Here is a 56,171-nt window from a genome sequence, read left to right as displayed (position 1 = left end):
AGTGCCTTCGGCGCCGCGCTGGCCGCTCTGGAGCCGTTGCTGGCCGCTCCTGGCTACCCGCCCAAGGTGGGCGTGCTGGCGGCTCGGGCACTGCTCGGCGAGGGGGACACCGCGCGGGCGGGCTACCGCTACCACGAGGCGATCTCCCGCGATCCGTCCGTGGGGGACGCCGACCTGGCCGCCCGGCTGTCGGCCCCGCCGGCCCCACCGTATGGGGCGCCGGCCCCGGCCGCCTCGCCGTACGGGGCGCCGGCACCTCCCGGACAGCCCTACGCCGCGCCGGCGCCTCCCGCCGGGCAGGCTTACGCCGCACCGGCCCCTACGCCGGTGGATGGGGCCACCGCCGAGATCGAGCGTTCCCGGCTCAACTTCGCCGATGTGGCCGGCATGGAGGCGGTCAAGGAGTCGCTGCGGGTCAAGCTCCTGCTGCCGATCCAGCAGCCGGACCTGTTCGCCGCGTACGGCAAGCGCGCTGGAGGCGGGGTGCTGCTGTACGGCCCGCCGGGAGCGGGCAAGACGCACCTGGCCAGAGCCGCCGCCGGAGAGCTCGGCGCGTCGTTCGTCAACGTGGGCCTGGCCGACATCCTGGACATGTACATCGGCTCCAGCGAGCGCAACCTGCGGGCCACCTTCGAGCTGGCCCGGCGCAACCGGCCGTGCGTGCTGTTCTTCGACGAGGTCGACGCGCTGGCCGCCCGCCGCTCGGACATGCGCCAGGCGCACACACGGCAGCTGGTCAACCAGTTCCTGGCCGAGCTCGACGGCGTGGACCAGAACGCCAACGAGGGGGTCCTGGTGCTGGCGGCCACGAACGCCCCCTGGTACGTGGACGTGGCCTTCCGCCGTCCCGGCCGGTTGGACCAGCCGGTGTTCGTACCGCCGCCCGACCCGGCGGCCCGCGCGGCCATCCTGCGCCTGCTGTGCCGTGACAAGCCCCTGGCCGAGATGGACTTCGACGCGGTCGCGCGGGTCACCGACCATTTCGTCGGCGCGGATCTGAAGGGTGTGGTGGACCGGGCGGTGGAGGTCAAGCTCCAGCAGTCGATCAGCGCGGGCCGCCCCATTCCGCTCTCGACGCCCGACCTGCTGGCCGCGGCCCAGAGCGTACGGCCGACCGCGGTGCGCGAATGGATGGCCACCGCGCGAAACTACGTGATGCACTCCAACGACTCCGGCGCCTGGGACGAGCTGATGCCGTGGGTCAAAGGCAAGTGGTGACCGCCGCCGACCCGGTACAGCGGGCGCGGACGCTGCTTGGGATGCGCCGGCCGGCCGAGGCCGAGCGGGAGCTGCGCGGCGCGCTCGCCCAGGAACCGCAGCACATCACCGCGCACTCCTTCCTGGCCCTCGCCCTCGCCCAGCAGGGCGTCGTGGCCGAGGCGGTCGCGCAGGCGCATGAGGCGATCCGGCTGGCGCCCGACCAATGGCTCACGCACTACGTGGCCGGTCAGGTGCATCAGCTCGCCCGCCGGCCCGACGAGGCGATGGCCGCCCTCCACGTGGCCCTCGAACTCGAGCCCGAGTACGCCCCGATCTGGGAGCTGCTGGCCCGCGTCCACGTGTCCAAGGAGCAGTGGCTCCAGGCCGCCGAGGCGGCGCGGCGCGGGCTGGCCATCGACCCGCAGGAGTCCGACCTGGTGAGCCTGCTGGCGGTGGCGCTCACCGAGCTCGGGCAGGCGGAGCCGGCCACGGCCGCCGCCGCGCACGCCGTGGGGCTGGACCCGGAGAGCGCCATCGCGCACCTGGCGTACGGCCGGGCGGCGCTGACCTTCGGCGATCCCCGGCGGGCGGCGGACGCCTTCCGCGAGGTGCTCCGCCTCGACCCCGGCTTCGACCAGGCCAGGGATCTCCTCGTGGCGGCGCTGAAGCAGCGCAATCCGCTCTACCGGCGGCTCACGCGGCTGCGGGACGGGCTCCGTGGCGGCCGGCTGGTGTTCCTGCTGCCCGCCGTCCCGCCGCTCATCGTGGTCTTCATCCTCATCGCGGTCCTGCACTGGGCGGCGTGGGTAGCCGAGGCGTGGACCACGCTGCGGCTGGCCCGTGCCAAGGCCACCCAGCTGCTCTTCGAGGGCGCCGAGGCCCGCGTGGCCGTGCTGTGCTGCGGCCTGGTGGCCGTGGGCGCGGCGGTGCTCGTGCTGGGCGTGGCGCTCGGCCAGGACGCGGTCGGCACCGCGGGCGTGGCCGTCATGGCCCTGGTCACCGCGGTCCAGGAAGCCGTGCACACCGGCTCGGCGCGCGGCCGGGCGATCCTGTACGGCTGGACGGTCCTGCTCGTTGTGGCCATCGTCACGGCGACGATCCTGGCCTCGACGGGCGTGGTGCTGCTGAGCGTGTACGCCGGGCTGGCCACGATCTGGGTCGCGGCAGGTGTACGGCGCGCATTCGGCCACCGCGGCTAGCCATCCCCGCCGCCTCGGCCACCACGGCTGACGGTTCGGACGCCTACTCCCGCAGGGCGGAGGTGAGCCCGGTGATGGCCGTGATCAGGTTGGTCCCCAGCCACCGCCAGGACCGCTCGGCGGTGCCGGGGTCGGCCCGGCGGTCGGCCAGGTCGGCTTCCAGCTCGGCGCTCATGTGCACGATGAGCTGCCGGATCATCGCCCCACGCTGCGCGGAGAGCTCAGGCTCGGCGGTCCGCCCGTGCGGCTGGCCGAGCTCTTCCAGGCGGCGGAACGACGGCATGTTCAGATGTGCCTGGATCGTGTACTCGCGCAGGCTGGGCTCCACGACGGCCTGCGCCAGGAACCGGGCGTACCAGGACGGCGTGCCCACGTCGATATGATGCTCGATGCTCGGCAGGACGAGGCAGGTGGCCCAGTCCCGCAGGGACATCTCGCCCGACTCGCCCAGCGCGGCCACCATCGCGACGCGGTGCTTCTCGATCGCGGCCATGTGCCGGGCCAGGATCGCGCGGATGAGCTCGTCACGGGTGCTGAAGTGATATTGCACGACCGACTTGTTGCGCTGGCCCGCCGCCTCGCCGATCTTCCTGATCGACACGTTCGCGAACCCGTGCTCCGCGTAGAGCCGCTCCGCGGTGTGCATCAGCTTGTCCCTGGCGACTGCGGAGCGGGGCGAGATCGTGGCGGCCGTCTCGGAGAGCGTCATCTCGTAGTGACCTTCATGACCGTTGCCCGACCTCGCTCTGGTTCACCGCGCGCTGGTCGCGGTCCCTGCTTCCACCGGGGCCAGGTTACCCGCATCGCGGCCGCTCGGGATGAAGGCGGCGATCAGGAACGCGGCCAGCGCCGCGCCGCCGCCGATGAGGATGGCGACCCGGAAGCCGGCGAGGGAGGGCAGTTCGGCGGGGCCGAAGCGGGTGACCATGTTGGCCAGGACGACCGAGATCACCGCGCTGGAGGTGGAGGTGCCGATCGAGCGCATGAGGGCGTTGAGCCCGTTGGCCGCGCCGGTCTCCGACGCCGGCACGGCCGACATGATCAGCGCGGGCATCGCGGCGTACGCGATGCCGACCCCGGCGCTGATGACGCAGGTGAACACGACGATCTGCCAGACCCCGCCCATGAGCACGATGCCCAGGAAGTAGCCGACGGCGATCACGAGCGAGCCCGTCATCAGCGACACCTTCGGGCCCCGCGCGGCCGACAGGCGCGCAGCGAGCGGCGAGGTGGCCATCATCACCAGGCCGCCCGGCGCCATGCACAGGCCGATCACCAGCAACGACTGGCCGAGGCCGTATCCCGTGGCCGCCGGTATCCCCAGCACCTGCGGCAGCACCAGCGACATCGCGAACATCGAGAAGCCGACCATGATGGAGGCCAGATTCGTCACCAGCACCCGGCGGCGGGCGGTGATCCGCAGGTCCACCAGCGGCCGCCGCGTGCGCAGCTCCCACACCCCCCACAGCAGCAGGATGACCGCGGCGGCGGCGAACAGCCCGAGAATCGTGCCGCTCGTCCAGCCCCAGTCGCCGCCCTTGGAGATCGCCAGCAGCAGGCACACCAGTCCGGCCGTTAGCCCGACCGCGCCGAGCACGTCGAAGCGGCCGCCGGTGCGCAGCGGCGACTCCGGCACGACGGCCAGCACCAGTCCGGCCACCACGGCGCCGAGTGCCGCCGAGACCCAGAACAGCACGTGCCAGCCGATGTGCTCGGCGAGCAGCGCGGCGCTCGGCAGACCCAGCGCGCCGCCCACGCCCAGCGAGGAGCTCATCAGCCCGATCGCCGAGCCGAGCTTCTCGGGGGGCAGTTCGTCCCGCATGATGCTGATGCCCAGCGGGATGACACCGGCGGCCGCGCCCTGGAGTGCCCGGCCCACGATCATCGGGGCCAGCGAGTCGCTGAGCGCGCAGACGACCGACCCGGTCACCAGCAGCCCGAGGCAGAGCACGAGGATCAGCCGCTTGCCGTACATGTCCCCCAGGCCCCCGAACACCGGGGTGGCCACGGCGCCGGCCAGCAGGGTGGCGGTGATGGCCCAGGAGGTGTTCGACGGAGTGGCGTGCAGCAGGGCAGGCAGCTGCGGGACCAGCGGGATGACCAAGGTCTGCATGAGCGCGACCACGATGCCGGCGAACGCCAGCACCGCCACCGTCAGGCCGCCGCGTGGCGCCCGCACCTCGGTCCCAGGGACCAGCGTCGTCATCGACGTCCTGTCTCGATCGTTGCGAAATGGGGCTCTATGACCAGTCCCCCTTGTGCGCCGCCCTCACGCCCGCGTCCTGTTTGCGGGTACGCGAAGATCACGCGGCGGCCATCATAACCGTAAGGCGATCGCCTCAATAGAGTCAAGCAGTTGACTTAATCAAGGCGATCCCTCTACGGTGCTCCCACGACCGTGCGGAGGTAAGGGTGACCACGACCAAGCCCGAGCGTGGCGGCGAGACCCGTGAGCTGCTCGTGACGACGGCCGAGCGGCTGTTCGCCGAGCACGGGGTGGCGGCGGTGTCCAACCGCCAGGTCAGCGAGGCGGCGGGGCAGGCCAACAACTCCGCGGTCGGCTACCACATCGGCACGAAGGCCGATCTCGTGCTCGCGATCGTCAGCCGGCACGCCGCGCCGATGGAGCGGCGACGCGCCGAGATGCTCACGACGGTCACGGATTCGGCCGGCCTGCACGAATGGATCGCCTGCCTCGTACGCCCCATCACCGAACACCTCGCCGACCTGGGCACCCCGACCTGGTACGCCCGGTTCGCCGCCCAGGTCACCACCGACCCGGCCTTCCGCAAGCTCGTCACCGACGACACGATCACGTCCTCGTCGCTGCGGCGGACCCTCGACGGGGTCTCCCGGCTCGTCCCCGACCTGCCCGAACAGGTACGGCAGGAGCGCAAGGACATGATCCGGCACCTGCTGGTGCACATGTGCGCCGAGCGGGAACGCGCGCTGCACGAGGGCACGGCCACCCCGCACGCGACCTGGGACGCCGCCGCGACGGGGCTGATCGACGCGATCACCGGCCTGTGGCTGGCCCCGGTCAGCGGCGCTCCCTGATCTCACGGTGATGGGAGGATGTCACTCCACGAGCCGGATGGCCGAGGCGGGGCACCCAGCGGCCGCGACGCGCACCGCCTCATGCTGGTCCAGTGGGGGCGCCTCGTCCAGCACGACGACGACACCGTCCTCCTCGCGCTGGTCGAAGACCTGGTCGGCCGTCATCACGCACATCCCGCTGGCGCAACACAGGTCCTGGTCGGCGATGACCTTCATGACGGGCCCTCCAGTTACCACGTGACCCAGACGTCCTGCAGCCCGCCGGACATCCCTCCGGTACGGAGCTTGAGGTCGTCGGGGATGTCCCGCAGGCCCAGGCTCGGCAGCCGCCGGGCCAGCGTGCCCAGCACGACCTGAAGCTCCATCCTGGCCAGGGGCTGGCCGATGCAGAAGTGCGGCCCGGCGCCGAAGGTGAGGTGCTGGTTGGCCTGCCGGCGCGGGTCGAACCGCTCGGGCTCGGGGAACTTGCGCGGGTCCCGGTTGGCGGAGGGCGCGCTGGGGATCAGCGTCGTCCCCGCCGGCACCGTCACGCCGCTCAACTCGACGTCCTCGGTGATGAACCTGGGCACGCCGATCGCCGAGAGCGTGCTGTCCAGGCGGAGGACCTCCTCGACCGTGCCCTGGATCAGCTCGGGGTCGTCGATCACCGCCTCGAAGCGCTCCCGCTCGGCGAGCACCATCGCCGTCATGATCGCGATCATGTTCGACGTGGTCTCGTGCCCGGCCAGCAGCAGCCCGCGCACGGTGGCGATCAGCTCGGCGTGGCTGAGGCGGCCGTCCTCGCTGTCGGTGATCTGCGTCAGCTCGCTGAGCAGGTCGTCACCCGGGTTCGCGCGGTTGCGGTCGATCAGGTCGGAGACGTAGGCGTTGAACTCCTCGTACGCCTGGTCGACCTCCTCCTGGGTGTTACGCGTCAGGGTCAGCATGGTGCTCGACCAGTGGGCGAACTTGTCCTGGTCCTCGCTGGGCGCACCGACCAGCGCGCAGATGACGCGCACCGGAAGCGGCAGTCCCAGCCCGGCCGACAGGTTCGCCGGGGAGCCCTTGGCCACGAGGCCGTCGACCAGGTCGTCGGCCATCGCCTGGATCCTGGGGCGCCACACCTCCATCCGCCGGACCGTGAACCAGCGGCTGAGCAGCCGCCGCCAGCGCAGGTGCCCCTCGCCCTCGCTGATGTTCTCGCTGCCCATCTTGCGCCGGCTGAACAGGCCGCCGTCCTTCGTGGTGGACATCCGGGCGGCGCCCTCGCGGGCGAGGTTGCGGCTGAACCGCGGGTCCGAGATCACCGCACGGGCGTCGTCGTAGCGGGTCACCAGCCCGGCCACGTCACCGCTGGGCAGCCGGACGTGCGCGACAGGGCACTGCTCGCGCAGCTCCGCCAGCTTCGCGGGAGGCTCCAGAGCCGTGGCCCGGTCGAAGGGATAATCGGGGATCGCCTCAGCAGTCATCGTGCCCTCCAGATCGGGAACCTGATCGAACTCACCTTAAGTCGCCTGCTTTATTAAGGCAACCTCCTTGAAATGGCCCTCGGATGCCCTTCCGGGCCGCCTTTGGTGCATAACGGGCTTCGCAGTCGGCGGGCGGTGCGGCAGACCGGCGATGGGCGACCGTCGGGCGCGGGGCCGTCGCGCAGCGTCGCGTGGGAGCTAGGCTCAATAGATCGGAAATGTGGGAGAGAAAGGACCCGATCATCGTCAACGACTACTTTCCCTCGTCCGAGGGCCCGCGACGATCGGCGCGCCGACGCGTGACTGAGGCGGCGATCCTCAGCAGCCACGACCAGAGCCGGGCCGACATCGCCCAGTGGACCTGCCCGCACGGGCAGCACGCCGGGCACGGCTGCGTCACCTGCTACGAGGTCTCGGCCGACGCCGATCCGGCGTTGCCGTTGTGGGAGGTCGCGGTGTGGTTCACCTCGGCGCGGCCGATCCCGATCAGGACCCTGCACGACGTGCACCGCCACGGCCGCCGCTTCGCGCTGGACCAGCCGTCGACCCCCCTGGTCTACCTGCTGAGCGGGCAGATACGCGCCGAACTGGGCGCGGAGGCGGTGGCGGGCATGGTCGGGTTCCTGCTGCAGAACCAGCACATCGTCGACGAATTCATCGTTACGGAGATTCGCGCCGTCCACTCCTGACGCCCGAATGGGTAGGGGACTACTCATGTGCGGCCCCCCAATCCACCTCACTCTTGGCTGAAAGGCACCACCAAGAGAGAGGGGGCGCGATGGCTGTCACGCGAATCGACTGGCATTGGTTCTCCGCCTGGGGTAACGGTTACCACACGGTCGATCTCAACCTTCCCCCGGCGCTGGTCGGCACGTCCGTCTCGCTGTACGGCGCGACCGGGGGCGGGACGCAGTACGCGGGGATCAAGCACTTCCGGCGCAGGCTCGACTCCGGCGCCGATCAGGACGTGGACTTCGGCGAGTGGCCCTCGTGGCCGCCGCTGGTCTTCGACCGCATCAGCGGCATCACCCTGGCGATCGCCACGGGCACGGATCAGACCGGCTGGCTGCTCGCGCGGCTCGACTTCTGGGGGTGAGAGATGGAATTCAGGTCAACGGGCGGCGGTCGTGTCGCCCACGTCAAGAGCTGCGTCCTGTATGACGCCGACGGCGTGATCCAGCATGTCCATCACGTCGTGGACATGGAGGGCGTCGAGGAGACGCCGGAGAGCGTGGTCGCCGAGCGGGCGCTCGCGCTGGCCAGGGATCGGGGGCTCGACTACGCCGCGCTGCGGACGCTGCACGTCGACCCTTCGCACATCAGCGGCCCGGTGCGCATGCGGGTCGACACCTCCAGCGGGGCCCTGGTGACGGAGGAGTCTTCCACCCTCTAGCCGCGGTCCCGGCCGACCGGCGGCGCCTCGCCTGGCTCTGCGGCCAAGCCGGTGTCAATCTCCGTGCAAGCGGGTGTCGTTAGCGTCGCCGGTATGTCACAACGATGGTTATTCGGTGCCGGCGCGGCGACCGCGGTCGCCGCGCTGCTGCTCACATCCTCTCCGGCGGCGGCCGGCACCGCCGCCCCGAACATGGCGGCACCGGCGGCCACTCCGGCGAGGGTGTCCAACAAGCTGTTCCATGCGTGGCTGCGCCGCGACCGCGCGGCGGCCGCGAAGGTGGCCACCCCCGCGGCGGTCAGTTCGATCTTCTCCTACGCCTACCGCGCGCCCGACGAGTTCGCGGGCTGCGCCGGTAACGCGTGCCGGTTCCTCCACACCAGCGTGCGGGTACCGGGCGGGCTCAACGGCCTGCTCATGATCGTCTCAGGCTCGAAGGTCACCCGGGTCTACCAGTCGCGCCACGTGACCAAGCCGGCGGTGGCCGCCAAGCGACTGCTCACGGCCTGGCACCAGGGCGACCGTGACCTCGGCCTCGAGGTGGCCTCTCAGGGGGCGGTCGCCAGACTCTTCCGCGTCAGGTACGACCCCAAGGGCGTCGCCTACTACTTCCAGGGCTGCACCAAGGAGCCGAAGGGCTACAGCTGCGCCTGGTCCTACGACGGCGGCGCCCTGCTGATGCACCTCAAGGGCTCGATCACCCGCGGGTACGACGTCCAGTCGATCGGCTACATCGCCGACTGACCGTTCCGATTTCCGATTTCCGAGGACGCGGGGACGGGGTCACATCACGATCGGCAGGCTGCGGTCCAGCCCGGACATGTGCAGGAGACTGACCATGAACGGGCGGGGTCCGGCCAGGGCGAGCGTGATGCCCTGAGCACGGGCGCGGTGCTGGATGCCGACCAGGATGCCCAGGCCGGTGGCGTCGCAGAACGACACCCCCGACAGGTCGATGATGAGCGTGCTGGTGCACGTCGCCAGGGCCGCCACCAGGCCCTGACGGAGCTCCTTGCTGGTGAAGATGTCGATCTCACCGCTCACCTGGATCGTGGTCGGAGCGGATGTTCCGCCGGCCCTGGGAAGCGGTATGGCGTGCGTGATGGTCATGATGATCCCCCATCGAGGTCCGAGCTCAGCGTGCCTTGTCCAGGCCTCTGGAGAAACCCGTGAGCGGCCCATCGCCGTCTGAAGTACCAACGCGCGATATGTCCTCGGTGGGATGAGTTTATCGCATTTCGCCGGTCAGCATTCGGAATACTGCATTGAGGGATTCATTAACTAAAAAGGGATATTTCACGCGATTATTTACTGAAGCCCGCCATCAAGCCGCTGAGGAGTTGACGCCGGCCCACCACGTACAGGGTCAGGATCGGCAGCGTGGTCAGGACGACCGAGGCGAGCACCGCCGGCACGTTGATGCTGTACTGGCCCTGAAAGGTCCACAGAGCCAGCGGCAGGGTCCGTTTGTCCGGGCTCTGCGTGAGGATCAGCGGCAGCAGGAAGTTGTTCCAGATCGTCAGCGCGTTGTAGATCGTCACCGTCACCACGGCCGGCCGGGACAGGGGGAAGGCCAGGCGCCAGAGCGTCCCCCACTCGGTGGCGCCGTCCATCCGCATGGACTCGAACAGCTCCTTCGGGACGTCGCGGATGAAGTTGGACAGGACCAGCACCGACAGCGGGATCGCGAAGGCGATCGACGGCAGGATCATCGCCAGCAGGGTGTCGTAGAGGTGCAGCCGGATGATGATCAGGTAGATCGGGATGACCGTCGCCTGCAGCGGGATTGCCAGGCCCATGAGGAACAGGGAGTTGACCGACCGGATGAACCGACCGGCGGAGCCCCGCACGATCGCGTAGGCCGCCATGAAGGAGACGGTGACCGCGGGGATCACCGCGCCGACGGTGACGATGAGGCTGTTGATGAAATACAGCACGAAGTCGGACTCGATGACCATGCGGTAGTTGGCCAGGGTCGGCTGGGTCGGCGGCGCCAGCGGGTTCATCGCGTAGTAGTTGCTCTGCGTCTTGAAGCTGGTGATGACGATCCAGTAGATGGGCACCACCACGACGGCCATCCAGAGCCACCCGGTCGCGCCGCCCAGCCAGTTCCAGTGACGGGCGGGCGCGTCGCGTTGGTGCCGGGGCCGCTGGGCCCCCGTCCGCTGAGGGCGAGTTGTCAGGGTCGTCCCCATGTCAGGCCCCTTCCATCTGGCTGTGGTCGGCCTTGCCGCCGCCGAGCCGGCGCAGCAACAGCGACAGGGCGAGGCCCACGAAGACGAGAATGAGGGCGATCGCGCTGGCCGGGCCCATGAGGTTGGCCTGGAAGCCCCGCTTGTACATGTCCAGAGCGAGCACCCGGGTGGCGTCGCCCGGACCCCCGGCGGTCAGCACGAAGATCAGGTCGAAGAAGGTCAGCGAGCCGACGAGCACGAGGGTCGTGGACGTGATCATCGTGTACTTCAGCTGCGGCAGGGTGATGCTGAAGAACTTGCGGACCCGCCCGGCGCCGTCCAGCTCCGCGGCCTCATACATCGACTGCGGGATCTGCCGTACGCCGCCCTGGTAGATCAGCGAGTGGAACGGGATGAACTGCCAGGACACCACGAAGACCACGACGCCGAGGGCGAGGCCGGGCCGGCCGAGCCAGTCCTGGCTGAGCAGCTCGATCTTCAGTCCGGCGCCGAGGCCGAAGTTCGGGTCGAGCAGCGCCTTGTAGGTGATGGCGATGGCCGCCGAGCTGAGCAGGAGCGGGATGAAGTACAGCACCGACAGCACCGCGCGGTAGCGCTGGGCCCCGGCCAGGAACACCCCGAGCAGGATGCTCGTCGGCGTCTGCACCAGCCAGGACAGCGCCATGATCAGGAACGTCACCCACAGCGCGTGCGGCAGGCCTGGGTCGGCGAGGACGGCCTGCCAGCTGGTGAAGCCCGAGAAGTGGATGTCGCCGATGCCGTCCCAGGTGGTGAAGCTGAGCGCGAGGACCCCGACCAGCGGGATCACCCCGAAGCCCACGAAGAACACCAGCGCCGGAACGGTCAGCCACGCGAGGGAGCCGTTGCGTCCCCCTCGCGCCCGGGCCGACGGCCTCCCTGATCCGGCGGAGGTCGGAATGGTGGTCACTTGCCGATGACCGCGTTCATGTTGGTGGTGAACTGCTGCGGTGAGATCGACAGCTGGAACAGCTTGGCGATGTTGTCGAGCAGCACCTCCGCCGCCGTGGGGCTGAGCGCCTGGTCCCAGGACTGGGCGAACGTCTTGGCGTTGCTGGCGATGCCGTAGACGAACTTCAGCCACTCCGCGTCCTTGGAGGAGGCGAACGCGCTGTCAGCGCCCTTGACGATCGGCACCGAGCCGGCCCCGACCCACCCCTTGACCTCCTCGTCCGAGAGCAACGAGGCGAAGAACTTCTTGGCGATCTCCTTCTGCTCCGGGCTCGCCTTGGACGAGATCGACATGTACTGGCCGGGGTTGCCGACCGTGTCGCTGGGGTCGCCCTTACCGCCGTCGACCGGCGGGAAGTTCATGTAGCCGAGGCTGCCACCGGAGACGAAGTCGCCGCCGTCGGTGGACATGCTCCCGTACGTCCAGCCGCCGTGGAGCATCATCGCGGCCTTGCCGGTGTACAGCAGCGCCTGGTCGGCGTTGGAGTCCGCGGTGATCGAGGAGAAGCCCTTGATGAACCCCTTGGCCTTGATCAGGTCCTGCATCTTGGTCAGGGCGTCGATGGCGGCCGGGTTGGACCAGGCGTCCTTCTGACCGTCGAACACCGCCTGGAACACCTCAGAGCCGCCGATACGGTCGAACAGGAACTCCAGCCACATCATGTTCGTCCAGCGAGACTGCCCGCCGAGGGAGAACGGCGCGATGCCCTTGGCGTTGAACTTGGGCACCAGGTCCATGATGTCGCCCCAGGACTGCGGCGGCTGGGCCCCGATCTGCTCGAAGAGCTTCTTGTTGTAGTACAGGACGATCGGCTGCACGGTCTCGCACGGCATCGCGTAGATCTTGCCGTCCACGGTCGCGGCCCCGAACGAGGACGGGAACAGCCGGTCCTTGACCGCGGCGTTCTGCCCGAACCACGAGGTGAGGTCCTCGACCTGGCCGGCCTGTACGTAGCTGCGCAGCGAGCCGCCGCCCCAGCCCCAGATGATGGTGGGCGCCTGGCCGGCCCCGATCGCCGTCTTGATCTTCGTCTTGAAGGCGTCGTTCTGGAAGGTCGTCCCGGCGATCTGACCGTTGGGGTTGGCCTTGTTGAACCGCTCCATGGCGGCGGTGCGGATGCCTTCCTGCGGCTGCGTGGACAGGTACCAGTAGGTGGCCTTGGTGCCGCCACCACCCCCGCTACCGGGTTTGGTGGGGCCGGAGCTGCCGCAGGCGGCGAGCGCGGCGCCTAGGGGCAGGCCCATCGAGAGGCTGAGGAAGGTGCGGCGAGAGGTTGCACTGGACTCCACGCTGATCTCCGTACTCGAATGCCGGGGGCGGGCCGCGGCTCGTTGATCATCGGATGCGGTGGCCGGCGGTCGCGGAGCAGCACCCCGATGCCTCTCCCCAAGCCGCCTGTTTAAGTAGGTTCACGAAACATTTGCGAAATGACCGCGCGGCCGTCAATCTAGATTTCGGCTGTTGACGTGTCAAGACCCAGGAACGCCCCGGCAATCGCTGCCCGTACGATCACTTGACGGCGCCGAAACATTGCGAAACATTGCGGCACGAAGGAGAGCAGCAGATGACGGCTGTAGATCGGCCCCTCGCGGCGGAGCGGGTTCTCCGCCCGTGGCAGGACCAGACGCTCCCCGTGGCCGAACGGGTCGACGCCCTTCTTGCCGAGATGACCCTGGAGGAGAAGGTCGGCCAGCTCGGCAGCCGGTGGGTGGGCAACGACATGCAGCCCACCGACCAGCCCGACCCGGACCCGGACCCGGACGTGACCCTCAATGTGGCGCCGATGCAGGACGTGTTCGCCGCGTCCGGGACCATCCCGGTGGAGGAGGCGAGCCGCCACGGGCTCGGGCACCTGACCCGCGTCTTCGGCAGCGGACCGGTCACCGCGGCCGAGGGCGCGGCGGAGGTGGTCCGCCTGCAGCGCACGGTCGTCGAACGGTCCCGGCTCGGCATTCCGGCGCTCGTCCACGAGGAGTGCCTCACCGGGTTCACGACGTACGGCGCGACCGTCTACCCCGCGGCCATCGCGTGGGGCGCGACCTTCGACCCCGGCCTCGTGGAGCGGATGGCCGCCGCCATCGGGCGGGACATGCGGGCCGTGGGCGCGCACCAGGGCCTGTCCCCCGTGCTGGACGTCGTGCGCGACTACCGCTGGGGCAGGGTCGAGGAGACGATGGGCGAGGATCCCTACCTCGTCTCGATGCTCGGCGCCGCCTATGTCCGCGGCCTGGAGAGCGCCGGGATCATCGCCACCCTCAAGCACTTCGCCGGCTACTCCGCCTCGCGGGCGGCCCGCAACCACGGTCCCGTCCCGATGGGCCGCCGCGAACTGATGGACATGATCCTGCCGCCCTTCGAGACGGCCATCGTCGAGGGCGGCGCGCGCTCGGTGATGAACTCTTACTCCGACGTGGACGGCGTCCCGGCCGCGGCCGACTCCTGGCTGCTGACCGATCTGCTGCGCGAGGAGTGGGGATTCACCGGTACGGTCGTCTCGGACTACTGGGCCGTGCCGTTTCTGGCGACCATGCACGAGGTCGCCGCAGACACCGATGAGGCCGGCGTCCTGGCGCTCACCGCGGGCATCGACGTCGAACTGCCCGACACCCTCGGCTTCGGCCCGCACCTGGTCGAGCGGGTACGCCGCGGCGAGCTGCCCGAAGCCCTGGTCGAGCGGGCCGCGCGCCGCCTGCTCACCCAGAAGATCCAGCTGGGGCTGCTCGACCAGGACTGGACGCCCGAGGGCTCAGTGTCCGCGGCGGCCACTGTGGACCTGGACTCGCCGGCCAACCGGGCGCTGGCCCGCGAGATGGCCGAGCGGTCCGTCGTCCTGCTCGACGGCGGCACCGCGCTGCCCCTGCGCGCGGCGGAGCTGCGCCGCGTCGCGGTCGTCGGGCCCGCCGCGGCCGAGCCGCGCGCCTTCATGGGCTGCTACGCCTTCCCCAACCACGTCCTGCCCCGCCACCCTGGTCTCGGGCTCGGCCTCGAGGCGCCCAGCGTCCTGGACGCCCTGCGGAGCGAGCTGCCGGACACCGAGATCGTCCACGAACGCGGCTGCGACGTGCGGGGCGAGGACCGCTCGGGCTTCGCCGTCGCGACGGCCGCGGCCCGCGAGGCGGACCTGTGCGTGGCCGTCGTGGGCGACCTCGCGGGCCTGTTCGGGCAGGGGACCTCGGGCGAGGGCTGCGACGCCGAGGACCTCCGGCTGCCCGGGGTGCAGGAGGATCTGCTGGCCGAGCTCGCCGCCACGGGGACGCCGGTCGTCGTGGTCGTCGTCTCGGGCCGCCCGTACGCGCTGGGCGAGGTGCACGCCGGGGCCGCCGCGCTCGTCCAGGCGTTCATGCCCGGTGAGGAGGGCGCGGCGGCGATCGCCGGCGTGCTGTCCGGCCGGATCCAGCCCGGCGGCCGGCTGCCCGTCCAGATCCCCCGCCGGCCGGGCGGGCAGCCGGGCACCTACCTGCAGCCGCCGCTGGGCGTCAACAGCCACGGCATCAGCAACCTCGATCCCACTCCGCTGTTCCCCTTCGGCTACGGCACCTCCTACACCTCCTTCGAGGTCGACGACCTGCTCATCAGCGACGCCGAGGTGCCCACGGACGGCGAGTTCACGGTGTCGGTCCGCGTCCGCAACACCGGTGGCCGGGCGGGCGAGGAGGTCGTCCAGCTGTATCTGCACGACGTGCTCGCCCAGGTGACCCGGCCGGTGCGGCAGCTGGCCGGGTTCGCGCGGGTCCGGTTGGAGCCCGGGACGAGTACGTGCGTGCGCTTTCACGTACACGCTGACCGGACCGCCTTCACCGGCCGTGACCTACGGCGGATCGTCGAGCCCGGGGACGTCGAGGTGCTCGTCGGCACCTCCGCCGCCGACCTGCCGTGCCGCGGCGTCGTCCGGCTGACCGGTCCGCTGCGGGTCGTCGGCCGCGGGCGGCGGCTCGTCACGCCTGTGGATGTGGACGTGGATGTGGACCCCGCGGCAGGGAAACAGGAGGGCAGAGATGCCGGTCAGTCCTAGGCGGGCCACGCTGGCCACCGTGGCGGCCTCGGCCGGCGTGTCCGTCGCGACCGTCTCCAAGGTGCTCAACGGGCGCAGCGACGTCGCGCCCGCGACCCGCTCCCTGGTGCAGGCCCTGCTGCAGCAGCACGACTACGTCGCCCCGGCGCCGCGTCGCGTCGAGGCCACCGGGGTCGCCACGATCGAGGTGCAGTTCGACACGGATTTCACCGCGTACTCCACCGAGATCATCCAAGGCGCGGTCGACGCCGGGGCCGCGGTGGACGTCGGGGTCGTCATCAGCGTCCGGAGAGGTCAGGACCGTACCGCCGCGTGGGCCCGCGACCTGATCTCCGCCGGGCGGCGGGCCCTGATCGCCGTGACCAGCGAACTGACCTCCGCGCAGCTGGCCGCCCTGTCCCGGGCACGCCTGCCGCTGGTTCTGATCGACCCGCTGAATCTGCCGCGTGCCCGCGTGACCAGCATCGGCTCCACCAACTTCGCCGGTGGCCTCGCCGCGACCCAGCACCTGCTCTCCCTCGGGCACCGGCGCATCGCCTACGTCGGCGGTCCGGCGGTCGCGGCCTGCAACCAGGCCCGGCTGCACGGCTACCGCGCCGCCATGGAGGCCGAGGCGGTGCCCGTGCTCCCCGGCTACGTACAGAGCGGGCTTTTCCGCTACCGCGACGGCGTCATCACCGGCGCCGCTCTGCTGGACCTGGCCCACGCTCCGACGGCGATCTTCGCGGGGTGCGACGAGATGGCCCTCGGGGTCATGGAGGCCGCCCGGGCGCGGGGCCTGCGCATCCCGGAGGACCTCAGCATCGTGGGCTTCGATGACACCCAGCTCGCCCGGATGGCCTCGCCACCGCTGACCACCGTCCGCCAGCCGCTGCGCGAGATGGGCGGCGTCGCCCTGCGTACGGCGCTGCGCCTGGCGGCCGGCGAGAAGATCGACTCCCACCACGTGGAACTCGCCACCGAACTGATCATCCGGGGCTCGACCGCTCCGTCCGGCGGACCGGCATAATTAGCTGGCGTCCCCCCTGTGCTCCGGCAGAGACTCGCCAGATGCCCGAGATATTGAGATTGTCCGACGGCACGGTCACCCTCTCCCCCCTGGGCCTGAATGACGTCGACGCCCACCTGGCCGGAGAAGACGACCAGCTGGTGCGCTGGCTCAACGGAGGACCGGGAACCCGGGCCGCGGTCGAGGCGCACGTACGCCGGACCCTGGAACACTGGGCGACCGGCGGGCCCGTGCACACGTTCGGCGTGCGTACGGAGGGGATCCTCGCGGGGACGATCGATGTGCAGTTCGACCAGCCGTATCTGGTCCCCGGGCAGGTCAATCTCGCCTACGGGCTCTATCCCGCCTGGCGCGGCCGCGGCCTCGCCACCCGCGCGGTGCGGCTGGCTTGCCTGCACGCGGCGGCCGTCGGCGCGAACCAGGCGATCATCAGGGTGGACCCGGACAATACCCCCTCTGCGGCAGTGGCCAGGAGATCAGGCTTCACCTACGTCAAGCGGAGCCGCGACGAGGACGGCGACCGGCTCGACTGGTACGTGCGGCACCTGACCGCCTCCATTCGGCAAAGGCCGCAAAGTTAGCGCTCGACGGCATCACCCCGCTGAGGGCGGAGGGCGGTGTGGCAGGTATGAGGAGGGAGCAGCAGGGAACGAAGAGGTCAGAGGGGCCGCGGACGGCGAGGGGACGTCGATGGCGCGCTGCCTGGTCACAGGGGCGACCGGTTACATCGGGGGACGGCTGGTTCCCGAGTTGCTGGTCGCTGGTCACGACGTCCGGTGCATGGTCCGGTCGGCGGCGAAGCTGCGCGACCTGCCCTGGGCCGGGCGGGTCGAGGTCGTCGAGGCGGACGCCACCGACCCCGAGCGAACGTTCCAGGCTCTGCGAGGGGTCGAGATCGCCTATTACCTGATCCACGCCATGGGCACCGCCGACCGGTTCGTCGACCGGGATCGCCTGGCCGCGCGCACGTTCGCGGCGGCGGCCGAGCGGGCGGGAGTGCGGCGGATCGTCTACCTCGGCGGGCTCACCGGTGACCTCACCGCCGATCCCACCGCTCACGGGAAGCTCTCCCCGCACATGCGCTCGCGTACCGAGGTGGGCGAGATCTTCCTGCGGGCGGGTGTACCCGCGGTGGTGCTGCGCGCCGCTGTGATCATCGGTGCCGGTTCCGCGTCGTTCGAGATGCTGCGCCATCTCACCGAACGGCTGCCGGTCATGACGACGCCGCGCTGGGTACGCAGCCCCACGCAGCCCATCGCCGTATCCGACGTGCTGCGCTACCTCGTGGCCTGGGCGACGGTCCCCGGCACCGTGAACAGGGGTTTCGACATAGGCGGCCCCGACGTGCTGAGCTATGCCGGCATGATGCACGGCTACGCGTCCGTGGCCGGCCTGCCCCCTCGGGTGATCATCCCGGTCCCGGTGCTCACCCCCAAGCTGTCCAGCCACTGGGTCGGCCTGGTCACTCCGGTGCCCGCGGGCATCGCCCGGCCGCTGGTCGAGTCGGTACGGAACGCGGCCGTCTGCCACGAGCACGACATCGCCCGTTACGTGCCCGACCCGGACGACGGGCTGATCGGGTTCCGCCAAGCCGTCTCCATGGCGCTCATGAAGATCAAGGAAGCCGACGTAGCCACCCGCTGGTCCTCGGCGTCCACACCGGGTGCGCCAAGCGATCCGCTGCCGACCGACCCCGGCTGGGCCGGCGGCACCCTTTACATCGACCGCCGCAGTAGCCCGGTGGACGCGAGTCCCGAGGCACTGTGGCGGGTCATCGAGGCCATCGGCGGCGAGAACGGCTGGTACTCCCTGCCTGTCGCGTGGCGCCTGCGGGGCCTGCTCGACCGGCTCGCCGGCGGCGTGGGGCTGCGACGCGGACGGCGCGACCCCGACCGGCTGCGCGTGGGCGACTCGGTCGACTTCTGGCGGGTGGAGGAGTTGCTGCCGGGCCGGCTGCTGCGCCTGCGCGCCGAGATGCGGCTGCCCGGCCTCGCCTGGCTGGAGATGGGCGTCGACGTGGCGCACGGCCGCACGTTCTACACCCAGCGGGCGATCTTCCATCCGCGCGGGCTGCTCGGCCACCTGTACTGGTGGGCGATCTCGCCGTTCCACGGGCTGATCTTCGGGCGGATCCCGGTCAACATCGCCCGCGCGGCGGCGCGATCGCCTATGACCACTGGCCGCATTCGCGGATGATTCGCCTAGGCGAGCCGACTGAGCGGAACATTTGTCCAAGATGCCGGCGCGCACCGGCGGCGACAGTAGGCCCATGATTATTTCCCCGGGGCTCGATGACCCCGCTGTTTCGACGACACCGACCTGCGGTTTCCGCACCGGCAGGCTGGTGTGAGCAGCACGGTACGGCGCCGGCGGCGCCTCTTGATCGCCTCGGCCGTCCTTGTCGTCGTCGTCGGATCGCTTCTCGTGAACGCGGAGGTGGTGGCACGGCAGAGCGCCGAGGCCAGTGGGAATCCGACCCTGCCCCTCGACGGCGGGAACATCTACGTGCGCCAGGACGGCCCGCCCGATGCCCCGGCACTCGTACTGATCCACGGGCTCGCCGCGTCGACCCGCTCGTGGGACGCTCTCGTTCCGCTGCTGACCAAGTCCCATCGCGTCATCCGGATCGACCTGCTCGGGCACGGCCGGTCGGCCAAACCGGCCGGCGACGGCTACGGAATGCCGGAGCAGGGACGCCGGGTCGGTGAGGCAATGGACCGGCTCGGAGTCAAGCACGCCACAGTGGTCGGCCATTCCACCGGTGGCGCGGTCGCCACCGCTCTCGCCGAGCAACGCCCCGACCTGGTGACCTCGCTCGTGCTCATCGACACCGCGCCCCGTTTGGCCGCGGCCGTCTCAAGCGGCGGCGTCGGCGAGCTCTTGTACACCCCCGTCATCGGGCAACTGCTGTGGCGGCTTCGGACCGACAGCCTGATCCGCAACGCCGCGAGCACCGCCTTCAGCCGCCGCGGCTATCAGGTCCCGCAGGCGGTCGTGGACGACGCGCGCGGCATGACCTACCACGCCCTCATCGCGACAACGCAGACCGGCGACGACTATGTGAATCAGCGCGCGCTCCCCGATCGGCTGATTCCCCTCGGCAAGCCGCTGCTTGTGATCTTCGGCGAGGAAGACCGCAGATGGCGATCCTCCTCCGCCGCCGAATACCGCGCCGTCCCGGGCGCGAAAGTCGAGTTGCTGCCCGGTGTCGGGCACTCGCCCATCATGGAGGATCCGCCGCGGACCGCCGCGCTTCTTCTGGCCTTCACCGCGAGCCACACCACCCAGGCGCACTGAGCGAGATGATGCGCCCCTGACGGGACCCGCTGCTGCCGGCGCAGCGGGACCGGCCTGTGGTGCGGGTGGATCTGGCCGATGTGCTCAAGCCGTACGTGTATGCCCGACAACTTCGCCGAGACCAGGGAGATCGCGATGCCACACACCAGTTCAGACATTTACTGGGAAGAACACGGCCAGGGCCCTTTGACACTTGTCATGTTGCCGGGATTCGGCGCCTCGGCTGACTCCATGACCGGAATCGCGCGACACCTCAGCGGATTCCGTGTCCTGATCTTCGACCTGCCCGGACATGGCCGATCCGTACGCGCGCCGGCGGACGGGAGACTGTCCACGCTGGCCGCGACCCTGCACGACGCGATCAACGACGCGGGCGCGGACGCTTACTGCCTGGTCGGCTACTCCCTCGGCGGTGCGATCGCGGTGCGTATCGCCCTTGATCACCCAGACGAGGTGCGGGCGCTGGTCGGTGTCGTGCCGTGGAACGCCGCGGGGACGACCGCCGGGGACGCGGTGATCGCCGGCTTCGATGCCGTCTACGGCAATGTCGAGGCCCTCACGCGAGCAGTGGCGGCAATCTCCCTGGACCCGTCGAAGACCTCGACTCTGACGAGCAGCATGCTGACCGTCACCGAACAGATGTGGCACGGCTGGCTGGCCGGCGGTGCGCTGACAAGCCAGGCCGACGAGTTGTCCGAGATTCGCATACCGACCTGCTACATACTCGGCGGAAAGGACGTCGTCGTCGATCAAACCAAGCAGCTTGACGACGTGCGGCGCATCCCTGGAGGCCGCGCGGTCCTGCTGAGCGAGCTCGGCCACCTGTGCGGTCTCGAGACCCCCGACGTCGTCGCGTACGAGATCTCGAACTTCCTGGAGACGGAGATACGCGCCGATCCAGCCGAAAGTCGTTGAGAGGCCATGACGCCGTGGGAGCGCTCCGGATTTCGAGTCGCCGGGCACACCGGAGACGTGCTACCTCTCGGGGAAGCCCAACAAAGATGATCTTTACATCGGGCCAGAGGAGCACGGAGAGGAGCGCACCGCTTCGATCCACCCTGCGGCTTGGTTGTCCGGCACCATGCATTAGCGTGTCCCGACGGCGTACCGCCGCAAGCCTGTCGGGAAAGAGGTCGATCGTGGACAGCCGAGGTGTGCTCGTAACCGGATCGTCGCGTGGGATCGGCCGCGAGATCGCCAAGATCTTCGCCGCCGGCGGCGACCGGGTCGCGATCCACCACCGGGACTCCCCCCGCGAGGCGGAGGAGGTCAGATCGGCGCTCGACGGCGATGGCCACGCCGTCGTCCAGGGAGACATAGCGGATCCGGAGGCCGTCGCCGCGTTCGTCTCGGCGGCGATCGACGCCCTCGACGGCATCGACGTGCTCGTGAACAACGCCGCCGTCTACCTCTTCCACGATCCGCTGACCGTGGACTACGCCTCCTGGCAACGCATCTGGCGCCGGACCGTCGACGTGGACCTGCTCGGCGCCGCGAACGTCTCCTGGTGCGTGGCCCGGCACATGGTGGAGCGCGGCCGCGGCGGACGCATCGTCAACGTCGCCTCCCGCGGTGCCTACCGGGGCGAGCCTGAGGCTCCGGGATACGCCGCCGCCAAGGCCGGCCTGACCGCGATGGGTCAGTCGCTGGCCATCGCGCTCGCTCCGCACCGCATCGCCGTCTCCTCAGTGGCGCCGGGTTTCGTCGAGACCGACATGGCGGCCGCCATCCTGACCGAGGAGAACCGGGCCGGCGTCGAGGCACAGAGTCCCTTCGGCCGGATCGCCCAGCCGCAGGAGGTCGCGGCGGCGGTGCGCTATCTCGCCTCGGCCGAGGCGGAGTTCGTCAGCGGCACGGTGCTCGACCTCAACGGCGCCTCTTACCTGCGCTGAAACTTGCCTGCGCTGAAACTTGCCTGCGCTGAAACGCGGATCGGTGATTCGGTCCGGCACGGACGGCTGAGGCGAGCACAGCCTGTCGTCACAGTAAGTGTCGCATCGACTACTTTCCGTACATGATGGAGGGCGTCCTACGGCGAGCCACGCTCGCCCAGCGGAAACTTGCACCAAGGAGCAGTGTGAAGAGAATTCTCCTCGTACCCGCCCTGACCGCCGGAATCATCGCCCTCACCGCCAGTGCCGCCTACGCCTCGCAGTACGTCGCCTACGAAGGCCGGGGCTTCACCGGCAGGTCCGTCGTCCTCGACGCGTGCGGGATGTCCAACATCCCCTTCCACGGGTCCTACAAGTGGTACGGCGACGGCCAGTCCGGGCGCATGTACAACCAGCCCAACGCGCAGGGCGTGATGCATTTCGAGCTGGCCTCCAACCGGAACGCGGAGCAGCGGACACCGGTCGGCTGGCAGAGCATCTTCATCGTGTGCTGACCTGAGCGACCACGGGGGGCGTCCGCCGAGCACCACTCGGCGGGCGCCCCCCGCGGCGTCAGCGCTCCACGAGGATCCGCACGTCCCAGGGGCCGAGCGTCAGCTCCCCGCCGGCCTCGTGGTCGCTCTCGTTGACCAGCCCACGTGCTCAATGTGCTCAGCGTGCTCAGCGCGTGAGGCCGAACCGCCCGCGCGCCAGGGCACGCGATCACGACGAGACGTCGAGATCCTGGGCGCGGTGCAACCCTATGGCCCGGTTCACGCGCCCGGTCAACCGCGCGACCGTGGTGCGGGGCAACGCGCGGGGGAACCAGGTCGCGGGCCTGTTGATCGCCCGGCCGGGGTAGGAGTTGACGGCGCCTTTGGCGAAGGCGTCGAGGGTCTTGACCGCGACATCCTCCGGCGCGTCGGTGAAGGCCGGGTTCATGGTGGCGGAGGTGCCATCGAAGAACCCGGTGGCGGTGGCTCCGGGGTGGGCCGCCATGACCCGCACTCCGGTGCCGCGCAGCTCCTCGGCCAGCGCCTCGGTGAACGACAGCACGAACGCTTTCGTCGCCGCATAACTGGCCTGGTACGGCATCGGCTGGAAGGCGGCCGTGGACGCCACGTTGATGATTCCGCCGTGCCCCCGCTCGGCCATGCGGTTGCCGAGCACATGGGTCAGGCTCATCAGGGCGGTGACGTTCAGTTCGACGGAGTCGACGTTCCGGCGCAGTGAGGAGCTGAGGAACGGGCCGACGGCGCCCGCGCCCGCGTTGTTGACCAGAAGATCGACGGTGCGGCCCCGCCGGTCGAGTTCCGCGATCAGGCGCGCCACCCCGTCGGGATCGGCGAGATCGGCCACTTCGGCCTTGACGTCGACCTGGCGCTCCTGATGGATCTCGTCGGCGACCCGGCGCAGCGCGTCGCCGGAGCGGGCCACGAGCACGAGATCAGCCCCTCGTCGCGCCAGTTCATGGGCGTACGCCACGCCGAGGCCCTTCGAGGCGCCGGTGACCAGCGCGGTGATGCCGGTGAATCTGTACATAGGTGTGCCCTTTTTCCTCAGCGTTTTGGTACTCGGCGTCGCCATTTACTTCGAGTCTCGAATCAATGACAAGGTAACAGCTTCGAGCCTCGAAGCAAACTGCTAAGCTCGGGGCATGACGGATCAGCCGCTCGAGCTGGTGGTGCGGGCCAGCCACGAGATCTCCCTGCTGACCAGCGATCGCATCACCAAGGCACTTGAGGAGCTCAGGCTCACGCTCGCGACGGCGCACGCCTTGTGGGCCATCGACCCCGGGGAGCCCGCGCCCTCGATGAAAGCGCTGGCCGACCGGCTGTTCTGCAACGCGCCCAATCTCAGCTTCCTCGTCAACCAGCTGGTCGAGCGCGGGTACGTCGCGCGTGACGTGGACGCCAACGACCGGCGTTCGCGGGTGGTCGTGCTGACCGAGGAGGGCCGGCGCGCCCGCGAGCGCGTCATGCGTGTGACGCTTGAGCAGAGCCCGTTCGCCGGCTGCGAGCCGGAGGAGCTGAGCCGGCTCGCCGCCATCCTCCAGCGGGTGCTCGACCGTACGGGGCCACGGCCGTCCACCCGTCCGGCCCGCGGCGGCGGCGGCCGGACAGGCTAGGACGGGCTGGTTGAGGTCCGGTCAGATGCTCGCTCGGGCGGGCGAGTCTGTGCCGGTCGCCATACGTGGGCGAGTCCTTGCCGGTCGTTACACGTGGGCGAGTCCTTGCCGGTCGTTACGTGAGCGAGTCTGTGCCGGTCGTTACACGTGGGCGAGCAGGATCGCGGGGTTCTCCACACAGTCGGCCACGTAGCGCAGGAAGCCGCCGGCGGCGCCGCCGTCGCAGACGCGGTGGTCGAAGGTCAGTGACAGCTGGGTGACCTTGCGGGGCACGACCGCGCCGCCGGTCACCCAGGGCCGGTCGATGATGCGGCCGACGCCGAGGAGCGCGGCCTCGGGATGGTTGATGATCGGGGTGGATCCGTCCACGCCGAAGACTCCGTAGTTGTTGAGCGTGAACGTACCCCCGGTCAGCGCCGTGGGAGGCAGTCCGCCTGAGCGGGCGAGGCCGGTGAGGCGGGTCAGCTCCGCGGCGAGTTCCGCGGTCGTCATCAGGTGCGCGTCCCGGACCACCGGCACGACGAGGCCGCGATCGGTCTGCGCGGCGAAGCCAAGGTGGATGTGACCGTGCCGGACGATCTCAGCGCGGGCGGTGTCGACCGAGGAGTTCAGCTCGGGGAAGCGCCGCAGGCCGGCCACGCAGATCCGGGCCAGGAGCGCGAGCAGGCCGATGCCGAGCTCCGGGCGGTCCTGTCGCAGCGCGTCCTTCACCGCCAGCAGGCCGGTGGCGTCGACGTCCACCCAGGTGGTGGCATCGGGAATCTCGCTGCGGCTGCGGGTCAGCTTGTCGGCCACCACCCGGCGCAGCCCGCGCAGGGGTATGCGCTCCGCCGTCAACGCCGTCCCGGCCGGGCCGAGCGGAGACGCGGGCGGCACCACGGGGTTCTCTGGCGCCTTGCCGATGTCGGCGATGGCCTGCTCGACGTCGCGGCGCAGGATCACACCGCGAGGTCCGGTGGGGGTGATGGCGGCGAGATCCAGTCCGCGCTCGCGGGCGATCCGGCGGACGAGCGGAGAGACCACGCGCGGCGCCTGTCCCGGTACGTGCGGCGCCTGTTCCGGTACGTGCTGCGCCTGTTCCAGTACGTGCTGCGACGCGCGCTCCGGTGCGAGCCCGGGTTCGGCCGCGAGGAGGGAGGCGGACGCTTCCGGTGCGGCTTCGGGGGTCTGCTGGTCGGTGCGCCGGGAGCCGCCCCGGCGCCGCCGCGTGCCGGACGTGCGGCCGGTGCCGTACCCGATCAGGATGTTGCCTGAGCCGGCCTGTTCCTCCTCGCGGTAGCGGGCTGCCGCAGGGTCCGTGTCCTGGTCGACGGCGGGGCCGACCTCGATGAGCGGTTCGCCCACCGTCAGGACGGTACCCGCCTGCGCGTGGAGCCTCAGGACGGTCCCGGCGAAGGGGACCGGCACCTCCACGGCCGCCTTGGCGGTCTCGACCTCCACCACGATCTCGTCGATCTCGACCGTGTCGCCGACGGCGACCTTCCAGACGACGATCTCGGCTTCCGTCAGGCCCTCGCCGAGGTCGGGCAGGCGGAACACCTGCCGCGCGGCAGTGGTCGTCATGACGCCTCCCGTGCCAGGTGGAGGAGGTCGGGCTCGTCACCGAACTGGAGCCGGTCGACCGTGTCCAGGATCCGGTCGACGTCGGGCAGATGCGCGTGCTCGAGTATGGGAGGCGGGTACGGGATGTCGAATCCCGCCACGCGGAGCACGGGCGCGGCCAGGGAGTGGAAGCAGCGTTCCTGTACGCGGGCCGCGATCTCCGCGCCCACCCCGGCGAACCCCTGCGCTTCCTGGACCACCACGCAGCGGCCCGTCTTACGTACCGAGGCCACGACGGTCTCGTCGTCGAACGGGACGATCGTCCGCAGGTCCACCACCTCCAGGGAGATGCCGTCCTGGGCAGCGGCCTCGGCGGCCTGGAGGGCCACGGGAACGCTCGGCCCATAGGCGACCAGCGTCGCGTCGCGTCCCGCGCGCCGCACCACCGCCTGTCCGAACCCCCCGGCCCGCCGGTCGGCGGGTGTGATCTCGCCCTTGGACCAGTACAGCCGCTTGGGCTCCATGAAGATCACCGGGTCGGGGTCGGCGATGGCGTCACGCAGCAACCAGTACGCGTCGTCCGGGGTCGCGGGGGTCACGACCTTCAGCCCCGGGGTGTGGGCGTAGTAGGCCTCGCTGGAGTCGCAGTGGTGCTCGACACCGCCGATGCCGCCCGCGTACGGAATCCGGATCACCATCGGCAGCGACAGCCGCCCGCGCGTGCGGTTGCGCAGCTTGGCCACGTGGGAGGCGATCTGTTCGAAGGCGGGGTAGGCGAAGGCGTCGAACTGCATCTCGACCGCCGGGCGGAACCCGCCCATGGCCATGCCCACGGCGAGGCCCACGATCCCCGCCTCGGCCAGCGGGGTGTCGAAGCACCGATCCTCGCCGAACTCCTTGGTCAGCCCGTCGGTGACGCGGAAGACGCCGCCCAGCGGGCCCACGTCCTCGCCGAAGACGAGCACCCGCTCGTCTTCGCGCAGCGCGTCCCGAAGCGCGGTGTTCAGCGCCTGCGCCATCGTCATCGTGGTCATGTCAGTCCTCCTGGGCGGTCAGCTCGGCCGCCAGCAGTGCCCGCTGCTCGCGCAGCTGGGGTGTGGGCTCGGCGAAGACGTGGTCGAACAGCTCGAACGGGTCCGTCTCCGGGTCGGCGTTCATCTCCTCGCGCAGGCGGGCGGCGTACTCCTCGGCGGCCGCGTGCGCCGCGGCGACGGCCTCGGCGTCCAGGAGGCCGCGGCCGCGCAGATAGGTCTCCAGGCGGGCGAGGGGATCGGCCGACTCCCAGCGCTCGACTTCTTCCGTCGCCCGGTACCGGGTGGCGTCGTCGGCGTTGGTGTGGGCGTCCATGCGGTAGGTGTGCGCCTCCACCAGGAAGGGGCCGCCGCCGGTCCGCGCCCGCCCTACGGCCTCGGTCAGGACGGACAGCACCGCGACGAGGTCGTTGCCGTCCACCTGCTCGGATGGGATGCCGTAGCCGATCCCCTTGTACGCGAGAGCGGGAGCCGCGGTCTGCCGGGCCAGGGGTACCGAGATCGCGTACTTGTTGTTCTGCACGAAGAACACGACGGGGGCGCGTAGGACCGCGGCGTAGTTGAGTGCCTCGTGGAAGTCGCCCTCGCTGGTGCCGCCGTCGCCGATGAAGGCCATGACGACGCCGTCCTCGCCCTTGCGTCGCAGGGCCTCGGCCATGCCGACCGCGTGCACGGTCTGGGTGGCCAGCGGCGTGCACTGCGGGGCGACCCGCGTGGCGGCGGGGTCGTACCCGCAGTGCCAGCCGCCCCGCAGCAGGGTGAGCACCTCGACGGGATCCATGCCGCGGGAGACCAGGGCCACGCAGTCGCGGTAGGTGGGGAACAGCCAGTCGTCCTCGCGCAGCGCGAGCACGCCGGCGATCTGGCAGGCCTCCTGCCCGCGGCTGGACGGGTAGACGGCGAGCCGGCCCTGCTTGGTCAGCGCGGTGGCCTGGCGGTCGAAGCGGCGGCCCAGGACCATCCGGCGGTACGCCTCCAGCAGCTGCTCGTCCGCGGGAGCCGGATAACCGGCGGGCGCCGGCACGGCCGTGCCGTCCTCGGCGATGAAGCGCACCGGCTCTGGCGAGGGGAGAAGGCCGTCGACCGCGTGGCGGCTCGTCCGCAGAGACATCGCGACGCTCACTTTCTCTGGACGTTTGACAAGGAAAGCGTCGGCCTCCAGGACCATCTGTTCAAGACATCGGGCATGATGAGCGACAAATGGATTTAATGAGGACGCGGGGAGGGCCAAATGTCAGCCGACGAGGGCGTTGAGGGGGGCTGGCCGGGACATTCGGCCAGCAAGCTAGACGGAGTGGACCGCGCGATCATCGCTGAGCTGCTGCGCGATGGCCGGATGTCGATGCGGACGCTCGCCGAGCGCGTCCACATCTCCCGCGCCAACGCCTACGCCCGCCTCACGCGGCTGATGGACGACGGGGTGATCACCGGCTTCACGGCCGAACTCGCCCCGCACAAGGCGGGCCTGGGCACCAGCGCGTACGTCTCGGTCACCATCGAGCAGAACTCCTGGCGTACGGTGTCGGCCAGGCTCCGGGGCATCCCGTACGTCGAGCACTTCGCGATGGTCGGCGGCGACTACGACGTCTTGGCCCTGGTCAGGACTCCGGACAATGCGGCGCTCAGGCAGGTGGTGCTGGAACGCATCCAGGACATCCCCGGCGTCCGGGCCACGCGCACCTGGCTGGTGTTCGACGAGGCCCGTGGCCGGGGCGCGGACTGGGGGGCGCGGGAGGGCTGAGGATCGGAGCTACGTGGCGGACTCGCGCGTGTCCCGGGCGGCCTCGTACTCCTCCAGGAGCGCGTCGAGGCTGCGCACCATGAAGGTGTAGTACTCGTGCATCTCCCGCAGGCGCGCGCCCTGCCGCTCGGGCAGGTCGGCGGCGCGCCGCCGCGCGCTCTCGGCCAGGGTCAGCAGCTCGGTCGTCTGCTCCAGCTGGTGCTGCAGGCAGCCGCTCCAGGCGTCGTCGCGCCATTCGTAGACGTACTGCCGGGAACCCGGCTCCTTGAAGCGCCGGACGGTTCCGCTGACCACCAGCAGGCGCGTCGTCTCCGACACCGAGCCCTTGCTCGCGTTCAGCGCGTCCTGCAGCTCCGCCATCGTCATGGGTGCCTCCCTGAGCATGAGGACACCCGCGGCCCGGCCGGCCATCGGCGGCCAGCCCATCGCCCGGCCGATGTGCAGGCCGAAGTCGTCGATCAGGGGATTCACAGCGCCGAGACCATCGTCGCCGACGGGGCTGGACACCACCGGACTCCCATCGCTCAGAAAAAAATGAACTTTCACTATTGACTGAACTTTCCGCTGGGGGGCAGTCTACCGGCTAACAGCGGTTCGGGCATGACTGGAGCCGCGCTGCCTGAATGCTGGAGGTTCGCCGTGACAGGCACGGGCTGGGACATCATCGTCGTGGGAGCCGGTTCGGCCGGCGCGGCACTCGCCGTCCGCTCCGCCGAGCGGGGCAAGCGCGTCCTGCTTCTGGAGGCCGGGCCCGACTACCGGTCGGCGCAGATGCATGAGGCGTGGCGGTCGCCGAACCCCGTCCGCGCGCTGCTGGACCCCAGCGCCACCGAGGGTCTGGTCTGGATGGGCGTCAACTCCTCCCGGACCGAGAAGCAGGCGCAGGCGCCGTACTGGCGCGGGCGCGGGGTGGGCGGCAGCTCGTCGATCAACGGGCAGATCGCGATCCGCCCGCCGATGGAGGACTTCGACGACTGGGCCGCGGCGGGGTGCGCCGGGTGGTCGTGGCGGGACGTGCTGCCCTACTTCGCGAAGCTGGAGGACGACGCGGAGTTCGGAGACGAGCCGTACCACGGGCGTGGCGGGCCGACACCGATCTTCCGGATGCCTCGGGAGCGGTGGGGGGCGGTGGACTCCGCCCTGTCGGCCGCCGCCCTGGCCGCCGGACACCCGTGGGCGCCGGACGTGAACGCGCCCGGGGCGAGTGGGGTCTCTCCTTACCCGATCAACTCGCGCGCCGGGCGCAGGGTCACGGTCAACGACGGCTACCTCGAACCGGGCCGGTCCCTGCCCGGCCTCACCGTACGCGGCGGAGCCCTGGTGGACCGGGTCGTCTTCGCCGGCGACCGCGCCGCCGGCGTCCGGGTGATCGTGGACGGGACGGCGACGACCGAGTACGCGGACGAGATCGTGCTCAGCGCGGGCGTCATCCACTCCCCCGCGATCCTGCTGCGGTCGGGGATCGGCCCGGCCGCCGACCTGCGGCGGCTGGGAATCACGGTACGGCGGGACCTGCCGGTCGGCCTCGGCATGCAGGACCATCCGATGATCGTCGTCGAGCTGCCGCTGACCGCGTCGGCCGCCATCAAGACGGCCGACGACCGCCACACCAATGTCTGTGTCCGTTACACCAGCGGTCCCGGGAGTCCGCCGCACGACATGATGTTCGTCTCGCTGAACCAGAACGTGCTGTCCATGGAGGCCGCCGACACCCGGTTCCCGGCGGGCGGCTTCGGCGTGTGGCTGAACCAGAACCATTCGCGCGGCGTACTGACGCTGACCTCCGCCGACCCCGAGGCCCAGCCCGAGGTACGGGAGCGGATGCTGTCGGACGCCCGCGACCTGGAGCGGCTGCGCCAGGGGGTCCGCGCCCTGGTCGAGATGGCGCGCGGTCCCGAGGTCGCCTCGATCCTCGACGGCTCGGTCGAGGGCCGGAACAGCCGCCTGTTCGCGGTGCTGGACAACGACAGCGAACTCGACGACCACCTCCTGGCCACCGCGGTGGACGCCCAGCACGGCACCAGCACCTGCCGGATGGGCGCGGCCGGCGACGCCGCCACGGTGGTCGATCCGTCGTGCCGCGTGCTCGGCGTCGACGGGCTGCGCGTGGTCGACGCGTCGATCTTCCCCTCCGTCCCACGGGCCAACACCAACCTGGCGGCGATCATGGCCGGCGAGCTCATGGCCGACCGCCTCGGCTGAGCCCGCCCCTACTTACTCGGCAAGGAGCACCATTTCGTGAAGACCCTGCAGAACCTGATCGGCGGCATATGGGAGGACTCCCGTGGTGACGCGTTCCACGACGTGATCGATCCGGCGACCGAAGAGGTCGTCGGCCGCTCCCCCGCCGGCTCACCGGAGGACGTCCGCCTGGCCGTCGACGCGGCCGTCCAAGCGCAGCCGGCCTGGGCGGCGCTGCCGGTCGCCGAACGCGTGGAGCGCCTGTCCCGGTGGGCGGACACGATCGCCGAGCACGCCGAGGAGCTGGCGGAGCTCGAATGCCGGGAGATGGGCAAGCCCGTCGCGCTCGGCCGGACCTTCATCGGGGGCGCGGCGCACGGATTCAAGGCGGCGGTGGCCGAGGCCCTGGACTATCCGTTCGAGGAGACCGTCGCCGGTCCGGGCGGGAGCACCACCACGATCCTGCGCAAGCCGCTCGGCGCCACGGCGGTCATCGTGCCGTGGAACTTCCCGGTGCCCATGGCGCTGGGAGCGCTCGGCCCGCTGCTGGCGGCGGGCAACACCGTCGTGTTCAAGCCGTCCGAGCGCTCCCCGATGTCGGCGGTACGGCTGCTGGAGCTGATGGACCTGCCGGCCGGCGTGGTGAACCTGGTCCTCGGCGACTCCCGGGCCGGTGCGCCGCTGGTCGCGGAGGAACGGATCGGGCTCGTCCACTTCACCGGCTCGGTCGAGGCCGGACGCCGGGTCGGCGCGGAGAGCGGGGCCCTGCTGCACCGGGCGATCCTCGAACTCGGCGGCAAGGACCCCGTGGTCGTCGACGCGGGAGTCGACCCGGCCGCGACCGCCGCGGCGGTCGCGTTCGGCGCGTTCGCCAACTCGGGCCAGATCTGTACGTCCATGGAACGCCTCTACGTGCACCACGACATCGCCGAGGCGTTCGTCGACGCCCTCGTCGACGCGGCCGGCGGTTACACCCTGGGAGACGGGCACGACGAGAGTACGGTGCTGGGCCCGCTGGTCGACCGGCGTCAGCGCGACATCGTGGACCGGCACGTCACCGACGCCGTCGAACGCGGCGCCACCGTCCGCACCGGCGGGACCGTGCCCGAGGGCAAGGGCTTCTTCTACCCCGCCACCGTGCTCACCGGCGTGGACGACTCCATGCTGGTCATGACCGAGGAGACCTTCGGCCCGCTCGCCCCGGTCATGGTCGTCTCCTCCTTCGAGGAGGGGCTGGAGAAGGCCGCCGGAACGCGCTTCGGCCTCGCGGCCACCGTGTACACCAATGACCCGGCGCACATGGCCGCGGCTCGCGACATCCCCGCCGGAGTCGTGTGGGTCAACCAGTGGCAGGGCGGCGGGCCCGAGCGTCTGTACGAGCCGGCCGGTGACAGCGGCATGGGGGCGACCGGGTCCCGGGCCGCCTACGACGCGGCCACCCGCCCCGTCTCGATCCACACCGCCCCAGCCGCGTGACGGCCGGCGCCAAGCGGCATGCGGCGGACGCGGTCGGCACCTGGAGCAGCCGCCTGATCGAGCTGTCCCATCGCATCCACTCCCACCCCGAGCCGGCCTTCGAGGAGACGCGGGCCAGCGCGTGGGTGGCGGACGCGCTGAGCGCCGCCGGTTTCGACGTCCAGCACGGCTGCTACGACCTGCCCACCGCCGTCCGGGCGAGCGTGGGAACGGGTCCGCTGCACATCGGGATCTGCGCCGAATACGATGCCCTGCCCCAGATCGGGCACGCCTGCGGGCACAACATCATCGCCGCCGCCGCGGTCGGCGCCGCGGCGGGGCTGGCCGGGCTGGCCGACGATCTCGGGCTGACGGTGACCGTCCTCGGCACTCCGGCGGAAGAAGGCGGCGGCGGCAAGATCCTCATGCTGGAGCGCGGCGCGTTCGCGGAGCTCGACGCGGCGATGATGGTCCATCCCGCCGCCGTCGAGATGGAGGCGATGCCCGGCTCGGCCGTCGCCCAGTTCGACCTCTCCTACCGCGGGAAGCCCGCCCATGCCGGCGCGTACCCTGAGCTGGGCGTCAACGCGGCCGACGCGATGACCGTCGCGCAGGTGGCGATCGGGCTGCTACGCCAGCAGACGAGCGCCGGTGACCGCGTCCACGGCATCGTCACCCAGGCCGGCACCGCGCCGAACATGATCCCCGACGCCAGCCACGGGCGGTGGATCGTCCGGGCCGCCACGCTGGAGGCCCTGGCCGAGCTCAAGCCACGCGTACGGCGCTGCTTCGACGCGGGAGCGCTGGCCACCGGGTGCGAGCTGACGATCACTCCCCTGGCTCCCGACTACGCCGATCTGCGGCCCGACGCGGGGATGCTGCGGCTCTACCGGGCCAACGCCGAGGCGCTCGGGCGCGTCTTCCCGGTACTGCCCGGCGGCGCCCCGGCCGGCGCGGCCACGGACATGGGCAACGTCTCCCATGCCGTCCCCAGCATCCACCCCATGCTGGGGCTGGACTGCCTGCCCGCGGTCAACCATCAGCCCGAGTTCACCGCGGCCTGCGCCACTCCGGCCGCCGACAGAGCGGTCCTGGACGGCGCCACCGCCATGGCGTGGACCGCCATCGATCTCGCCTGCGCCGCCTCCGCTCAGCGGGTCTCCCACGGCTGAGCCCCAGTCCGGGAGCCCGCGTTCGCCCCGGTCACCTCACTGGTGACCGGGGCGAACGCCGTACCGGAGAGGCGCGAGCTCAGCGCCCCTCGAAGACGGGCTCGCGCTTGGCGAGGAACGCCTCCACCGCTCCGGCGTGGTCGGCGGTCCGGCCCAGCCGTGCCTGGGCGCGCGCCTCGGCCGTGAACACCGTCCCGAGGTCGCCGTCCCAGGACTGCGCGATCAGCCGCTTGGACGCGGCGTAGGCGGCGGTCGGCCCGGCCGCGAGCCGGGCCAGGAGCTCACGGCCCGCCGTAGCGACGTCCGCGCGTGGGAGCACGCGGCCCGCGATCCCCCACGCGACGGCCTGCTGAGCGGTGAAGGACTCGCCGAGCAGGACGAGCTCCTTGGCCCGGGCCTCGCCGACCGCCCGGGTGAGCGTCGTGGACAGCCCGGAGTCGCACGTCAGCCCGATCCCGGTGAACGCCGTCGCGAAGACGGCCTCCTCGGCGAGAAGGCGCAGGTCGCAGGCCAGCGCGAGGGCCAGCCCCGCGCCGACGCACGTACCGTTGACGGCCGCGACCACCGGCTTGCCCATCGTGGCCACGAGCCGGACGATCGGCGCGTAGTCCTCCTCGACCGTGTCGAACGCGTGCGCCGCGTCAGCACGGAGGGCGGCCGCGTGCTCGGCGAGGTCCTGACCGACGCAGAAGGCGCTGCCCGCGCCGGTCAGCAGTACGGCGCGGACGGCGTCGTCGGACGCGGCCTCCTCGAGTGTCCGGCGCAGCGCCGTCTTCATCCCGGCGTCCAGCGCGTTGCGGCGATCCGGGCGGTTCAGGGTGAGAACGGCCACGGCGCCGTCACGCTCGAAGGTGACCGGGGTCTCGTCACGGTCGAGGGTGACCGGGGTCTCGTCACGCTCAAGGGTGGCCGGGGTCTCATCACGCTCACGGGTGGCCGGGGCCGCGTCCTGGCTCGGTCCGGACATGTCAGGCCTCCGGCGCGGACGTCGCCGGCCAGGTCTTGGCCACGAGGGTCAGCACGTCGTAGGTGGCGACCGCCTGGCCGTCCTGATTGGTCACGACGGCGTCCCAGCGGACCTCGCCGTAGTCCGCGCCACCGCGCGGGGTGATCTGCTTGACGGTCAGCGCCACGTCGATCGCGTCGCCGGGCTTGACCGGGGTGAGGAAGCGCAGTCCGTCGACGCCGAAGTTCGCCAGGACCGGTCCGGGCGCCGGGTCGACGAAGAGCCCGGCGGCCAGGGACACGACGAGGTACCCGTGGGCGACGATGCCGCCGAACAGCGGGTTCCGCGCGGCGGCCGCGGCGTCGGTGTGCGCGTAGAAGGTGTCCCCGGTGAACTCGGCGAAGTGCTCGACGTCCGCGAGCGACACCGTCCGCGGCGCGGAGGCGATCGTGTCGCCCACGCGCAGCTCCGCCAGCGACTTCCGGAAGGGGTGCACGCCGGACTCGACGCGTGCGGAACCCGTCGTCCAGCGTCCGGTGATCGCGGTGAGCCGGTCCGGGGAAGCCTGTACGGCCGTGCGCTGCATGTGGTGCAGAACCCCGCGGACGCCGCCGAGCTCCTCACCGCCGCCGGCCCGCCCGGGACCGCCGTGGACGAGGACGGGCAGCGGCGAACCGTGCCCGGTGGACTCCCCGGCGTCGTCCCTGTCCAGAACCAGGACGCGGCCATGCCACGGCGCCAGCCCGAGTACGACGGACCGCGCGACCTCCGGGTCGTGGGTGACGACGGAGGCGACGAGGCTCCCCTTGCCCCGGGCGGCGAGGGCGATCGCCGCCTCGACGCCGTCGTAGGTGAGCACGGTGCTCACCGGGCCGAACGGCTCCACGTCGTGCGGCTCGCCGGCACCGGGACGCGCGCGCAGCACGAGCGGGGTCATGAAGGCGCCGCGCTCGGGGTCGCCGTCGAGCAGTGCCCCGCCCTCGAGGTCGCCGAAGACGACTTCGGCACCCGCCCTGAGCGCCTCGACGGCCTTGCGCACTTCGTCGCGCTGGGCGAGACCGGCCAGCGGGCCCATCCGCACGTCCGGGTTGCGCGGGTCGCCGACGCTCACCTTCGCCAGGCGGGCGGCGAGCGCGTCGAGCACCTGGTCGGCCATCGCCTCGGGGACGAGCACCCGGCGGATGGCCGTGCACTTCTGCCCCGCCTTGACCGTCATCTCGGTGACGACGCCCTTGACGAACAGGTCGAATTCCGGATCGTCCGGCAGTACATCCGGTCCGAGGATCGAGCAGTTGAGCGAGTCCGCCTCGACGCCGAGCAGGACGCCGCCGTCGAGCACGTTCGGGTGGCGGCGCAGGAGGCCCGCCGTGTGCGCCGAGCCGGTGAAGGCGACGGAGTCCTGGACCGTCAGCTCGTCGAGCAGCCCGCCCGCGCCACCGGCGACGAGCTGGAGCGTCCCCTCGGGCAGGATCCCCGACTCGATGATCAGCCGGACGGCGAGTTCGGTGAGGTACGCGGTCTGGCTCCCGGGCTTGACGATCGACGGCAGCCCGGCGAGGAAGGCCGGGGCCAGCTTCTCGAGCATGCCCCAGACCGGGAAGTTGAAGGCGTTGATCTGCACCGCGACACCCGGCCGCGAGGTGTAGAGGTGCTGGCCGACGAAGGTGCCGCCCTTGCCCAGGCGTTCGAGGCCGCCGTCGAGGAACACCGTGTCGTTCGGCAGCTCGCGGACCCCCTTGCTCGCGTAGCTGAACAGGGTGCCGATGCCGCCGTCCACGTCGACCATCGTGTCCCGCGAGGTGGCTCCGGTGCGTACGGACAGTGCGTAGAGCTCCTCCTTCCGCGCGATCAGGTGCTTGGCCAGGGCCTTCAGCAGAGCCGCCCGCTCGTGGAAGGTCAGGGATCGCAGCGCGGGGCCGCCGATGTCGCGGGCGTGCCGGACCATCGCGGCGACGTCCAGCCCACGGCTCGAGATTCGCCCGACCTCCTCACCCGTGGCGGCGTCGAGCAGGGGTTGCCCGTCGTCCGCCGCCCGGAACCATCGTCCGGCGGCGTAGCTCTCCAGCAGCGCGCTCACGCTGTCTCCTCTCTGCGGTTCTGCGGTTCCGCGGTTGGCGGGGGGCGTCGGTCCTCTAGAACATTCCCCATCACCGCGGACTGTTGCGCGGGACCCCCGACGCATGCGATGGTATTACTGACCGAGCGATAAGTAAATAAGACCGATGTCCCCGATGCCTCGGAGGAAAGATGACCACGACTCCGGCGGAGCCGGAACTGGAGGAGCGGCTGCAGGCCGGGTTCGACGCGACCATCGCGCGTAACGACCGGATCGAGCCCCGCGACTGGATGCCGGACGACTACCGCAGGACGCTCGTCCGCCAGATCGCCCAGCACGCGCACTCCGAGATCATCGGCATGCAGCCCGAGGGTGCCTGGATCGGACGCGCTCCATCCCTGCGCCGCAAGGCCATCCTCCTGGCCAAGGTGCAGGACGAGGCCGGGCACGGCCTCTACCTGTACTCGGCGTGCGAGACCCTCGGCGTCTCCCGCCTCGAGCTGACCGAGCTGCTGCTGGCCGGCCGGCAGAAGTACTCCTCGATCTTCAACTACCCGACACTGTCCTACGCCGATGTCGGCACGATCGGCTGGCTCGTCGACGGAGCCGCGATCTGCAACCAGGTGCCGCTCTGCCGTACGTCTTACGGACCGTACGGCCGCGCCATGATCCGCATCTGCAAGGAGGAGTCCTTCCATCAGCGGCAGGGCTACGAGCTGCTCATGACGATGATGCGCGGCACCGACGCCCAGCGCGCCATGGTCCAGGAGTCGGTCGATCGGTTCTGGTGGCCGTCGCTCATGATGTTCGGGCCGCCGGACGGCGAGTCCCCCAACAGCGCGCGGTCGATGGCGTGGGGCGTCAAGCGCAACTCCAACGACGAGCTGCGCCAGCGGTTCGTCGACATGACGGTCCCGCAGGCCGACGCGCTCGGGGTGCGGCTGCCCGACCCCGACCTACGCTGGAACGAGGAGCGCGGGCACCACGACTTCGGCGACCCGGACTGGGCGGAGCTCGCCGCGGTCATCCGCGGGGACGGGCCGTGCAACGCCGAACGTCTACGCCACCGCCGCACCGCCCACGAGGACGGCGCCTGGGTACGCGAGGCGGCCTCGGCGTTCGCGAGCCGATCCGCCGAGGCGAGCGGCTCGATGCCGGCGTCTCCGGGCCGATCCCCCGAGGTCGCCGCCTCGCCGTCGGCGGGCCCATCTGACGAGGCCGGTGCCCGATGAGCGCCGACCGGCGGGAATGGCCGCTCTACGAGGTGTTCGTCCGGGGCAAGCGCGGGCTCAACCACGTCCACGTCGGATCGCTGCACGCTCCGGACGACGCGATGGCCCTGCGGCACGCGCGCGACGTCTACACGCGGCGCAATGAGGGCGTGAGCATCTGGGTCGTACGGGCCGACGCCATCACGGCCTCCAGCCCGGACGAGAAGGACCCTCTGTTCGCGCCGAACGGCGACAAGGTCTACCGGCACCCGACGTTCTACGAGATCCCTGACAACGTGCCGCACATGTGACCCGGCCGACCGCTCCCTCGCCCATCCAGCCCGCCCTGATCCATTCAGTCCACTCCAGTCCAGTCCACTCCAGTCCACTCCAGTCCACTCCAGTCCACTCCAGTCCACTCCAGTCCACCGACACGTCCGGAAGGCGGACCACCATGAGCGACGAGCACGGCAGCGTCTTCGACGGCCTGATCGGCGGGGATTCCGCGCAGTGGGCGTTCGGCACCGATTTCGAGGACCCGCTGGCCGGCGTCGACACGACGGTGCCCGACGGCGTCGACCACGCCGAACTCGCCGCGTACTGCCTCATGCTCGGCGACGACGCGCTGATCATGTCGCACCGCCTGTCCGAGTGGTGCAGCCGGGCGCCGGACCTCGAAGAGGACATCGCGCTGGCGAACATCGCCCTCGACCTCCTCGGGCAGGCACGCCTGCTCCTTGCGCGGGCGGCCGCCGCCGACCCCGGCGTCGTACCGGCCCTCCCGGAGGGCTCGCCGGTGCCCGCGGAGGACGCGCTGGCGTTCTTCCGCGACGCCGGGCGGTTCGGCAACGTGCGCCTCGCCGAGGTGGCCAACGGCGACTTCGCGCACGTCGTCGTCCGTCTGCTGCTGTTCTCGGTGGCCCGGCTCGCGCTGCTGGAACGGCTGCGCGCGAGCACCGACACGGTGCTGGCCCACGTGGCGACCAAAGGCGTCAAGGAGCTCACCTACCACCGGGACTGGGCGGCCCGCTGGTTCCTCACCCTGGCGCGAGGCACCGAGGAGTCGCGCCGCAGGCTTGTCACCGCCCTCGGCGACCTGTGGCCGTACCAGCCCGAGCTGGTCACCGCGCACCCCGTCGAACTCTCACTCGCGCGAGCCGGGGTCGGCGTCGACCCCGCTGCCCTCCGCGGCGAGGTGGACGGGGTCCTCGACCAGGTGCTCGCCATGAGCGGCGTCGCCCGCCCCGACCTTCCGCCCCTGGCGGGCGACGGCGGACGGACAGGTCGGCACGGCACGCACACCGAGGCCCTCAGCGACTTGCTCGCCGAGATGCAGGTGGTCGCCCGCGCACACCCGAGCGGGCGCTGGTGAGCGCCCGAGACCGCGCCGTCGAGATCACCGGGGCTGAGCGGGTACGGGCAAGTGGGCGCGAGCGGGCAGTCGAGGTCGCCGGGCAGGTGCGTGACCCTGAGATGCCGATGCTGACCCTCGCCGACCTCGGGGTGCTGCGCGGGGTCGACGTCGAGCGGACGACGGACGGCGACGAGATCGTCGTCGCCTCGATCACCCCTACCTACACCGGCTGCCCGGCCATGGGCACCATGCGCGACGACCTGGTCCACCGGTTGAACGACGCGGGATTCCCCCACGTCGAGGTACGCGTCGTGCTCGACCCGCCCTGGTCGAGCGACTGGATCTCCGAGCGGGGCCGGGCCGCCCTGCGCGAGGCCGGGCTGTCGGCCCCCGGCGCCGCCCGCCGGCCGGCCGGGCCGGTGGCGCTCACGCTCGGACCGCCGCGGCTCGCCCCGGCCTGTCCGCGCTGCGGTTCGACGGCCACCCGCCTGGTCTCCGAATTCGGCGCCACCGCCTGCAAGGCCCTCTACAGCTGTACCGACTGCCTTGAGCCGTTCGAGCATGTCAAGGAGATATGAGATGAGCACGCTCGCGCCCGGCCGCGCGACGACCCGGGCATCCGCCGCTTTCCACGCGCTGACCGTGGCGGCGGTCGACCACCTGTGCGAGGACGCCGTGGCGATCACGTTCGCGGTGCCCGAGGAACTGCGCGAGGTGTACGACTTCCGGGCCGGGCAGTCGCTCACCCTCCGCCGCTTCGTGGACGGCCAGGAGCACCGGCGGACCTACTCGATCTGCGCACCGGCCGGGTCCCCGCCGCGTATCGGGGTCCGCGAGATACCGGACGGGCTCTTCTCCTCCTGGCTCGTCCACGAGGTGGTGCCGGGAACGCTGATCGAGGTGCAGGCTCCGACCGGCTCCTGGCGGGCCGACCCGGCGCTGGGAGAGCGGCACCTGTGCGTCGCCGCCGGGTCGGGCATCACCCCGATGCTGTCGGTCGCCTCGACGGTGCTGGCCCATCCCGGCGCCCAGGTCTCGCTCTTGTACGGCAACCGGACGAGTCGTACCGTGATGTTCGCGGAGGAACTCGGCGACTTGAAGAACCGGTACGGTCCCCGGCTCCAGGTCGTCCACGTGCTGTCGCGCGAGCCACGCGAGGTCGAGCTGTTCTCTGGGCGGCTCGACGGCGACCGGCTGCGTCGCCTGCTGACCCAGCTGCTTCCGGTTGAGGCCTTCGATCACGTCTGGTTGTGCGGACCGCTGCGCATGGTCGAGGACGCGCGGGCCGTACTCACCGAACTCGCCGTCCCCGCACGGAACGTCCACGTCGAGCTCTTCTACGTCGACGCGCCCCCGCCGGCGCCGCGGCGAGACGACAGGATGATGACCGGCGCGAGCAGCGTGCTGACGACGGTGCTCGACGGCCTGCGTACGACATCGACCGTCTCCCGGGAGGCGACGCTCCTCGACGGCGCCCAGGCGACGCGGGCCGACCTGCCGTTCGCCTGCAAGGGCGGTGTCTGCGGGACGTGCCGCGCCGTCGTCCGCGAGGGTGAGGTGGACATGCGCCGTAACTACGCCCTCGAAGAGTCCGAGGTGGCGGCCGGGTTCGTCCTGACCTGCCAGACGTTTCCCGTCAGTGGGAACGTCACGGTCGACTACGACGCCTGACCATGTTTCGCTGCCCGACGTCGCTGTCACAGCCTGACGTTCCTTTCGCTGCCCGCTGTTCCATTCGCTAGCCGATGTTCTCTTCGTTTCCCGATCACAGGAGCTCTTCGTGACCGAAGCCTTCGTCGTCTCCGGCGTACGGACACCGACAGGCCGCTACGGCGGCGCGCCGGCCCACGTCCGCCCCGACGACCTCGCCGCCCTCGTCGTGGGAGAGGCCGTCGGCCGGGCGGGGATAGATCCCGGTCTCGTCGATTCCGGAGGCCGGCGCGGGCCGGCGACCATGTGCGCCGGTGTCGGGCAGGGCAGCGCTGTCCTGGTGGAGCGGTCATGACGCTGATCGTCGAAGAAGGCGCCGACCGGGTCGTGTGGCGGCTCAACAGACCCGAGGTCCGCAACGCGATCGACCGCGAGCTGGTCACCGCGCTCCACCAGGCGTGCGCCGCTGTCGAGGAGGAGCCGCGCGTCGTACTCCTGACCGGCGAGGGGCCGGCCTTCGCCGCCGGAGCCGACATCGCCCAGCTCCGCGAGCGGAACCGGGACGACGCGCTGCGGGGCATCAACTCGAAGATCTTCGACCGGATCCACCGGCTGCCGATGCCGACCGTGGCCCTCATCGACGGGTACGCCCTGGGCGGCGGGGCCGAGCTCGCCTACGCCTGCGACTTCCGCATCGGCACACCGCGGGCGCGGATCGGCAACCCGGAGACGGACCTCGGCATCGTCGCGGCGGCCGGCGCGGCCTGGCGCCTCGCCGAGCTCGTCGGGGAACCCCTGGCCAAGGAGATCCTCCTCGCGGGGCGTGTTCTCACGGCTGAGGAGGCGCGGGCGGTGTACCTGCTCAACGACGTCGTGGAGCCCGAAGACCTGCTGGCCGCGGGACATCGGCTCGCCGACCGCATCACCGCGCGGGCACCGTTGGCGACGCGGCTGACCAAGGCCGTCTTCCACGCCCCGCGGGCCGCGCACCCGTTCGTCGACGACGTCGCACAGGCGGTCCTGTTCGAGACGGAGGAGAAACACACTCGTATGACGGCATTCCTGAACCGGCGACAGGAGCGCAGCTCATGACCGGCGACGCCCTGCCACGGACGGTGGGTGTCTTCGGCGGTGGGCGGATGGGGTCCGGGATCGCGCACGCCTTTCTGGCCTCGGGCAGCCACGTGATCGTCGTGGAGAACGGCCCCGAGGCGGCTGACCAGGCCAAAGCCCGGGTGGACGACAGCCTGGCCAAGGCCCACGCGAAAGGCAGGCTCGGTGTCCCGCTCCCGGACGCCCTGGCCCGGCTGCGGACGACGACCGATCCGGGCGAGCTGGCCCCGTGCGAGCTCGTCGTCGAGGCGGTTCCGGAGGACGCGGCGCTCAAGGCCGAGGTGCTCGCCCTGGTCGAGCGGCGGGCGCCGGAGGCGGTGCTCGCCTCGAACACCAGCAGCCTGTCGATCGGCGGGCTCGCCGCCGGGCTGGCCTCGCCGGGCCGCTTTCTCGGGCTGCACTTCTTCAACCCCGTCCCGGTGAGCGACCTCGTCGAGATCGTCACCGGGCCCCGCACCGAGCCGGCGCTCGTGACGCGGGCACAGGAGTGGGTGACGGCCCTCGGCAAGACACCGATCACCGTCGCGGACTCGCCGGGTTTCGCGAGCAGCCGCCTCGGCGTCTGCCTGGCGCTCGAGGCGATGCGGATGCTGGAGGAGGGCGTCGCGAGCGCGGCCGACATCGACACGGCGATGACCCTCGGCTACCGCCACCCGATGGGCCCGCTGCGGACGACCGACGTGGTCGGACTCGACGTGCGGCTCGCGATCGCCGAACACCTGGCGCGCGAGCTGGGACCCCGTTTCGAGCCGCCGCGGATCCTGCGCGACCTCGTCACCGCCGGGCACCTGGGCCGCAAGACGGGCCAGGGCTTCTACACGTGGTGAGCAGGCAGGCGCGCTCGCGCGGGGTCAGGCCTGGTGGCGGGCCAAGCCGTCGAAGGCGATGACGGTGATGGCGTCGGCGACCGTCGCCGCATCGTACACACCGTCCGGGCGATACCACTCGACCAGCGAGTTCACCATGCCGAACAGCAGCCGGCTCACGAGCGTCGGCGGCACGTCGTCGCGCAGGGAGCCCTCCGCGACGGCCTCTGCGACGAGCGCGGCGAGGCGGTCGTCGAGCCAGCGCCGCCGCTCCAGGGCGGCCAGCTCGATCCCGCTGTTGCCGCGCACCCGAAGCAGGAGCGTGACGGAGGGCTGGTGTGCCACGAGTACCTCGACGCTGCGCCGCACCACCTCACGCAGGCGTTCGTAGGCCGTCGCCCCGGCCCGGTCGCCAGAGGCCGCGGTCACGACGGCGGTGAGCTCGTCGAGAGCGTCGTCCAAAGCCTGGCTGAGCAGTTGCTCCTTGCTCGTGACGTGGTGGTAGATGGCCGGCTTCGTCAGTCCGAGCTCCTTGGCCAAATCTCCCATGCTCGTGGCGTCGTACCCCTTGCGGTTGAACAGCTCCACGGCGGTACGCAGGATCGCGGCCTGGTCGTAGCCGGGACGGCCACGACCACGACGCGGGGTCGGCTCGGCGGGCTCGGTCGTCGTCACGCATGAAGGATCTCACGGCAGATCAGGCGCCCTGATGGTTGCCTTGTCCCCTGACGGCCGGCCGCGCGCTCATACCGGGAAGTCCTTGGGGTTGATCGAGGTGGTCCGCGCGTTGCCGCCCCTGATCGGGTTGAGGGTCAGGGTCCAGACGCTCCTCGAGGTGGCGGTCGTGGTGAACCTCAGCCGATCGTTGAATCGCTGGTACACGGCGCTCTGGCTGAACCTGCCCTTCGACGTCCTGAACCGGGAGCCGGTGGTGAAGTAGACCCGGTACGTCCCGTCCCTGACGTCCCTGACGCTGGCGCTGGATCTGGCGCGGACGTAGATGCTGATCGCCTTCGTCCTGCCCTTGACGAGAGTGACGACGCCGTCCCTCGAGGTGCCGTTCTTGATCTTGAGAGTGCCCTGGCCGCCGCTGACGCGGTCGTAGAGGATCTTGCCATTGCCGGGACGCGCCGCGGCCGAGCCGGCCGCCTGAGAAACCGAAGCGACGGTACGCTCGCCGACCGCCGTGGCGGCGGCCGGGGAAGCGGTCAGCAGGCCACCGGCCAGCGCGACGGCCGCGACGACACCGGTGCGTAATGGGGTTCCTTCGAGAAGTCTCTTCACCGTGAATCTCCTTGAGGGTCGCACGATCAGACCAAACATAGATCGCCTATCCGTTATTCACCAGGACGCAGGAATTTGTGACGGTAGATACGCGTGGGCCAGCAGTCGTACAGCGATGAGACAACCACCTTTGCGATAGTTGCGCATGGCGCTTGATTCCGTATCGTCCCCACCAGCGGCCCCGACGACCACGTAAGGATGATCGGCATGTCCGACGATGCGGTACGACGCGTTTTCCAGGTGGTCGACTCATTCGACCCCGACAAGTTCGCCCAGTTGCTGGCCGAGGACGCCACGTTGGTGTTCGGCAACGCCGAGCCGACGGTGGGACGCGAGGCCATCGCCGCCGGGCTGCGGACGTTCTTCTCCACCATCGGCGGCCTGCGGCACCGGATCGTCAGGAGCTGGCAGGTGGACGCCGACACCATCGCCGAGACCGAGGTCACCTACCGGCGGCTGGACGGCAAGGACGTCGGCGTCGCGGCCGTGTCCGTCTGGCACACCCGCGACGACGGCCTGATCTCGGACTACCGCATCTTCATCGACCTCGCACCCGTCTACGCGGCTTAGTCAGGTCGGATCTCTCGCCGTGCGAGATCGCTATAAGCGGCGTGCTCCTTTACGACGTAAATCAATATCATCGGTGCTTTTCCTATGCGTATTTCTCCACATTCCGTCGTTGAACCCGGCTGCTGCCGCACCCCGTACAACCGTGCGTCAACACCGCTATGAGCCTCACCCTCGAGGCGCCCGAAAGGTTCATCATGACGAAGCGCATCCTCACCGTCCCCGGCCTGGTTCTCGCCACCGCTCTGGTCGCGGGTGGCCTCGCGCCCGCCGCGGCGCAGGCGAGTACGAGCTCCGATGTCTACCTGGCCGCCTCGCTGCTGGGCAAGAACGAGGTGCCCGCGGCGGGCGCGAAGGTCGGCGACAAGAACGGCAGCGCGATCGCCGTCTTCCATATCCACGGTAACCAGGTCGATTACGCCATTCGCTGGCAGAACATCGCCGCCCCGACCGCGTTCCACATCCACCAGGGCAAGGCGGGCAAGAACGGCGACGTCAAGATCCCGTTCTTCGGCCAGGCGCTGCCCGGCAGCCTGAGCGCCGTGAAGGGGACCGTCAAGGTCAGCGACTCCGGCCTGCTCGACCGGATCAAGAACAACCCCAAGAAGTGGTACGCCAACCTGCACACCGGCGAGTTCCCCGGCGGTGCCGTCCGCGGCCAGCTCTACAAGATCCGCCCGGTGGCGCTCGAGTCGGTGCTGGCGAACGGCTCGCACTCCACACTCACCGCCTCGGCCGACGGCCGCCAGGAGGTCCCGGCGCCCGGTACGAAGGTCGGCGACAAGGACGGGCGGGCCGCCTGGCTCGTCTGGGTCAAGGGCGCCCAGGTGCACTTCGCCACCGCCTGGAAGAAGATCGTCGCGCCGTCGAACGGGCACATCCACCGCGGCAAGAAGGGCAAGAACGGCCCCGTGGTCGTGAACTTCTTCAGCGACGCCAACGGCCTGCCCGCCGGGATCAACGGCATCGCCGGCGCGGCGAGCACCTCCGCCAAGGTCGCCGGCGGGATCAGGCACAACCCGAAGAACTGGTACGTCAACCTGCACACCGGTGAGTTCCCCGGCGGCGCGGTGCGCGGCCAGCTCCACGGCGGCGGCTGGTAAGACCTCCGATACCGCGCGGGCCGGCCGACCAGGGCCGGCCCGCGCGGTGCGTCTCTGTCGACCGCGCCGCTGACCAGGACTCTCCAGGACTACCCGCCCTCGGCGCGCGGTCCGGCGATGGGTACGGTGTGTCCAATGCTTACGGTAGTGACGGCGTTCACCCCCATCTGGATCATCGGCGCTCTCGGGTGGCTGACCGGGCGTTTCCGGGTGGCGAGCGGACAGTTCCAGCAGGCGCTCACGGGGTTCACCTTCACCATCGCGATGCCCGCAGTCCTGTTCACCACGCTGAGCCGTACGCCGCTCAGCCAGATCCAGCCACGCCCACTGCTCGCCTTCGCGATCAGCACCGTCGTCGTCGGCGTGCTCGCGCTCGTGACGCTCCGTGGCAAGCTGCCCGACCGGGTGATCGGGGCGATGTCGTCGGCCTACGTCAACGCCGGCAACCTCGGCATCCCCATCGGCCTGTACGTCCTGCACGACGCGACCTTCGTGGTGTCGGTGCTGATCTTCCAGGTGCTGGTGATGTCTCCGCTGATCTTCCTGGGCTTGGGCGTCGAACGCTCCTCCCTGCTGGCCCCGCTGCGGATGCCGATCGTGGTGGCCTCGGTGCTCGGCCTGGGCATGTCCGCCCTCGGCTGGCGCCTGCCCGAACCCGTGATGCGACCGCTGGACCTGCTGGGTGGCGCGGCGGTGCCGCTGGCGCTGTTCGCGCTGGGCATGTCGCTGAACGGCTCGACCGTCGCCTGGCGCCGGGTCGCTCCGGTGGTGACGCTCAAGCTGCTGGTCCAGCCGCTGGTGGCCTTCCTGGCCGGACGGTTCCTGCTCCATCTCGACGGCCATGCGCTGTTCGCGGCCGTCCTGTTCGCCGGGCTGCCCACCGCGCAGAATACTTACGTCTACGCCGCCGAGTACGGGCGGCCCACCGAACTCCCCCGCGACACCATCCTGGTCTCGAGCGTCCTGTCGCTGGCCACCCTCTCGGTGATCGCCGTGCTGGCCGAAAGCGCGGGCGCGCTCGCTCCCAAGTGATCGCTATCCGGCGATCTTTGCGGTAGAAGGTACTCGTATCATCGAACTCAGCTCCATGAGGTACCTGTGTCGAGACTTCTGCGCCTGTTAACCGCCCCGCTGCTCATCGTGACCCTCGTCCTGACCGGCACCCCGGCCCGCGCCGACAGCGACCCACTGCTCGCCACCCAGTGGCAGCTCGCCTGGGACACCTACCGGTTCTACGAGCACCTGACCGGCCCCCTCCCCGTGGACGGCCGGACCGCGGTCACCCGTGACCTCCCGATCGACATCGACGCCCCCCTCGACCACGTCTTCGCGGCCTACTCCGACATCAACCACCACCTCGGCCTGCACCCCTTCTTGAAGCGCGTCGCCACCCACGCCGACTACGTCCAGGACGGCCTGCGCTACGTCAACTTCACGGCCGTCGAGGACGTCCCGGTCACCGACGGAGTGCCCGTCACCGCCAACACGCACGCCCAGCAGCGCCTCCACCCCGCGGAGTACTTCTACGAGACCGACACTTGGACCATGCCCAACGTCGTCACCCACCAGCGGATCGACTTCACCGACCTGGGCGGCGGCCAGACCCGGGTGACCGAGCACCTCACGTTCGAGGCGAACATCCTGCTCATCGACTTCACCGTGACCAACGGCGTCTCCTCCCACCAGCAGACCCAGGTAGCGCTGAAGGAGGCCATCGAGAGCGGCCGGCTGTGACGGGCCGGACGGTCACCAGGGCGACTGTGGAACCCGCGACGGCCCTCATCGCCGCCCAGGCAGCCCACGAACAGCGACTGAGCCGACTCCTCCTCATCGAGCGCCCACGACCGGCTTCGCGGGCGACATTACGCTCGTGCGCGGGCCGAAAGGGCTCCACCTGCCGTTAATCCCTAGTGCCTGGACCGATAACCAAATTTCGGGCATGCTTGTCGAGATCATCAGTCAAGTGGCCTATGAAGGGACAATCAGGTGAGAATGCCGACAAAGGCGGCAATCTTTACGGCGGCACTCTGCCTCAGCGGTGTCATAGCCAGCCCAGCGAACGCCGCCGCGGCGGCGAGCCCGGAGAGCATCTGCGGCTCCGGTTACGCGCGCATCGCCGGCGGCACGCAGCCGGTCAAGACCTCGAGCGGCCGCCGCTACGGCACGGTCTACCTGCTCTACAACCGCGGCAACGGCTACAACTGCGTGGTCACGGTCAAGTCGAGCTTCGTCGGCACGAAGACCCCGGTCACCGCCGAGCTCACGATCATGGCCAAGCCGATCAAGGACACGAAGCAAGACCCGATCGTGCGCTCTGACCGCGGCAACTTCAAGTCCTACGCGGGACCGGTGAAGTACTGGGCCCAGGGCAGGTGCGTGAAGTTCTGGGGCACGATCAAGCCGCTCGGCCACGACCCGGCCGTCGCCCGCGGGGGCCGTCAGGGATGGGGCAACTGCGGATAAGACCGCGATGGCGCCTCCGTCTTACCGAAGGCCTGTCGAGGTTCCATACTGACTCCCTGACATGATCGTCGGGAGGCCGGATGTTGTACGGACGTGGGGCCGAGCAGGCTGAGATCGACGCGCTGCTCGAAGCCGCAGAGGCCGGACGCAGCGGCGCGGTCCTCGTCAAGGGCGAGACCGGCATCGGCAAGTCGGCGCTCCTCGGCTACGCGGCCGGGCGGGCCGCCGGCTGGCCGGTGCTGCGCACGCTGGGAGTGGAGTCGGAGACCGAGCTGCCGTTCGCCGCTCTCCATCTGCTCCTGCGGCCGGTGCTCGGGCATGCCGAGCGGTTGCCGCCCGGCCAGGCGGCGGCGTTGCGCGGCGCGATCGGGGCGGCGCCCTCTGAGGTGGCCGACCGGTTCCTCGTCGGGCTGGCCGCGCTCACGCTGCTGTCCGATCTGGCGGGCGACGGGCCGATCCTGTGCCTGGTCGACGACGCGCAGTGGCTCGACGACGCCTCCGCCGACGCGCTGCTGTTCGCGGCCAGGCGGCTCGACGCCGAGCGGGTGGTCATGCTGTTCGCCCTCCGGGACGGCGCCGCCACCCCGCGCCCTGGGGCGATGGCCGCGCCCGGACTGGCCGAGCTGCGGCTGGGCAGGCTGGAGGCGGCGGTCGCCGAGGAGTTTCTGGCCGATCGGGCTCGCGACCTGGCACCACAGGTGCGGCGCCGGGTCCTCGACGAGGCGGCGGGCAACCCGCTGGCACTGATCGAGTTCGTCGCCGTACTGACTCCTGAGCAGCGGGCGGGCCGGTTGAGCCCGCTGCCGTTCGCGGGCGAGTCGGGGCCGCTGTCGCACCGGGTGCGGGCCACGTTCGAGGCTTATATCGACCGTTTTCCCGAGCCGGCCAGGGCGGCGCTGCTCGTCGCGGCGGCCGACGACACCGGGGACCTGGACCTGATCCTGCGGGCCGCCGCCCGTCTCGGCGCGACGGTCGCGGACCTGGCGCTCGCCGAACGCGAGGAGCTGATCGAGCTCTCGGCGGCCGGGCTGTCGTTCCGGCACCCGCTGATCAGGAGCGCGGCCTACCGTGGCGCGCCGTACTTCCGCCGGGTCGCGGCCCACCTGGCGCTGGCGGAGTCGCTGAGCGACCAGACGGGCAAGTGTCTGGGTGACCCCATGGGCAGACCCCTGAACAACTGGACGGCCGCGTCTCTGGACGATCAGGCGGCCGAATCGCTCGATGGCCAGGCGCGGGCCGATCGGCGGGCCTGGCATCGGGCCGCCGCCGCGACCGGCCCGGACGAGAAAGTCGCCGGGGAGCTGGAACGCGCCGCCTTACGGGCGCGCGACCGGCAGGGGACGGCCGCCGCGTCCGTGGCGTACGAGCGGGCCGCCGACCTCACCGCCGACACCGCCCGCACGGCGCGCAGACTGATCTCGGCGGCGGAGCTGGCGGTCCAGGCGGGTCAGCTGAAGCGGGCCGCCAGGCTGGCCGACCGGGCGGCGCCGCTCGCCACGACGCTCGCCACGACCCCGGCCGAGCTCGCCTGCCTCGCCCAGGTACGTGCCTGCGTGGAGATGGAGCAGGGCTCGCCGAGCGCGGCGGGCCGGATCCTGGCCGAGGGCGCGGATCACGTACTGACCGCCGACCCCGCGCTCGCGGCCCGCATGCTGGCCGAGGCGATCCGTTACGCCTCCGTCGCCGCCGACCCCAAGCTCGCCCGCGACGCCGACCGCCGACTCAGCGCACTCGCGCTGCCGGTGTCACCTCCGCTGCCGGCTCCCCTGCCGGCAAGGCCGCAACCGCCGCAACCGGAAGAGCCGCGACCACCGCAGGCAGAAGGATCGCAGCCGCCGCAGCGACAAGAGCTCCCATCACCGCAACCGGAAGAACCGCGACCACCACAGCCCCCAAGGCCCGGCGTGCTCGCGGCCGGGATGGCGGTGATGGCGCGGCTCGTGGAGGGGCGGGTCGTGGCGGACCTCTCCCCCATCCGCGCGGCCGCCCGGCTCGCGCGCGACTCCCCCGACCTGCTGCCCCTCGCCGCGTCGCTGAGCATCGTCGCGGGCGACGAGGTGACGGCCCACGGACTGGCCGAGTCGCTGGTCGCCCGCTGTCGCGAGCACGGACTGATCGGCGTGCTCCCCCAGGCGCTGGCGCTGCTCGCGCAGGCCCAGATGCTGCGCGGCAGGCACCGCGAGGCGTCGGCCGCCGCGTCGGAGGCGCTGACCGTCGTCGCCGACATCCACCAGGCGCACCGGTCCGGGCACCTGCACGGCCTGCTGGCCTGGCTGGCCGCGGTCGGCGGTGAGGAGGAGCGCTGCCTGGAGCTGGCCGCGAAGGCGGAGGGCGACGTCGAGGCCACCCGGGCGCTCGCCGCCTGGGCGCTCGGTCTGTCCCAGCTGGGCCAAGGCAGGGCCGGGGCCGCTCTCGACCATCTCCATGCGGCGGGCGACCGCCATCCCGTGGTCGCGCTCTGCGCGGCGCCCGACCTGGTCGAGGCGGCGGTCCGCGCCGGACGGGCGGACCTGGCGGAGGGGGCGGCGGCCAGGTTCGAGGGTTGGGCGGCCCTTGTGGAGCGCCCGTGGGCGGACGCGATCGCCGCCCGGCTCAGGGGGCTGCTGGCCGAGGGTGACGAGGCGGGCGGGCACTTCGCGCGGGCTGTGGCCGTACCCGCCGACCAGCCGTTCCAGCAGGCGCGCAACGAGCTGCTGTACGGCGAGTGGCTCCGGCGCGCGCACCGCCGTTCGGACGCGCGGCGGTGGCTGCGCGCCGCCTTCGACGCGTTCGACGCGCTCGGCGCCGCACCGTGGGCCCGCCGCGCCCACGGCGAGCTGGAGGCGGCCGGCGCGGCCGCCGTGTCCAGGAGCGGCGGCCGGCTCGACCGGCTGACGCCGCAAGAGCGTCAGGTGGTACGGCTGGCGGCGACCGGGCTGTCCAATCGGCAGATCGGCGCGCGGCTGTTCCTCAGCCCGCGTACGGTGGGACATCATCTGTACAAAGCGTTTCCCAAGCTCGGTGTGGCTTCCCGAGCCCAGCTCGGCGACCTCGACCTAAGTGAGTGACCGCGGCTACTTAGTCGCGAGCCCGCATGACCGGCCAGGCGCCGCGCGCCGACCGATTCGCGGATGATCGCCCGCGCTTTACCGTGCTTCCGACCTCACGGAAACGGAGCGCGTGGATGCACAGATTCATCAGATCCGGCTTATCCCTGCCCCTGGTCGGAGTCCTGGTCGCGGCCGCCCTCATCGCCACGGCGCCGGCGGCCGCCGCCGCGCCGGCGCGCGAGGACGGGCACCGGGTCACCCTCCTGGTCCACGGCTTCGACCGTGAGGCCGACACCAACTGCGCCAGCAGCTGGAAGGACGCCAAGAACCTGCTGAACGCCAACGGCTGGGGCGAGGCCCGCACGTTCGGCTACTACAACAAGGCTACCAACTGCGACATCAGATATCAGGGCACCACCGACTCCCGCATCCAGGAGATCGGCCGCCAGTTCGCGTGGACCGTCTACTACTTCTACTCCAGCCATGACACGGCGATCGACGTCGTGGCGCACTCCATGGGCGGCCTGGTCGCGAAGGCCGCGATCGAGGGCGTCAACAGGTACGGCGTGGGCAAGACGCCGCCCGATCTGAGCGGGCTGACCGTCGATCTGAACAACATCGGCGCGGCCGGGTGGCCCAGCGGCTGGCCCCCGTACCTGTACATCGAGGACATGGTCACGCTCTCCACGCCGCACCAGGGCATCGGCAGCGCGCTGGTGACCGCGTGCGCCCTCACCCACGAGCAGTGCAGCGACATGCGCCCCGGCAGCGGCTTCCTGAGCTGGCTGTCGAAGCAGCCACTCTCCCAGATGGGCACGGACTACACCTTCCTCGCCTCGAACCACGACGACACGGTCAGCGTCGATTCGGCGACCAACAAGCGCACTGCCCATCATTGGGCGGTCTATGACAAGAACGCGGAAGGCGGGACGCTGAGCCACACCGCCATGCGGACGACCTCGACCGGCGCGTGGCAGGCCTCGTGGGGCGGGCAGCGGAGCGAGGCGGGGTCGGGTTCGTACCCCGCGCCGCTCCTGCAGACCATGGACGGCCTGTACAACCAGCAGAGCCATTGACCTCCTCCCCGGCTTGAAGGCCGGGGATTCTTCCCATCGCACCACTTACGCGGCGTGTGGGGGTTGACGCTTCGCAGACCGGGCAGTCCCGAGGTCTCCACGTCCTGACACCGCTGGTCCAGCGGCGTTGCCGATGTTGATGGCAGCGTTGATGTCGGCGTGGCCGACCCATCCGCATGTGGGACTGGTGCACGCGAACACGGTTTTGGCGCGGGCTGCCGGGTCGCGGTGCCCGCACCGATGGCAGGTCTGTGATGTGCCGGGCGCGGGAACCCTCACCACCTGACCACCCCGATCGCGGGTTTTGTACTCCAGCAGGGTGACGGTCCGGCCCCATGCCTGTCCGGCGATCGCCCGGTTCAATCCGGCTTTCTGCGCGACGTTCTTGCCGGGTGCTTCGATGGTGCCTTTCGCGGAGGCGAGCATGTTGGTGATCTTCAGGTCTTCCACCGCGATCATGCCGAAGGTATCGGCGAGGTGCGTGGTGATCTGATGCTGCCAGTCGGTGGCCCGGCGCTTGGCTTTCGCGCGCAGTCCCGCGATCTGGTCGTAGGTATGGTTCTCCCGGTTGGAAGGGCGGGTCTTCTTCGGCCGGGTCACGCGTTGGCGGGCGCTCTTGTTCTCCAGGCGGCGCAAACGCTTCCGTTCGCCGCTGGTGAGCCAGGGGCCGTGTTCACGTGTAGTGCCGTCCGACAGGGCCAGGGCGACGTTGACACCCCGGTCGATTCCCACGCTGGGGCCCGGGTGCGGAGCGGGGGCCGTGACCTGAGTTTCGGTGCGGAACACCAGGTGCCAGCCGTCGGCCTCCTTGACCAGTCGTGCCCCCGTGAGCCTGCCGGTGGGAGCGTTCTTCCCGATGCCGGGAAGGTTCTTGGTCCACCGGAACTTGATCCTTCCGATCATCGGGATGGTGGCCGCGCCCCATCCGGCAGACAGGCGGCAGATCCGCATGTTCCGGACCTGCGGCACGTCAACCGCCAGCCGTGCCCGTCTCTTCGACTTGAACGTTGGCCGGTCGGCGGGGTGGTCAGGGTTGAAGAAGTTCTCCCACGCTTGGCGGTAGGTCTTCAGAACCGCCTGGGCGGCCTGAGCGGGGAGCACGGCCAGGAACGGGAAGTCGGCGCGGGCTTGGCGGATCGCTTGATCGGCCTGGGCCAGGCGCGGGCGCCGGCCGGGGAAATGCGTCCAGTAGGCGTGCAGGCAGTTCCACACGGTGATCGCGGCCGACGCCTGCTGGTCCAGCAGCGTGGACTGGGCGCGGGTCAGGTCCAGGCGGGTTTTATGCCCACGCCGCCGCTTGACCACCTCTTGGCCGACCATGACCGCCACCATACCCGATCTAGAATTGGGTTATGGCCGAATACAGCGATATCAGGACCGGCAGACACTGTGTTTTCCTCCTCCACGCCCATTTGGTTTTCGTGACGAAGTTCCGGCACCGAGTGTTCACCGACACTCACCTGACCCGTATGGAAGAGATCATGAGGGACGTGTGCGCCGACTTCGAAACCCAGCTGACCGAGTTCAACGGCGACAACAACCACGTCCATCTCCTGGTCAACTTCCCGCCCAAGGTCGCCCTATCGAAACTGGTCAACAGCCTCAAAGGCGTCTCCTCGCGGCGGATGCGCCAGGAGTTTCCCGAGCTGGCCGCCCACTACTACCGGGCCAACAAGCTATGGTCGGGCTCGTACTTCGCCGGGAGTGTCGGTGGCGCACCACTCTCGACCGTGCACCAGTACATCGAGCAGCAGAACCAGCCGGTCTGACCGTGGTGACGCCGCTCCGCCTGGCGGCGAATCGACTGTTCTTGCCCCGCTACGCGGGAGAGTCCGTTTCACCCCCAGCCTGAAGGCCGGAGCACTACGGACGAATCCGGTAGCCAGAACACGCGAAACGGATCGGCACGCCGGGCGTGCCGATCCGTTTTCGCGTTACTTCAGGCCGTAGGCCCGGGTGATCGTCTGGTCGATGGTGTTGCCCTCGGCGTCCACACCCTGGGCGCGGATGCCCACGGTGCCGTTGGTGGCCGACAGGGCGGGGTGGGCGATGGTCGCGGTGTAGGAGTTGGCGTTCTTCTTGGTGGTGGTGACGGGCTTCCAGTGGGCGCCGTCGTCGTAGGTGACCGAGAGCTTCAGGCTGCCGAGGCGCGCCTCGGGCACGTCGTAGGAGCCCTGGTAGCCGGTGACCGTGATCTTGTGCGGCCGGGCCGCCGCGGTCGTGTTGTCGAGGTCGAGGTCGAGGTCGTAGCGGAGGTTGAGCCGGCGGACCGGCTCGCACGGGGCGAGGGTGCCGGCGAAGAACCAGCCGACGCACAGGCCGTCGTTGAGCGTCTTCATCCCGCCGGTCGGGCGCTTGGAGCGGAACGTCCACTCCGTCGCCACGTCGGTCGCGTACTTCTGCAGCGGCTGCGGGGTGTGGAACTTGTCGGTGAGGCGATAGCGGGCCTCGCCCTCCGGCAGGTCGTACCTCGGCATCTGGATCAAAACCGGGCCGCTGGTGCCCGATTCGACCATGGGGATCTCCTGGCCGTCACGGTAGAGACGCAGCTCGTCCTTGCCGCCGCGTTCCTCGTCGAAGCGCGCGTTCCAGGTGAACGCCTCCTGATGGTTCGGCTCCGGGCCCAGGATCGGCAGGGCGGCCACGAAGCTGTCGCCCGTCCGGCAGGGGAAGCACGCTGTGGTCCCGGTGGAGCGGGTCAGGTCGGAGAACACCGGGGTGCCGGGCACGCGCGGCTGGGCGCCCCACTCCTCGGTCTTCCCACCGGCCGTCGGGTAGACGTCCGCGGCGGTCGCCCACATTCCGGAGGTCTGGCGGTAGTCGGTGCCTTCGGGGTAGGTCAGCTGGGTCTCGCGCGCCCACGACACGTCTCGCGAGACCGGCCCGACGTACTCGGTCACGGTGCTCTGCGCGGGCCACGAGTAGCCGAGCCGAGGACCGAGCAGCCAGCCGGGGTGGGTCACTACGGTCGCCGACCAGAAGATGGAGGCGCGGGCGAGCCGGTCGGCGTGCAGGCGGTTCTTGATCTCGTAGAGGTCGCGCTTGCCGAGCTCGTAGTCGAGCTTGGCCGGGACGCGGCCGCGCTCGTGAAGGAGCAGCGAGTAGATGTACGGCGTGGCGGTGATGCCCTCAGCCTGGATGCTCACCGGCCGCCTGGCGAGCAGCGCGGCCAGGGCGCGGCCTTCATCGGCGGGCAGGCTCATCGTCGGGATGGGGTAGATCGGCCAGTTCTTCGTCAGTTCGAGGAAGGGCCGGTTGACCGCCCCGTAGCCGAGCACCCCGGCGGCGCCGGCGTCGGCCGCGGCCTTGACCCGGTCGAGCGCGTCGCCCGTGCAGGCGGTGGCCGGACACAGATCGGACAGGTCGAGCAGGACGAGCTTGCCGCGTACGCCGGCGCCGGCGAGGTCGGCCGCCTGCCCGCGGCCCCCGGACACCAGGGTGAGCGTGCTGCGGCCATTCAGCTTGGGAACGTCCTCCGCCAGGCTCTGGTAGCGGGGACTCAGGGTGAGCCGGTCGGCCATCATGCTGATCACGGGGGCGCCGCGCAGGATCTGTCCCGCGACGTCGAAGGTGCCCTGGGTGATCGAGCGGGTGGGCAGCAGCCAGTAGTTGTGCAGCCCGTAGGTGGGGGACGCGGACTCGAAGCGGGTGTACCCGATGCCGTTGGCCGCCTCGCGCTCGGAGGCGTACTGCGAGTTGTAGACCTCGGTGGGGTTCGGGGTCTTCTGGGTGGCCTGGCGGGCCTTGCGCATGTCGAGGGTGATCGTGGTGTCCTTGGTGGCCTCGAACTCCGGCTGTGACGGCAGGCCGATGTTCCACTGCCCGTCGCGCCCACGCCAGCTGATGCCGGCGTTCGCGCTGTAGGTGCCGGCGTACACCCGCGTCTCGGTCTCGGTGCCGCTGCCGGGGTAGTAGACGAAGTCGAGGTCGTCGCGGTCATCGGTGCGCAGGATCTGCCAGGGGATCTCCTGCACGTCGGTCGCGCCGTCGGGCAGCACCATCCGGGTCTTGATGGTGACCTTCTTGGGCTCCACGAACGCGCCGACGGCCGTGCTGACGCTCACGCCGCTCGCGTCGGTGGCGTGCACGAAGCCCTCGTACCAGGTGGCCGGTCCCGACGGGTCGAAGGTGACGGCGACGGGCGCGGTGCCGTGCGCGGGGACGGTGACCGTGTCGTGGTCCAGGGTGAGCGTACGCGCGGGCGCGTCGCCGCCCTTGTGGGCCGTGACGCCGGACTTCAGGCTCAGCGTCACCGGCTGGTCGCCGTCGTTGGTGTAGGTGAGCGTCTTGGTGACGGGAGCGGGGTGGGGGTAGGCCATGAGGCCGAAGTCGATGCTGCCCGAGGCGGTGACCGCCTGCTTCACGGCGCGCGCCACGTCCACCCGGCCCGCGCCCTGCTCGTACGAGCCGTAGCCGTCGTCGCGGGCGGTGCTGGTGAGCGCGTTCTTGAGCTGGGCGCCGCTCCAGTCGGGGTGCTTCTGAGCCAGGAGCACGGCCGCGCCCGCGACGTGCGGGGTGGCCATCGAGGTGCCCGACGCGCCGGTGTAGCGGTCGTTCACGGGCGTGCCCATCGTGGTGCCCGCGGCCCGCGCGGCCACGATGCCGACGCCGG

The 56,171-nt window shown here is 70.7% G+C and carries 54 protein-coding genes and 1 pseudogene (2 of these 55 running past the window's edge); 36 read left to right on the top strand and 19 right to left on the bottom strand.

Annotated features, from left to right (window positions below; translation table 11 throughout):
- Positions 1-1,218: the 3' portion of an ATP-binding protein gene (locus tag AB0H88_RS29435; RefSeq protein WP_357649975.1), read on the top strand. 204 nt of this gene lie to the left of the window's left edge; only the last 1,218 of its 1,422 coding nucleotides appear in the window; its start codon lies beyond the left edge, outside the window; its stop codon occupies positions 1,216-1,218.
- Positions 1,197-2,399: a tetratricopeptide repeat protein gene (locus tag AB0H88_RS29430; RefSeq protein WP_357649973.1), complete on the top strand. Its 1,203-nt coding sequence runs from the start codon at positions 1,197-1,199 to the stop codon at positions 2,397-2,399. Before AB0H88_RS29435 ends, AB0H88_RS29430 begins: the two co-directional genes overlap by 22 nt.
- Positions 2,400-2,442: 43 nt before the next feature.
- Here AB0H88_RS29430 and AB0H88_RS29425 read toward each other — a convergent pair whose 3' ends face one another.
- Together AB0H88_RS29425 and AB0H88_RS29420 are read right to left on the bottom strand one after the other, a co-directional pair.
- Positions 2,443-3,108: a helix-turn-helix domain-containing protein gene (locus tag AB0H88_RS29425; RefSeq protein WP_357649971.1), complete on the bottom strand. Its 666-nt coding sequence runs from the start codon at positions 3,106-3,108 to the stop codon at positions 2,443-2,445.
- A 42-nt stretch (positions 3,109-3,150) separates the two neighbouring features.
- Complete coding sequence (locus tag AB0H88_RS29420) at positions 3,151-4,605, bottom strand: MFS transporter (RefSeq protein ID WP_357649969.1); 1,455 nt, start codon at positions 4,603-4,605, stop codon at positions 3,151-3,153.
- Between the two features lie 206 nt (positions 4,606-4,811).
- Here AB0H88_RS29420 and AB0H88_RS29415 point away from each other — a divergent pair, with 206 nt between their 5' ends.
- A complete protein-coding gene (locus AB0H88_RS29415) occupies positions 4,812-5,456 on the top strand; it encodes a TetR/AcrR family transcriptional regulator (RefSeq protein WP_357649967.1) in 645 nt (214 codons plus the stop codon).
- Positions 5,457-5,477: 21 nt separating this feature from the next.
- On the opposite strand, the gene AB0H88_RS29410 is transcribed toward AB0H88_RS29415, so the two are convergent.
- Positions 5,478-5,672, bottom strand: coding sequence for a ferredoxin (locus tag AB0H88_RS29410; protein ID WP_357649965.1), 195 nt, complete (start codon positions 5,670-5,672; stop codon positions 5,478-5,480).
- Between the two features lie 14 nt (positions 5,673-5,686).
- Positions 5,687-6,904 (bottom strand): cytochrome P450, encoded by a 1,218-nt coding sequence (locus AB0H88_RS29405; RefSeq protein ID WP_357649963.1) that lies wholly within the window; start codon positions 6,902-6,904, stop codon positions 5,687-5,689.
- A gap of 218 nt (positions 6,905-7,122) precedes the next feature.
- Here AB0H88_RS29405 and AB0H88_RS29400 point away from each other — a divergent pair, with 218 nt between their 5' ends.
- The 4 genes from AB0H88_RS29400 to AB0H88_RS29385 all read left to right on the top strand — a co-directional run bounded on the left by AB0H88_RS29400 (position 7,123) and on the right by AB0H88_RS29385 (position 9,041).
- Positions 7,123-7,593 (top strand): hypothetical protein, encoded by a 471-nt coding sequence (locus tag AB0H88_RS29400; RefSeq protein ID WP_357649961.1) that lies wholly within the window; start codon positions 7,123-7,125, stop codon positions 7,591-7,593.
- Between the two features lie 89 nt (positions 7,594-7,682).
- A complete protein-coding gene (locus tag AB0H88_RS29395; RefSeq protein WP_357649959.1) occupies positions 7,683-8,000 on the top strand; it encodes a hypothetical protein in 318 nt (105 codons plus the stop codon).
- A 3-nt stretch (positions 8,001-8,003) separates the two neighbouring features.
- Positions 8,004-8,297 carry a hypothetical protein gene (locus tag AB0H88_RS29390; RefSeq protein WP_357649957.1) on the top strand — a complete coding sequence of 98 codons (294 nt, stop codon included), beginning with the start codon at positions 8,004-8,006 and terminating at the stop codon, positions 8,295-8,297.
- Positions 8,298-8,390: 93 nt separating this feature from the next.
- Positions 8,391-9,041 carry a hypothetical protein gene (locus AB0H88_RS29385; RefSeq protein WP_357649955.1) on the top strand — a complete coding sequence of 217 codons (651 nt, stop codon included), beginning with the start codon at positions 8,391-8,393 and terminating at the stop codon, positions 9,039-9,041.
- Positions 9,042-9,080: 39 nt separating this feature from the next.
- Here AB0H88_RS29385 and AB0H88_RS29380 read toward each other — a convergent pair whose 3' ends face one another.
- The 4 genes from AB0H88_RS29380 to AB0H88_RS29365 form a co-directional block, all read right to left on the bottom strand.
- A complete protein-coding gene (locus AB0H88_RS29380) occupies positions 9,081-9,407 on the bottom strand; it encodes an STAS domain-containing protein (RefSeq protein WP_357649953.1) in 327 nt (108 codons plus the stop codon).
- A 194-nt stretch (positions 9,408-9,601) separates the two neighbouring features.
- Positions 9,602-10,492, bottom strand: a complete 891-nt coding sequence (locus AB0H88_RS29375) for a carbohydrate ABC transporter permease (RefSeq protein ID WP_357649951.1) — start codon at positions 10,490-10,492, stop codon at positions 9,602-9,604.
- A gap of 1 nt (position 10,493) precedes the next feature.
- The gene (locus AB0H88_RS29370) at positions 10,494-11,420 is read right to left on the bottom strand and encodes a sugar ABC transporter permease (protein WP_357649948.1); all 927 of its coding nucleotides are present in this window, start codon (positions 11,418-11,420) and stop codon (positions 10,494-10,496) included.
- Positions 11,417-12,751 carry an extracellular solute-binding protein gene (locus tag AB0H88_RS29365; RefSeq protein WP_357649946.1) on the bottom strand — a complete coding sequence of 445 codons (1,335 nt, stop codon included), beginning with the start codon at positions 12,749-12,751 and terminating at the stop codon, positions 11,417-11,419. The genes AB0H88_RS29370 and AB0H88_RS29365 overlap by 4 nt, the downstream gene beginning before the upstream one ends.
- Positions 12,752-13,026: 275 nt before the next feature.
- Between AB0H88_RS29365 and AB0H88_RS29360 the strand changes: the two genes are divergently transcribed.
- The 8 genes from AB0H88_RS29360 (at position 13,027) to AB0H88_RS29325 (ending at position 22,166) form a co-directional block, all read left to right on the top strand.
- Positions 13,027-15,474 (top strand): glycoside hydrolase family 3 N-terminal domain-containing protein, encoded by a 2,448-nt coding sequence (locus tag AB0H88_RS29360; protein WP_357649944.1) that lies wholly within the window; start codon positions 13,027-13,029, stop codon positions 15,472-15,474.
- Positions 15,458-16,483, top strand: coding sequence for a substrate-binding domain-containing protein (locus AB0H88_RS29355; RefSeq protein ID WP_357649942.1), 1,026 nt, complete (start codon positions 15,458-15,460; stop codon positions 16,481-16,483). The genes AB0H88_RS29360 and AB0H88_RS29355 overlap by 17 nt, the downstream gene beginning before the upstream one ends.
- 41 nt (positions 16,484-16,524) lie before the next feature.
- Positions 16,525-17,064 (top strand): GNAT family N-acetyltransferase, encoded by a 540-nt coding sequence (locus AB0H88_RS29350; protein ID WP_357649940.1) that lies wholly within the window; start codon positions 16,525-16,527, stop codon positions 17,062-17,064.
- A gap of 109 nt (positions 17,065-17,173) precedes the next feature.
- Positions 17,174-18,679, top strand: a complete 1,506-nt coding sequence (locus tag AB0H88_RS29345; RefSeq protein WP_357649938.1) for an SDR family oxidoreductase — start codon at positions 17,174-17,176, stop codon at positions 18,677-18,679.
- Between the two features lie 150 nt (positions 18,680-18,829).
- Entirely contained in the window at positions 18,830-19,780 is a 951-nt protein-coding gene (locus AB0H88_RS29340) for an alpha/beta fold hydrolase (protein ID WP_357649936.1), read from the top strand.
- Positions 19,781-19,858: 78 nt separating this feature from the next.
- A complete protein-coding gene (locus tag AB0H88_RS29335) occupies positions 19,859-20,695 on the top strand; it encodes an alpha/beta hydrolase (RefSeq protein ID WP_357649934.1) in 837 nt (278 codons plus the stop codon).
- A 224-nt stretch (positions 20,696-20,919) separates the two neighbouring features.
- The gene (locus AB0H88_RS29330; protein WP_357649933.1) at positions 20,920-21,672 is read left to right on the top strand and encodes an SDR family oxidoreductase; all 753 of its coding nucleotides are present in this window, start codon (positions 20,920-20,922) and stop codon (positions 21,670-21,672) included.
- 185 nt (positions 21,673-21,857) lie between these two features.
- A complete protein-coding gene (locus AB0H88_RS29325; protein WP_357649930.1) occupies positions 21,858-22,166 on the top strand; it encodes a MiAMP1 family antimicrobial peptide in 309 nt (102 codons plus the stop codon).
- Positions 22,167-22,374: 208 nt separating this feature from the next.
- On the opposite strand, the gene AB0H88_RS29320 is transcribed toward AB0H88_RS29325, so the two are convergent.
- Positions 22,375-23,193, bottom strand: coding sequence for an SDR family oxidoreductase (locus AB0H88_RS29320; protein ID WP_357649928.1), 819 nt, complete (start codon positions 23,191-23,193; stop codon positions 22,375-22,377).
- 115 nt (positions 23,194-23,308) lie between these two features.
- Here AB0H88_RS29320 and AB0H88_RS29315 point away from each other — a divergent pair, with 115 nt between their 5' ends.
- Positions 23,309-23,779, top strand: a complete 471-nt coding sequence (locus AB0H88_RS29315; protein ID WP_357649926.1) for a MarR family transcriptional regulator — start codon at positions 23,309-23,311, stop codon at positions 23,777-23,779.
- 141 nt (positions 23,780-23,920) lie between these two features.
- On the opposite strand, the gene AB0H88_RS29310 is transcribed toward AB0H88_RS29315, so the two are convergent.
- The 3 genes from AB0H88_RS29310 to pdhA are packed head-to-tail and all read right to left on the bottom strand — an operon-like array spanning position 23,921 to position 27,463.
- On the bottom strand, positions 23,921-25,342 hold the full coding sequence (locus tag AB0H88_RS29310; RefSeq protein WP_357649924.1) for a dihydrolipoamide acetyltransferase family protein: 1,422 nt from the start codon (positions 25,340-25,342) through the stop codon (positions 23,921-23,923).
- Positions 25,339-26,355, bottom strand: a complete 1,017-nt coding sequence (locus AB0H88_RS29305) for an alpha-ketoacid dehydrogenase subunit beta (RefSeq protein WP_357649922.1) — start codon at positions 26,353-26,355, stop codon at positions 25,339-25,341. Before AB0H88_RS29305 ends, AB0H88_RS29310 begins: the two co-directional genes overlap by 4 nt.
- Position 26,356: 1 nt before the next feature.
- Positions 26,357-27,463, bottom strand: a complete 1,107-nt coding sequence (pdhA, locus tag AB0H88_RS29300) for a pyruvate dehydrogenase (acetyl-transferring) E1 component subunit alpha (protein ID WP_357649920.1) — start codon at positions 27,461-27,463, stop codon at positions 26,357-26,359.
- Between the two features lie 120 nt (positions 27,464-27,583).
- Here pdhA and AB0H88_RS29295 point away from each other — a divergent pair, with 120 nt between their 5' ends.
- Complete coding sequence (locus AB0H88_RS29295; RefSeq protein ID WP_357649918.1) at positions 27,584-28,093, top strand: Lrp/AsnC family transcriptional regulator; 510 nt, start codon at positions 27,584-27,586, stop codon at positions 28,091-28,093.
- A 9-nt stretch (positions 28,094-28,102) separates the two neighbouring features.
- On the opposite strand, the gene AB0H88_RS29290 is transcribed toward AB0H88_RS29295, so the two are convergent.
- Entirely contained in the window at positions 28,103-28,600 is a 498-nt protein-coding gene (locus tag AB0H88_RS29290) for a hypothetical protein (RefSeq protein ID WP_357649916.1), read from the bottom strand.
- Positions 28,601-28,732: 132 nt separating this feature from the next.
- Here AB0H88_RS29290 and AB0H88_RS29285 point away from each other — a divergent pair, with 132 nt between their 5' ends.
- Genes AB0H88_RS29285 through AB0H88_RS29275 form a run of 3 tightly spaced genes read left to right on the top strand, consistent with a single transcriptional unit; the run spans position 28,733 to position 32,901 of the window.
- Positions 28,733-30,295, top strand: coding sequence for a GMC family oxidoreductase N-terminal domain-containing protein (locus AB0H88_RS29285; RefSeq protein WP_357649913.1), 1,563 nt, complete (start codon positions 28,733-28,735; stop codon positions 30,293-30,295).
- A gap of 36 nt (positions 30,296-30,331) precedes the next feature.
- Positions 30,332-31,750 (top strand): aldehyde dehydrogenase family protein, encoded by a 1,419-nt coding sequence (locus AB0H88_RS29280; protein ID WP_357649911.1) that lies wholly within the window; start codon positions 30,332-30,334, stop codon positions 31,748-31,750.
- Positions 31,747-32,901 (top strand): amidohydrolase, encoded by a 1,155-nt coding sequence (locus AB0H88_RS29275; protein WP_357649908.1) that lies wholly within the window; start codon positions 31,747-31,749, stop codon positions 32,899-32,901. The genes AB0H88_RS29280 and AB0H88_RS29275 overlap by 4 nt, the downstream gene beginning before the upstream one ends.
- A gap of 79 nt (positions 32,902-32,980) precedes the next feature.
- Here the strand turns inward: AB0H88_RS29275 and AB0H88_RS29270 are convergent, their stop codons facing one another.
- Positions 32,981-33,868 (bottom strand): enoyl-CoA hydratase-related protein, encoded by an 888-nt coding sequence (locus tag AB0H88_RS29270; RefSeq protein ID WP_357649906.1) that lies wholly within the window; start codon positions 33,866-33,868, stop codon positions 32,981-32,983.
- 1 nt (position 33,869) lies between these two features.
- Positions 33,870-35,924 carry a phenylacetic acid degradation bifunctional protein PaaZ gene (gene paaZ, locus AB0H88_RS29265; protein WP_357649904.1) on the bottom strand — a complete coding sequence of 685 codons (2,055 nt, stop codon included), beginning with the start codon at positions 35,922-35,924 and terminating at the stop codon, positions 33,870-33,872.
- A gap of 170 nt (positions 35,925-36,094) precedes the next feature.
- On the opposite strand from paaZ, the gene paaA reads away from it, so the two are divergent.
- The 8 genes and pseudogenes from paaA (at position 36,095) to AB0H88_RS29225 (ending at position 42,058) form a co-directional block, all read left to right on the top strand.
- Positions 36,095-37,135 carry a 1,2-phenylacetyl-CoA epoxidase subunit PaaA gene (paaA, locus tag AB0H88_RS29260; RefSeq protein WP_357649902.1) on the top strand — a complete coding sequence of 347 codons (1,041 nt, stop codon included), beginning with the start codon at positions 36,095-36,097 and terminating at the stop codon, positions 37,133-37,135.
- Positions 37,132-37,425: a 1,2-phenylacetyl-CoA epoxidase subunit PaaB gene (gene paaB / locus AB0H88_RS29255; RefSeq protein ID WP_357649900.1), complete on the top strand. Its 294-nt coding sequence runs from the start codon at positions 37,132-37,134 to the stop codon at positions 37,423-37,425. Before paaA ends, paaB begins: the two co-directional genes overlap by 4 nt.
- Positions 37,426-37,568: 143 nt before the next feature.
- Positions 37,569-38,486, top strand: coding sequence for a 1,2-phenylacetyl-CoA epoxidase subunit PaaC (gene paaC, locus AB0H88_RS29250; RefSeq protein WP_357649898.1), 918 nt, complete (start codon positions 37,569-37,571; stop codon positions 38,484-38,486).
- Positions 38,483-39,046, top strand: a complete 564-nt coding sequence (gene paaD, locus AB0H88_RS29245) for a 1,2-phenylacetyl-CoA epoxidase subunit PaaD (protein WP_357649896.1) — start codon at positions 38,483-38,485, stop codon at positions 39,044-39,046. The genes paaC and paaD overlap by 4 nt, the downstream gene beginning before the upstream one ends.
- Before the next feature lies 1 nt (position 39,047).
- Entirely contained in the window at positions 39,048-40,139 is a 1,092-nt protein-coding gene (paaE, locus tag AB0H88_RS29240; protein ID WP_357649894.1) for a 1,2-phenylacetyl-CoA epoxidase subunit PaaE, read from the top strand.
- 109 nt (positions 40,140-40,248) lie between these two features.
- Positions 40,249-40,377 (top strand): annotated as a pseudogene (locus AB0H88_RS29235) (3-oxoadipyl-CoA thiolase); the annotation flags it as partial.
- A 92-nt stretch (positions 40,378-40,469) separates the two neighbouring features.
- Positions 40,470-41,210 carry an enoyl-CoA hydratase/isomerase family protein gene (locus AB0H88_RS29230; protein ID WP_357649892.1) on the top strand — a complete coding sequence of 247 codons (741 nt, stop codon included), beginning with the start codon at positions 40,470-40,472 and terminating at the stop codon, positions 41,208-41,210.
- Complete coding sequence (locus tag AB0H88_RS29225; protein ID WP_357649890.1) at positions 41,207-42,058, top strand: 3-hydroxyacyl-CoA dehydrogenase family protein; 852 nt, start codon at positions 41,207-41,209, stop codon at positions 42,056-42,058. Before AB0H88_RS29230 ends, AB0H88_RS29225 begins: the two co-directional genes overlap by 4 nt.
- Before the next feature lie 24 nt (positions 42,059-42,082).
- Here AB0H88_RS29225 and AB0H88_RS29220 read toward each other — a convergent pair whose 3' ends face one another.
- The gene (locus AB0H88_RS29220) at positions 42,083-42,712 is read right to left on the bottom strand and encodes a TetR/AcrR family transcriptional regulator (RefSeq protein WP_357649888.1); all 630 of its coding nucleotides are present in this window, start codon (positions 42,710-42,712) and stop codon (positions 42,083-42,085) included.
- A 69-nt stretch (positions 42,713-42,781) separates the two neighbouring features.
- A complete protein-coding gene (locus AB0H88_RS29215) occupies positions 42,782-43,321 on the bottom strand; it encodes a hypothetical protein (RefSeq protein WP_357649886.1) in 540 nt (179 codons plus the stop codon).
- A gap of 207 nt (positions 43,322-43,528) precedes the next feature.
- On the opposite strand from AB0H88_RS29215, the gene AB0H88_RS29210 reads away from it, so the two are divergent.
- From AB0H88_RS29210 to AB0H88_RS29180, 7 genes are all read left to right on the top strand, one after another.
- Positions 43,529-43,891 (top strand): nuclear transport factor 2 family protein, encoded by a 363-nt coding sequence (locus tag AB0H88_RS29210; protein WP_357649884.1) that lies wholly within the window; start codon positions 43,529-43,531, stop codon positions 43,889-43,891.
- 194 nt (positions 43,892-44,085) lie between these two features.
- On the top strand, positions 44,086-44,991 hold the full coding sequence (locus AB0H88_RS29205; RefSeq protein ID WP_357649882.1) for a CHRD domain-containing protein: 906 nt from the start codon (positions 44,086-44,088) through the stop codon (positions 44,989-44,991).
- Between the two features lie 135 nt (positions 44,992-45,126).
- A complete protein-coding gene (locus AB0H88_RS29200; protein WP_357649880.1) occupies positions 45,127-46,023 on the top strand; it encodes an AEC family transporter in 897 nt (298 codons plus the stop codon).
- 66 nt (positions 46,024-46,089) lie between these two features.
- On the top strand, positions 46,090-46,725 hold the full coding sequence (locus tag AB0H88_RS29195; protein ID WP_357649879.1) for an SRPBCC family protein: 636 nt from the start codon (positions 46,090-46,092) through the stop codon (positions 46,723-46,725).
- A 252-nt stretch (positions 46,726-46,977) separates the two neighbouring features.
- Positions 46,978-47,454, top strand: a complete 477-nt coding sequence (locus AB0H88_RS29190; protein WP_357649877.1) for a hypothetical protein — start codon at positions 46,978-46,980, stop codon at positions 47,452-47,454.
- Between the two features lie 80 nt (positions 47,455-47,534).
- The gene (locus AB0H88_RS29185; RefSeq protein ID WP_357649875.1) at positions 47,535-50,501 is read left to right on the top strand and encodes an AAA family ATPase; all 2,967 of its coding nucleotides are present in this window, start codon (positions 47,535-47,537) and stop codon (positions 50,499-50,501) included.
- Positions 50,502-50,617: 116 nt separating this feature from the next.
- Positions 50,618-51,559 (top strand): hypothetical protein, encoded by a 942-nt coding sequence (locus tag AB0H88_RS29180; RefSeq protein ID WP_357649873.1) that lies wholly within the window; start codon positions 50,618-50,620, stop codon positions 51,557-51,559.
- A gap of 45 nt (positions 51,560-51,604) precedes the next feature.
- Here the strand turns inward: AB0H88_RS29180 and AB0H88_RS29175 are convergent, their stop codons facing one another.
- A complete protein-coding gene (locus tag AB0H88_RS29175; RefSeq protein ID WP_357649996.1) occupies positions 51,605-52,879 on the bottom strand; it encodes a transposase in 1,275 nt (424 codons plus the stop codon).
- A 32-nt stretch (positions 52,880-52,911) separates the two neighbouring features.
- Between AB0H88_RS29175 and tnpA the strand changes: the two genes are divergently transcribed.
- Positions 52,912-53,328 (top strand): IS200/IS605 family transposase, encoded by a 417-nt coding sequence (gene tnpA / locus AB0H88_RS29170; protein ID WP_357649871.1) that lies wholly within the window; start codon positions 52,912-52,914, stop codon positions 53,326-53,328.
- 165 nt (positions 53,329-53,493) lie between these two features.
- Here the strand turns inward: tnpA and AB0H88_RS29165 are convergent, their stop codons facing one another.
- Positions 53,494-56,171 carry the 3' portion of a S8 family serine peptidase gene (locus AB0H88_RS29165; RefSeq protein WP_357649869.1) on the bottom strand. It continues 1,309 nt past the right edge of the window, so the window shows 2,678 of its 3,987 coding nt (coding positions 1,310-3,987); its start codon lies beyond the right edge, outside the window; the stop codon is at positions 53,494-53,496.

Source organism: Nonomuraea sp. NPDC050680 (assembly GCF_040654555.1).
Taxonomy (GTDB): Bacteria; Actinomycetota; Actinomycetes; order Streptosporangiales; family Streptosporangiaceae; genus Nonomuraea.
Note: the sequence above shows the minus strand (reverse complement) of the source record. Positions and strands in the feature narration are given on the sequence as shown.

Excerpts from the sequence above, each read along its gene's own strand:
- AB0H88_RS29425 (WP_357649971.1), bottom strand. The coding sequence starts at position 3,108 with ATGACGCTCTCCGAGACGGCCGCCACGATCTCGCCCCGCTCCGCAGTC.
- AB0H88_RS29420 (WP_357649969.1), bottom strand. The coding sequence starts at position 4,605 with ATGACGACGCTGGTCCCTGGGACCGAGGTGCGGGCGCCACGCGGCGGC.
- AB0H88_RS29410 (WP_357649965.1), bottom strand. The coding sequence starts at position 5,672 with ATGAAGGTCATCGCCGACCAGGACCTGTGTTGCGCCAGCGGGATGTGC.
- AB0H88_RS29405 (WP_357649963.1), bottom strand. The coding sequence starts at position 6,904 with ATGACTGCTGAGGCGATCCCCGATTATCCCTTCGACCGGGCCACGGCT.
- AB0H88_RS29400 (WP_357649961.1), top strand. The coding sequence starts at position 7,123 with ATGTGGGAGAGAAAGGACCCGATCATCGTCAACGACTACTTTCCCTCG.
- AB0H88_RS29395 (WP_357649959.1), top strand. The coding sequence starts at position 7,683 with ATGGCTGTCACGCGAATCGACTGGCATTGGTTCTCCGCCTGGGGTAAC.
- AB0H88_RS29390 (WP_357649957.1), top strand. The coding sequence starts at position 8,004 with ATGGAATTCAGGTCAACGGGCGGCGGTCGTGTCGCCCACGTCAAGAGC.
- AB0H88_RS29385 (WP_357649955.1), top strand. The coding sequence starts at position 8,391 with ATGTCACAACGATGGTTATTCGGTGCCGGCGCGGCGACCGCGGTCGCC.
- AB0H88_RS29380 (WP_357649953.1), bottom strand. The coding sequence starts at position 9,407 with ATGACCATCACGCACGCCATACCGCTTCCCAGGGCCGGCGGAACATCC.
- AB0H88_RS29375 (WP_357649951.1), bottom strand. The coding sequence starts at position 10,492 with ATGGGGACGACCCTGACAACTCGCCCTCAGCGGACGGGGGCCCAGCGG.
- AB0H88_RS29360 (WP_357649944.1), top strand. The coding sequence starts at position 13,027 with ATGACGGCTGTAGATCGGCCCCTCGCGGCGGAGCGGGTTCTCCGCCCG.
- AB0H88_RS29355 (WP_357649942.1), top strand. The coding sequence starts at position 15,458 with ATGCCGGTCAGTCCTAGGCGGGCCACGCTGGCCACCGTGGCGGCCTCG.
- AB0H88_RS29350 (WP_357649940.1), top strand. The coding sequence starts at position 16,525 with ATGCCCGAGATATTGAGATTGTCCGACGGCACGGTCACCCTCTCCCCC.
- AB0H88_RS29345 (WP_357649938.1), top strand. The coding sequence starts at position 17,174 with ATGGCGCGCTGCCTGGTCACAGGGGCGACCGGTTACATCGGGGGACGG.
- AB0H88_RS29335 (WP_357649934.1), top strand. The coding sequence starts at position 19,859 with ATGTGCTCAAGCCGTACGTGTATGCCCGACAACTTCGCCGAGACCAGG.
- AB0H88_RS29320 (WP_357649928.1), bottom strand. The coding sequence starts at position 23,193 with ATGTACAGATTCACCGGCATCACCGCGCTGGTCACCGGCGCCTCGAAG.
- AB0H88_RS29315 (WP_357649926.1), top strand. The coding sequence starts at position 23,309 with ATGACGGATCAGCCGCTCGAGCTGGTGGTGCGGGCCAGCCACGAGATC.
- AB0H88_RS29310 (WP_357649924.1), bottom strand. The coding sequence starts at position 25,342 with ATGACGACCACTGCCGCGCGGCAGGTGTTCCGCCTGCCCGACCTCGGC.
- AB0H88_RS29305 (WP_357649922.1), bottom strand. The coding sequence starts at position 26,355 with ATGACCACGATGACGATGGCGCAGGCGCTGAACACCGCGCTTCGGGAC.
- pdhA (WP_357649920.1), bottom strand. The coding sequence starts at position 27,463 with ATGTCTCTGCGGACGAGCCGCCACGCGGTCGACGGCCTTCTCCCCTCG.
- AB0H88_RS29295 (WP_357649918.1), top strand. The coding sequence starts at position 27,584 with ATGTCAGCCGACGAGGGCGTTGAGGGGGGCTGGCCGGGACATTCGGCC.
- AB0H88_RS29270 (WP_357649906.1), bottom strand. The coding sequence starts at position 33,868 with ATGTCCGGACCGAGCCAGGACGCGGCCCCGGCCACCCGTGAGCGTGAT.
- paaA (WP_357649902.1), top strand. The coding sequence starts at position 36,095 with ATGACCACGACTCCGGCGGAGCCGGAACTGGAGGAGCGGCTGCAGGCC.
- paaB (WP_357649900.1), top strand. The coding sequence starts at position 37,132 with ATGAGCGCCGACCGGCGGGAATGGCCGCTCTACGAGGTGTTCGTCCGG.
- paaC (WP_357649898.1), top strand. The coding sequence starts at position 37,569 with ATGAGCGACGAGCACGGCAGCGTCTTCGACGGCCTGATCGGCGGGGAT.
- paaE (WP_357649894.1), top strand. The coding sequence starts at position 39,048 with ATGAGCACGCTCGCGCCCGGCCGCGCGACGACCCGGGCATCCGCCGCT.
- AB0H88_RS29230 (WP_357649892.1), top strand. The coding sequence starts at position 40,470 with ATGACGCTGATCGTCGAAGAAGGCGCCGACCGGGTCGTGTGGCGGCTC.
- AB0H88_RS29225 (WP_357649890.1), top strand. The coding sequence starts at position 41,207 with ATGACCGGCGACGCCCTGCCACGGACGGTGGGTGTCTTCGGCGGTGGG.
- AB0H88_RS29210 (WP_357649884.1), top strand. The coding sequence starts at position 43,529 with ATGTCCGACGATGCGGTACGACGCGTTTTCCAGGTGGTCGACTCATTC.
- AB0H88_RS29205 (WP_357649882.1), top strand. The coding sequence starts at position 44,086 with ATGACGAAGCGCATCCTCACCGTCCCCGGCCTGGTTCTCGCCACCGCT.
- AB0H88_RS29200 (WP_357649880.1), top strand. The coding sequence starts at position 45,127 with ATGCTTACGGTAGTGACGGCGTTCACCCCCATCTGGATCATCGGCGCT.
- AB0H88_RS29185 (WP_357649875.1), top strand. The coding sequence starts at position 47,535 with ATGTTGTACGGACGTGGGGCCGAGCAGGCTGAGATCGACGCGCTGCTC.
- AB0H88_RS29180 (WP_357649873.1), top strand. The coding sequence starts at position 50,618 with ATGCACAGATTCATCAGATCCGGCTTATCCCTGCCCCTGGTCGGAGTC.
- AB0H88_RS29175 (WP_357649996.1), bottom strand. The coding sequence starts at position 52,879 with ATGGTCGGCCAAGAGGTGGTCAAGCGGCGGCGTGGGCATAAAACCCGC.
- tnpA (WP_357649871.1), top strand. The coding sequence starts at position 52,912 with ATGGCCGAATACAGCGATATCAGGACCGGCAGACACTGTGTTTTCCTC.